Origin of the sequence: Blautia parvula, from assembly GCF_020215665.1 — a bacterium.
GTDB lineage: Bacteria > Bacillota > Clostridia > Lachnospirales > Lachnospiraceae > Blautia > Blautia celeris.
On the sequence record NZ_CP084061.1, the window covers coordinates 2,693,337 to 2,751,007 of the forward strand.

Sequence of the window (57,671 nt, forward strand, 5' to 3'; positions counted from 1 at the left end):
ATAGCCTCCATCCTGTCCGGTTTAAGGGGTGATATTTCCTTTTTCAGAATCTTGTTGACTCTGAGGGCCGGCGACAGCATGGCAATTTTACTGAAAGTATCGCTGTAATGAAGCCCATTTATAAGGGCGCCAAATCCGCCCATAGAGATTCCGCCGATAAAGGTGTCCTCTTTCTTACGGGAGAGAGGCAGCAGAGATCTGGTGATCTCCACAAGCTCTTCACCGATAAATTTCCCGTAATTATCACCCCACTCCGGCTTGTCCACATAGAAGGAACGGTCCCCGGTCACAACCACCAGCGCCAGGCCATGCAGCATTGCATGAAACTTCATATTCAGAAATGTCAAAGTCTCTCTCGCTCCCCCGCTGTACCCTGTGAGAAAATACAGGGTCTTAAAGGGAGGATTACAGTCCATACCTCCTGTCAGAGTTGGAAGTATCACATCCAGTTCAATACTTTGATCAATCGCATCTGATTTGAAATTAAAATGTAAATATGCCATATATTATCATCCTTTCACACTGCCCTGCACAACACCTTCCAGAATGTGTTTCTGACACAGCACATAGAAGATGAGCATGGGAATCATTGACAAGAAGAGTCCTGCAAGCATAGGCGCGTAGTCCACAGAATACTCATTTACAAATACACGGATCGTCAGCGCCAGAGTCCGCTTCACCTCGTCTGTGAGGAAAAGGCTGGACATCAGATAATCATTCCAGATTCCCATGGATACGAATACCAGAAGAGTGATCACGATGGGTTTCAGCATAGGAAGTACGATCCGGAAGAATACCTGTATGTAAGAACATCCGTCTATCATGGCAGCCTGTTCTATCTCAATGGGAATACCGTTCAGAAATCCTCTTATCAAAAATATGGAGAACGGCAGATTCAGCCCCAAGGCCACAACGGACAGAAACAAAAGGCTGTTATTCAGTCCAAAGGTACCCCCATATATCTTCACGATCGGTATCATGTATACCTGGAAAGGAGCCACCATGGATGCCACCATCATCAGGAACAACGCGCTCACCCATTTCTTATGGGAAAATCTGCTGACCACATAGGCTGCCGTAGCTCCGAACAAAGTGATCAGAAGAGAGGACACGATCGTCAGGATAAATGTATTTTTCAGGGCTGAGAAAAACTTCATCTCCTGCAGGGCCTGGGTAAAATTCTCCACATGAAATGCAGATGGCAGGGAAAAAGGGTTCATGATAAATTCCTGCGATGTTTTCATGGAGTTGAAGATAGTCAGCACAAACGGAAATATATAGATCACTGTCAGTATACAGGCTGCCGCGAACAGCAAAACACGGCTTGCTTTCATTTTTCTCATGCCTTTACCTCCTTCTTCATTGAAAAATATGTCTGCAGCACAGAGATCACCGTTACGATCAGAAACAATACCACAGCCTCTGCCTGTGCAACTCCGAATTTCATACTTGTAAATGCTGTATTGTACACCTTAAGGGCAATCAACTCTGTGGAATTGAATGGTCCGCCTCCTGTAAGCGCCAGGTTCACATCGAATACCATGAAACAACGGACAATAGACAGGAAAACACATACCGTAAAGGATGACCTGATCATGGGAAGTGTCACATGCTTGAATGCCGACCATTTTCCGGCCCCATCAATATAGGCGGCCTCCAACAGTTCTTTCGGCACATTGGCAAGTCCCGCCACATAGATGATCATCAGATAACTGCTCAGCTGCCAGGAAGCCACAATGATCATAGCGACCATGGCGTAAGCCGAGCTGGTAAGCCAGGACTTCTCAAGCCACGCAATCCCACCGCTTTTTCCAAATGCCGTAAGACCAAAGTTAAAGATAAACTTCCACAGATATCCCAGGATCAGCCCTCCGATAATATTCGGAGTAAACATGGCTGTCCTGAAAAAAGTTTTACCTTTCAGAGCGCTTGTGAGAAGCAGCCCCAGGCCTATAGCAATCACATTGCTGACGATCACAACGGCCACCGCATAGATAGATGTCTTCAGCAGGGAATCCAAAAATTTGGAATCCCCGAATATTGTGAGATAATTTCTCAGCCCTACAAATGTAAAATCATTTCCCAGACCATCCCACTGTGTAAAAGAAATGAAAATCCCGTAAAAAAACGGCACGATCAGGATTCCCAGCCAGACCAGTATTGCCGGCACAAAGAAAAGCAGTATCAATCTTCGTTCTCCGTGTTTATTTCCTACCATACCCAACCTCTCCTTTCCTCTCCCTCTATCCGGATGATCGTTACTCCAAACTCGTCCAGTAGCTCTCGATTTCTTTGGCAAGTCCTTGTCTGTCAAGCTCACCTGCCACATACTGCTGGAAATAGGGGCCAACAACATACCAGTAATCGCTTGGAACATTTACAGTAAAGGTTCGGATATCTTTGATCTCACCTTTTTCCATATATTCCTGTGTGGACTTTGCCAGGGCATTGGGATTTTCTACCTTCACATCTTTGAATGGAAGAGTGGAACCAATAGTCACTCCCATGAAATCCTGTCCTTTTTCACTGTTGCACAGCCATTCCACCAGTTTGAGCCCGGCTGCCTGCTGTTCCTCGGTATTCTGGGAAGCGTCTATACAGTAACCTTTCGGAGAAGACATAGGAAGTCCCACATTTTGTTCAGAATCGTTGCTGATAGGCAAAGGAATCATTCCCAGCTCTTCATCTCTTCCCTCCACACCGCTCATCATCATCCAGTTCCAGTCTCCCTGGAAGTAGGTAGCAACTTTTCCAGTGGCAAAAGCTTCGCAGTTCATTTCCTGATTGATCTGAAGCGGGTCTGCTTTGTTCATATTGTGCTCTGACAAAATATCCAGAGTGTCCATCAAATCATTGTAGACCTGATCATCTGCAAGAGAGGCTTCCCCTTTCTTAAGCCTGTCAATAAATGCCATCTGGGCTGTTTCATCTCCCTGATATCCTGAATAGAGGAGCGCACCTAGATGAGCTGCCAGCGCCCAGTCTGCATTCAGCGTGATCGTAGAGGCCGCCTTACCTGACGCATCGATATCGTCAAGCATCTTCTCCAGTTCATCCCTTGTATCAACAGAATGGATATCAAAATCTTCCCCGAAGACCTCCTTCAGCACACGGTTGTTATACATCAGGCCAAATCCCTGAACACTGGCCGGTATGGCATAAAGAGAACCATCCACAGTGTAATACTCTTTGCCTGTGACAATATCATCCACCCACGGTACCTCATTTTCACTGAAATTATAGAAATAAGAATGGTACTGGGTCACCACAGATACATCCATAAGAGCCACTGTCGGCGCCTTCTTCGCTGCATATAATCCCAGCCATGCCTGAAGCTGGTCATCACCGCAGGGCAGGAACTCCACCTTAATGTCCGGGTTCTCTTTCGTAAATTCATCCAGGAGCGCCACCGTCTCATTGTCCACACCCGCCTGAGTGGAATAAAATGTAATCTCTACCTGTTCCCCTGATGCCTCTGACTGTTTGGCTGACTTCTCCTGGGATTTATCATTTCCTGCATCTCCGCAGCCTCCCAGTGCAGTTGTTCCCAGCATCATAGCCATAAATAACGCAATACTTCTTTTTTTCATACTGATTTTCTCCTTTTTGATTTGTATGGGCGATACTCTGAATCCGGATTTTTCAAAGGCCTTCGTTCCATCAGTTCCATATTTTATGTGGAACTGTTTTCATACTCTTTTTATACACTATACAGGAAAAAATGTCAATTGATTTGAAATAAAGCGCAAAAAAACAGGCAGTTTGCATAAATCCATGCACATCTGCCTGTCTAAAACTTCTATATGTTTATGGAACACCTTATGTTGTTCCACCTTTCTGAAAATAAACCGGAATGACATAATTCTGTTCAACAAATTCTCCGTTTATTTTTTTAACCAGAACCCCTGCTGCTATTTTGGCGATTGCCGGAATATCCTGAACGATCGTAGTTATAACAGGCTGGCAGATCCTGGTCAGATCCAGTCCGTCGTAGCCGACTATTTTCCGTTTTTCGGGAACGGATATCCCGGATTCCTCTGCATGTTTCAGTGCAAAATATGCAGAAATATCCTCCACAAACACGCCGTCTGCATCCGGATACAGACGAAGATATTCCTCTATACTGCGACGGTAATAATCATAGGACAGGATGTTTGTCCATGCAAGCCGCACAGTGATCACCTCTGTTCCTTCCGCACTCAGGATTTCCTCCAATATCCTGTGCCTCTCGCTGGAGGGCGTATAAAATGTGCTGTCAGAAGATATCTGCAGAACTTTTTTGCATCCGCACCTTAAAAACTCTTCCGCGGCCATCCGTCCCCCCTGCCTGTGGTCTGAATATACCTGGGTCATCCCCTCTGCCGGCCTGCATTCATATGCCACAATTCTGCTGCCCACACGCCCGATCCCCGGAATATCGGATTCCGTAGTATTGAGTATGGCACCGTCTATGATATGCTGTTCCAGCATTTCTACAATTTCTTCCACACGATTGGATACCCCCAGGGAATTAAACATCATCACATGGTATCCCAATTTATGCAGTTCTATCTCCAAATATTTTAAAAGACCTGCAAAAAACGGCTGTTCCATATCCGGTACAGAAAGACCAACGATACCTGTTTTTCCTTTGGCTGCAAGTCCTGCATGATGCTCTGCCGGCTCCGGTACTGACATATTCTGCCTGTAATGCAGTTCTTCAGCCGCTTTCAGTATCATTTTCTTTTTTTCTTCAGACACATAACCTGTCCCGTTCAATGCTCTCGAAGCAGTACCCAGTCCTACTCCGGCAGCATCCGCTACTTCTCTCAGGCTTGCCATATATTCCCACCCTTTTATTTTTAGCGTACCACATTTTGTTCCACAGTGCAAGACAAAGCAAACATTTTTTATGGAACATCACACAGTAGTTCCACCCTGCAATAATTTCACCGGAATATAATAGTGGGCATCTACTTTTTCTTTTGCGATCTTCTTCGCAAGAACCTCCACACAGGTGCGTGCCAGAAGAGGTACATCCTGGGCTATGGTAGTTACCTGCGGATCGATCATCCGCGTCATTTCATTGCCGTCATACCCCACAATCTTCAAATCCCTTGGCACATAGATTCCTCTTTTTTTTGCCTGCATCAGACAGCAGTATGCTTCCACATCCTCTGTAAAAATACCGTCAATCCGGCTGTACATATCCAGATACTGGCTTATCATCTCTTCAATAAACGGATAGGACAAAAATGCCCCGTTGATCTCCACAGCTGTAACCTGTATTCCCGATTGTTCCAGTATCCGTCTGCACTCCTTAATCCTGTTCTCCGCATGTACTTTTGTGGCAAACCTGGCCCCCAGGATCATAACATTTTTGCACCCGTTTTCTTTCAGCAGCTTTGCCGCAATCTGACCACCCTTTATATGATCAGAGGCAACCATGGGTATTTCTTTTGCCAGCACCCGCTCAAAACTGACTACCGGCATGCCCTTCATTCTCTCGATTTCCTCTCGCGTTACATCTGTATTGATGATCATGCCGTCAAGACTGCCCGCCTCAATCAAATCCAGCGTATCCGAAACTCTCTTCTGAACTCCCAGCGTATTGCACACTAAAGTTTTATAACCAATATGATTCAATTCCAGTTCTGCATACTTTAAAAAGGCCCCATAGAACGGAAAGGACACATCCGGCAGTACAATCCCAACCAGTCCGCTCTTTTTCTGAACAAAACTACGTGACAGCTCACTGGGTCTATAATTTAACTCTTTTGCGATTCTCCTGATTTTCTCTTTTTTACCGGCTTCCACATAACCGCTGTCATTCAGCGCCCTGGATACCGTTCCGATCCCCACGCCTGCAGCTCTCGCCACATCTCTTATATTTGCCATGCTGACCTCTTATTTGACTTTTTTAATACCCATTCCATCTATTTAACAACACGGGCTATGTTTACAATATCATACATTTTTTAGTAATGTCAAACTATTATAAGTTCTTCCAGAACCAGCTGAATCCCAATAGGCTGTTTGAATTTTCTTGCTCATTCAATTAAGCATAAAAATTATTTATTAAATAACTTGGCTGTCTGGGCAACTGCCGCGAGTATTTAGTGATAATTACCTTATAACATGTAACGGAGAGAAGACGCGTGGAAACCACAACCTATTATGTAACTATATACCATTACGAGACAAGTTTAGGCGTTTTTACCTGCTTTACGTTCTGTAATTTCCCTGATAAACTGCGGATTCTTCTTTTCAACATCCAGCATAAGAATATCAATCAAAAGGATAATGGCAACAACCAGCGGACCGTATTTAAAGAATGCATCTATACCGGAAATGGTGCCTGCAGTCTGAACTGCCAGGGAACCGTCATAAGCGATAGCTGAGAGGACGAAACCGAATGCCGCGGTCAGCGCACCCTGGCCGACTTTCGCCCCAACTGAAGCTGCGGAGAAGAGAACGGACTGAACGCGCACTCCTGTTTTCCATTCACCGTAATCGATGGTATCACCAATCAAAGCACCTGCCATTCCCATCGCAAAGCCCATACCGATACCGCGAAGCAATGCGGTGATGAAAAGCATGGTCGTCGTAAACGGCATGAAGATAAATGCAATTTGTGCAGCAAGCATACATCCTGCGCCAAAAATGACCATCTGCTGTTTCGTAAATTTATTGAGCAGAAACGGGGCAACTGCTGAAATGATCACACCCGGAAGATTGGAACAGGCAACAAACGTGCCCATCAAAGCGATATTGCCAACAACGTCCTTCAAATAGTACAAGGATACCGAAAGGTTGAAAGTCAGGATAAAGTTTGCCATCAAATTGACAATAAACGCCATCCACCAGTATTTATTAACAACTGCACATTTCACACCAATCAAAATGTTTTCTGCCGGAGCGTCATTTTCCACTCGCTCTTTCACAAAAAAGACGTTCAGCGCAATCGGAATCAAACCGATAACACCGAATACCATGATGGCTTTGATCCATGCAGACTGCATCTGCTGACCGCCAAAGTATTCCACCATGGGAATCATAACCGATGCCATGATGGTCTGGGTAGCGGCTGCAAACATCATCTTAAAAATGAGCATCTGGGAACGGTCCTTGGAATCATTCGTGACATACGATGCAAGCGACCCATGGGCCATACCGACATAAGTGTATAATATCGTGTTAAAAAGGTTGTAAGTTATAAAAATGTAAGCAACACGAAGCCCTACACTTCCATCCGGCACGGTAAATACCAGAATAACGGAAAGTACCATCGGAATTGCCCATTTCATCAAAACCGGAATACAGTGACCGTATTTATTTTTGTGTTTGTCAATCAACTGACCTGCGATCAAATCAGAAATACCGTCGAAAATTTTTGAAATCATGATCACGGTACCGATCAATGCAGCATTTATCATCAATACGTCCGTATAGAACATTAAAACATAGGAGCTGAACAAAGTATACATTGCATTCAGACCCACATCACCGGATCCATAGATCAGTTTTTCAAATAAGCTGATTTTTTTCATTTCTGTAGCCATTTCAATATCCTTCTTTCCTTTTTATAGGTCCCTCAGTATAACAGTTCAGACAGGTCTGTGCATTTACTGCGCTGACCGTATGAAAACGTACCGGAGACAGACATCCAGCCCATCGTGAAGCGATTCTTAATGTCTGGATGTATTCTGACTATCGCACTGCCTTTTGGATGAAGTCCTCCATGATGTCCAGAACCTGTTCCATCCAGAATTCGTTGCCGCTGTGGTCCGCTCCTTCTATCAAATACAGCTTTACATCCTTTCCGCATTCTTTCATGCGCCGATAAAGAATCACGCTGCCTTCACAGTTTACAACACGGTCTTTTGTACCATGAAATATGATCGTCGGCGGGATCACACTGTCTTTCTCTATGTTGCATTCCACAGAAAGCCTGCGGCGCAGCTCCTCGCTTTCGCGCAGGTCCACATGCCCCATCACCATACCTTCCGGACTGTCCGGCTGACAGTGGAGAAGCTGGGTTGGATTTGAATCTTCCTTCATGACACTGCAGCTTCCGTAGAAATTCAGAATGCCCTTAACCTCCGCAGAAATACCCGGGAAGAGATTATTTTCCACATCATCGTGGATCATGCCGGCAAACATGGCAGTGTGCCCACCGGAAGAGTCGCCTGCAACAACGATTTTTTCAGGATCGATCCCGTATTCTTCCGCATGTACGCGCATAAAGCGTACGGCATTTCTGGTATCCATAATTTGTGCCGGGAAAGGTGCAATGCCTGAATGACGATATTCCACCACAGCCACTACATAACCACGTTCCGCAAGCTTTGCCACTCGCGGAAGCTGTATATATACGTCCTGCTTAAACCATGCGGAACCCTGTACAAACACTACGCATGGACAGATCATGTTCGGCCGGTTTCGGGTCAGCGGGCGTAAAATCTGCAGATGCAGTTTTTCACCGTCAATCTCCGCGTACTCCACATCATGTTGATAAAAAACTCCGATTTCGTCGCCGGTGGTCGGAATCCTTTCCGCTCCTTCCACCTCTTCTGCAAATTCCGGAAACTCTTCATAGGTCCATTCTTTTACTTCCATAAGATCACCTCGTTCAGTTATTGTTTTACAAATTGTATCATACGTTTTGCCCGGCTTTCTCTTGATTCCTCCGCAGGTTTTATTCATTTTTCACCCACATTTTTTTTAAAAATGACATTCACAGATCTTTTTTCATGAAATAAATCGTGATTTATTGTGCTGTAAATCGTGATTTTTGACAGCAAAAAGGGAAATGCCGAACATTTCAGCATTTCCCACTAAATAATCACTTTGCTATTTTCCTTAACGCTTTTCCAGCAATATCAGCCGCACTTCATGTTCATCCAGTACGGTGGACAGGTTGAAGCTCCCGCTTTTTCCGATCAGGACATTTTCATAAAGAGCGCCATAGGTACTGATCTTCGTCAGATACAGCTTTTGTGTACGGTTCTGCAAATCCGGCGCGCCCATTGTCATCCATTGGTCATAACTGCTCCCATGCTCACGGTTTACGGAAAAGCTGCGTTTCAAATAATTGCCTGGGATCATGTTTTGCAGATGAATGGCAAAGCTGCGAGTTCCTTTCTGCACAAATCCCATATAGCGGTCGATTGTTCGCTGTTCCTCCAGCGGAATCCATTCCGTCAGATGATTTTGTTCATCATAGTGGCAGTAATGGTACAGCAGAATCTGCAGTTTCCTGCCCTCCCCGGAACGAGTAACTATATATCCGTCCCCCTCAGCAAGAATTATATCGCCGTTGTTCTTTAAAAGCGTCAGAAACATCATGGCATAATAGGCCGCCTTTGGTATCCCGTAATAGTTTAAAATACCATAACCGCCATGATAGGGATTAGAGTTCATGACACGGCGTTCCGAGTTATCTGTCAAATGTGCCATTGCCATTGCAGTGACCAGATTGCGGCTCTCCAGGCAGTGCTTCACTACTGCGGCTGCCTTAAAACAGGTATCATTCCCCAAATCATTCTGCCACAATGTGGTATTCCAACCGAAAACAGAGATCGGCAGATCCGAATACCCATACTCATCCAGACAAGAACGGAGTTTCTGCAGACGGTGCTGCAGTACACTTTCATCAGCACTGATCGGCGCCGGCTCCCCCGGCTGTTGGTCCATCTTTGCCTGAATACGATTCTCGGTGACGGCACGGTCATATTTGGCATGATCCATGCAGAAACTCTGTACACTCAGCTGGGTGGGAAGGCAGCTCTTTTGTCTGCAGTAGTCTAAAAAGCGATAAAGAATGTCAAATCCATCCACAGATAAAAAATCAATATCGAACACACGTGCCTTCCACATGGCCCCCGGTAGCTGCTTCTGCAATATCTTCCAGGTGGTTTCGTAATAATAAAGATAGTCCTCCAAGGAGAAAACACCATACTGTACAAACAGGAGCTGTTCCGGTGTGAAACTCCACAGCGAAACCAACTCTATTCCATAACGGTAAACAAGATGCTCTAAAAAACCACTCACTAAAAATTTCCACTTTTCCAGATTATCCGGAAGCCCAATACAAGAATTCCCAAAAACATGCTGACGATCTTTGGTCAAAAGTTTTGGGGTATAACCCAGTTGGATCTGCAGGGTAATATTAAGATCCACCAAAAAATCCAGAATTAAATCAATATAGGTAAAACTCAGCCATGGCCTGCCGTTTTTGTCCTCATGATAAAAGTCCAGAGAATCGTCAAAAATCCCGAAAAACAATACACTCTGAAAGCCGATTGTTTTCACAGAATCGCGGACTGCATCACGGACCTCCTCGTGCAAGAGCTGTTCTGCCCAGCCAAGTGACGTGGAATCGTTGTGATGAAGCTGCAATTTACCAAGATTTTCCCGGGCATCAATTTCAATACGGGTTGGCAGAGTGCTGCGTTTGTTTAACGGCAGCACTGCTTCTTCTTTTGCCGCATATTTTAAAAGATTCATATAAGACAGTGTACCGGAAATAGCGGCGATTCCCTCCTGCGGCTGCGGGGATGCCTGTTTTTCATAACATCGGCGATAGTTTCCGGGCGTAATGTGGTATTGCTGCCGAAAGTTCAATATAAAGGTGTTGGTATTGGAGAAACCGCATTCCAATGCAATGTCCGTCACGCTCTGCCGTTTCGTGCGCAAAAGATACTCTGCTTTATTTAAGCGCAGCTGACGCAGATAATCTGAAAATGAGATGCGCAGTATTTTATGAAAATCACGGGACAACTGGCTTTTGGAGAGATGCACCAGATCCGAAACCGTCTGTAAACTCAATTCCTCTGAAAAATGCTGTCCGATATAGATCAGGACTTTCTGTATTCGTTCTATTTCCTGTGTCGGGTGCAGTTCGTATGACTCCGGTAACTCAAACTGTGATTTCAGGATAGCCAGCAGTCCGAAAAGGTGACTTAAGATCTGCAGCCGGCGCAGATCAGGCGAATCGGTAACCTCTTTGAACACCACCGCCAGGTTCATGCGAATCATGGAAAGATAATCGGCTTGATCCGGCTGCAATTTACTGCAGCATTTAACACGTCCTAAATTTGCCTGCTGTAAAATCGGCAGCGAAATATATGCCGAAACAGTATGCGCACCCGCTTCGCGATAAATCTCATGGTGTTCATACGGGTTATATACAGCAAAGTCCTCACTGCTCAAAAGATAATTGTTTTTTGCCGTCATCACAGCACACCGGCCGGTCAGCACATAAAGTATTTCCAGCTCCCCATGAAAATGCGGAACGGATGTGTCGCAGTCAAATTCAAAACGAATTTCATCCATGTGAAATCACCCCTTTTTTAATTATACCGATAAAAAAGGTATCTGTCGAATTCTTTTTCAGATTGTAGGCGATATCACAGAAAGGACCATTTGTCCTGTCCCCGGTCACACTCCCCCAGGCACCGGCGTAGCCCTAAAAGCATTCACACGCCTGTCAAGGACAACCTGCTCCTCACTTCCTGAATCCAGTATAGTATTTTGAAAGGATTCTTTTGCCACCAGAACAGTTGTCACATCAAGCACCGCCAGTTTATCCGTAGCAGTAAGAGCATCCACCTGTGCAGAAAAGCAGGAATCCGATGCCCCGGTCTGTGCATCTGCTGCCTCCGTTGTGGCAACGATATGATTATCAGATATATAATTTCCCTTGCCCGAGACAACATGTATGATCACAGGTTTTGCGCCGGCCGGCTTGATAGACTGCCTATGGATCGTTTCTGAAATATGGTTGGCGATCACCGAATTATGATTGCCGCTGATGCGCAGAAGGCCATACCTGTCATCTAAGCCATTGTCATTTTTAAGCATAGGCGCCCATGGTTCATGATCACGTAAAAAGTGGTTGGAAGAGACCGTGTTTTCCGAACAGTTCCCTTCAAATACCAGTGCCCCCGGATAAAAGGAATGAAATCTGTTGCCTGTGATAACAGAGCGGGCAACCTTATCGAAATGGACACAGCTTGTACCTCTCGGAAAAATATTATTTGAAGTGATCAAAAGTCCTCCGAAATTCTGCGCAAAAACAGAATATCCCCTGTACCCGGCTCCCATCAGGTTATCAGTTATCTTAGATGCCTGTCCCCAGCCGCGCAGTTCGATACAGTTTCCGCATTCAGCTATAAAATTATCATGGACTGACAATGCGTCTGCATGGTAAATAATAACCCCATGCTCTAAATATACAAAGCCCATGCCTGTGATCCGGAAGGAATCCTGTGCACTGGCAACATAAATGCCTGTTTTGCCATTCACATATGTATTTTCCGGATCATTTTTTCCTGAACCGTCGTCCGCAAAGTGTAATCCGTCAATACAGAAATTTTCAAATTCCACAGAGCTGATCCTGGGATTTCCGCTCCGTTCCACATAAAAGGCGGCTCCTGCCGCCTCACCATCTGCGTCCTTCGGAGAAAGGTCAACTAGTATGCGGCTGCCTCCCGGCCACACTTCATGCAGATCCTCCCATTCACTCTTTGGAAGATTATAACGAATGCTTGAAGATACAAAACCATGTCCGGCACCCATGATTTTCAAATAACTGATATCAATCACCACCTGCGTACGAAGATGATAATCCCCTGACGGAATGTAGATGACAGCCCCCGGTTTTCCGCCCTCCTCCACATTGGAATCTGTCTGTCTGCTTTTAATATCCGCCAACATGCTGTTGATCACTTCTCCTATATCTTTATAGGGATCTCCGACGTTCCATTCCGTAACATCATAGTAATTTTTACCTGCCATACATAAATCCTCCTATATATTTAACGCCGCCCGGCCTGACAATAATGCTTCCATCCGTTCTAACAATAACAATCCTTTATTCCGTATGTCTCAATCTCTTTGATCACCGCACTCCCGCCAATCGCCCGGATTTTCAACTGATTCTGCGTCTCTCCCGCAAAAATATTATTAGAATGGTTATTCCGGTAATTATCTGTGAAAATTTCAAGTGAACTCCGGTCTGACAGAATATGGACGTCCAGCTCCCTTTTTCCCTTCAGATACATAACGCTTCTCGAAATACCTCTGCTCCATCCATCTGCTTTCTCACGATCTACACTCATTTCCGCATTCTCAAGATCAAACAGACATACCGTCTTTTTTCCTTCTCCGCAGCGCAAAAGCAGCTCCAGTTTATCCGCATCTGTATTCTCAAGATCAATCTTCAGCTTCAGTTCAAAAGCCACACCGTCTCCGGCTCTCAGTTCTGTCTCCTCTTCCGTGATCACAAGACTGTCCAGATATTCCGGGTTCTGCCTCAAAGCTTTTATTTCCTCGATTGGCAGAAACTGTAACGTGCTGTCTTCCATCAAACGTACCTCCAGAGGGATGTTAAAAAAGCCGCACCAGCCTTCCCTGTAGGTTGGCCCCCAGTCCTTCCATAATGGCATCCATTCCCATTCATTTGACCATCCTGCCATGATCCTTCTTCCATCCGGTACCGGAAATGACTGCGGTGCATAATAATCAAATCCCCAGTTGATTTCACCGCTCACATGAGGATAAAACCTTCCTGTCTTATAATCAAAATCCCCCACCAGATACACGGCAGTATGGTCGCCTGCCCCCATAGGTGAAAAGGTCAGAACATATTTATCGCCTATCGGATAAAAATCCGGGCATTCCCACATGTATCCCCATTCCCCACGGCTTTCCGCCAGAACCTGGAAGAACTTCCAGTGGAGCATATCCCCGGAACGGTAGAGAAGTGCCAAGCCCCTGTTTTCACGGCTTGCGCCGCATACCATATAATACATGTCCTCGTGCTTCCATACCTTCGGGTCACGAAACATATCCGGCAAAATCCCTTCCGGCGCTGTCAGCACCGGGTTCCCTTCATATTTCTCAAAATGGATTCCATCCTCACTGTATGCGATACACTGTGTCTGCTCATAACCTCTTCCCTTATTGGCTGTTCCGGTGTACATGAGGAAAAGTTTATTGTCATGTTCTATCGCACTTCCGGAAAAACATCCGCCTTTTGGATGATCGTCATACACTTCACTGGGTGCCAGTGCCGGCGGCAGATACTCCCAATGGAGCATATCCTCGCTGATGGCATGCCCCCAATGCATACTGTCCCAGAAACCACTATAGGGATTGTGCTGAAAAAAGAAATGGTATTTTCCCCTGAAATAAATCAATCCATTGGGATCATTCAGCCACCCTGTCTGCGGCATAAAATGATAGCGCTGACGCATCACGCCATTCTTAACATCTTCCTTTTTTCTGTCTGTCTCCATCTGAGCCTTTTCAATATTCAGCTTCAATATTTCTTTACTCATAAGCCTCCTCCGTACTCCTTAACCTTTTAAAGCTCCTGCTGTCATTCCCTGCACAATATATTTTTGAGCCGCAAGGGAAATGATCATCACCGGAAAACTAAACAAAAAAGCTCCTGCACACATTGGCCCCAGATCCAAATTGTATGCCGACAAAAATCCGGCCAGTCCAACCGTAAATGTCTTTGCACCGGTACTGGTCAGCAATAATGCCACAAGGAAATCATTCCATGCAAGGAACAGGGTAAATATAAACGCTGTTGCCAAACCGGGTTTACAGATCGGCAGAATAACCTTCAAAAATGTTTGGAAGCTGCCTGCCCCGTCTACGAATGCTGCCTCGTCCAGTGTCGTGGGAATTCCCTCATAAAAACTTAACATGGTCCACATGACAAACGGCATATTGATGGCTGCGTAAACAATGATCAAGGCAATTTTGGTATCATACAGGCCAAGATTACAGATCAATTCATAAATCGGCACTACAATACTTGAAGTAGGTATCATCTTCAGGCATAAAACCAAAACCACCAGTATGATCGATAATTTGGCACCTGAGCGCTGTATTGCATACGCTGCAAGAGATCCCAATATCAACGCGATCACTGTACTTATCAAGGAAGCACTCAAACTGTTGAACAGAAATCCGAGTGCATCCATTCTTTCAAACAGTCCCCCAAAATTTTCAACCGAGAACACTTTTGGGAAAAAACTCGGCGGAACTGCGATCACTTCTGATCCCGGCTTGAAAGAACAACAAATTACATATATGTAAGGGAAAAGCCAGAATACAGTTAAAACCACTGACAGACTGATTCCCAGCTTCTTCCCGACCTCACCTTTAAATTTCACCTTTTTTCGCCTCCTATCCACTCAGCTAACAGTTCTTTTTCTTCGGATTCCACAGACTCTGCATAAATACCAGCGTAAATATTACTAATACTGCAATAAATACCACTGCCATTGCGCTGGCATACCCCACATCATTATAGCGCGTCAATGTCTTGTATATAATAATACTGAGTGTTTCCGATGAGCTGTTCGGACCTCCCTCCGTCATTGCCCAGATAATATCAAAGGTTCTGGCCGCGTCAATGATCCTTACGGACAATGCTGTCAGTAAAACCGGTTTGATCACAGGAAGCTTTATGGCAAAGACCTGCTGCAGCATACCTGCCCCGTCAATTTTCGCGGCCTCCAGCATACTGGAATCCAGGCCCTGCAGCCCGGCCAATATCATCAGCATCATAAACGGTGTAGTGAGCCAAATATCAGCGATACAGCATGCAGCTAACGACCACCTTTCATCCGCAAGCCACAGAATGTCACTGCTGCTTGACAAAATCCCAATTTTAGCCAATAGTTCATTGACAATTCCGAAACTGGAACTCATCATCAATTTCCATGTAAGACCGGCTACTAAAGGCGCGATCATGAGGGGTGCCATCATGAAGGATCGTATCACTTTACTTCCTTTATAGTTCAATTCAAAGAATAATGCGAATAATAAACCGATTGCCGTCTCAAAACTTACAGCCACTGCAATATATATCAAAGTATTCTTTAATTGTTTTAAAAATCCGCCGGCGGTAAATGCACGTATATAGTTTTCCAAACCGATAAATGTCTTCTCACCTGTGATTCCGATTTGAAAGAAACTGTCGGCTACCATTGTAATGATTGGATATATGAGAAATGCCCCCATAAATACCGCACCCGGCAGAAAAAATAGTAATAATGTTTTTCTTGAAATCAATCTCATTCTATTTACCACCTTCTATAAACAGAGGGGAAAAATCGCTGTTCACTCCGTGCCCAGCAACACGCTTCGCGGGATTCCCCTCTGCTGCTCACTTTATCTGTTTCACTGCGCGCCTCCGTTATCGGGCGATCGCTTCAATCTCATTCTTTGCTGATTCTAATGTCTCGTTTATATCTGCGCCGCCCAGACTGGCTTCCACAACACCGATTAAAACCTCTTCGATCTGAGCCCATGTTGTCACCATAGGCCTTGCCTGTGACTGCTTTGCTTTTAACGTATCAAGAACTGCCGCTGTATGCTCATTGCCCGCCTCTTTACCTGCTTCTTCATATACAGATGTTCTGCCTGCGATCTTTAAGGTAAGATCCATATAATCCGCATTGTGGCTGTACATATATTCTACATATTTTTTAGCCATCTCTTTATTTTCAGAGCCTTTCATAACGCATTCATACCAGGGACCGGTTGTTGCCCCAATACCCGCACTTCCGCTGATCATCGGTGTGCATCCGACTTTATCGGCACCGAGAGCCTTTACTGCCGCCGGATACTGATGGCTCCAGTTCAGCTGCATGGCTGTTTTTCCGTTCGTAAAGAGTTCCTGCGACTCTGTAGAGGCTGTGGCAAGTGAATCTGACGGAGTGTAATCAGCGTTGGCATTTTCCACCATAAAATGCAATGCATCTGCGTAAGCCTGATCTGTTATATTTACATTGCCGTCTTTGTCAAATACAAGTCCCTTTGCACCGGCCTGACATGCAAAGTCAAGAAAAGAACACACTGCATCCGATCCACTTCCAAAGACTGTTGTTCCGCTCATATCATCGGTCTTCATTTCTTCCGCAACTGCCTGATACTCTTCCCATGTCTTTGGCACTTTTTCTTCCGGTATAAGGTCTTTTCTGTAGATCAGCACTTTTGTATTTACCCACATCGGGTACCCCAAAAGATTCCCATCAATCGTTCCGCTTTCCTGTAATGTAGGCAGAAAATCACTGGTATCTGCATCATTGACGGCTTCCACTGCGTCTGCAAATGCTGCCAGCCATACCACATCCATACACGCCACGTCATGGGCCGCCTGCTTTGCCTTGATCTCTGTAGAAAGCTTATCGTACATTCCTGTATAGGCAACCGCGTCAATAATAACCTCGCATCCTGTCTCCTCTTTAAAAGATGCCGCTGTTTCTTTTGCAAGCGCCTCTGCGGGTGAACCGCTTTCTACCAGTACAGTAATGCTGTTCTTATGATTCTCTTCCTTTTTTCCTCCATCTGCCCCGCACCCGGTTGCCATTGTTCCTGCCATCATTGCCGCAAGTATGATACTAAGCATCTTTTTCTTCATTTTTCAATCCTCCTGTTTTCCTATTGATCATCTGTTTTCGTTACTTTTGCTTTGATGGCTCTATTGTATTCCATGAAACTTATAATGTCAAACGTTTTCATTACTAATTTTCATTTTCTTTCAATTTTCACAAGATATTTCCCTTATTTTTATCTATATTCCATAATACCTTACCCGATTTTCATCGAATTTATCTTCAAATGATAAAACATATATGAAATTTTTTTCATGAAATTATTTTCATTTTCCCTTTCATTTTTCATAATACTGTGCTATAATTTTTGCTAAACAGTGAGCATTTATAACTATTCCGTATGTCTGCGCTTTTGCTGCGCTGACCGTAAAAAACGATATAAGTGAGGTTTTTATGAGTAAAGTAAAGATTACAGATATCGCAGAGAGAAGCGGCGTTTCCCTGACTACCGTTTCCCGGTATTTCAATCATCCTGAACTTTTGTCTCAGGAGACACAAGATAAAATCAAAGCTGCGATCAAAGAATTGAATTACCAGCAGGACAATCTGGCCCGTATTTTAGTAACCGGGGAATCCAATCTGGTAGGAGTCATTTTTCCCCATCTTCATTTAAGTTTCTATACCGAGCTGCTAAATCAGCTTATTAAGTACGGCAAAGAAAAGGGGTATAATTTAATCGTCTATACTTCCAACGATTCAAGGGAGGAGGAACTGCAGCTGATCCAAAACCTGATTTCCTACCGGATCAAGGGATTGATACTGCTGAGCCATCTCCTTTCAGCCGAAGACATTGAAAAGCTGCCCGTACCGGTGATCTCCGTTGAACGTGTCGGCGGTAATTTCAAACAGATCAACAACGATAACTTTACCGGTGGAAAGCTGGCCGCAAATCTTCTGGTCCGCAACGGCTGCGAGGTTTTCATTCATATCAATAATGATTTTCGGGAAGACTGGCCTTCCTTCAAGAGAATTTTGGGATTTGAATATGAGGTAAGAGACTTATGTTATGAACGTGTGATAGAACATGATTTCACAGATACTTACACACTAAAAGCTGCCGAATCCATGAACCGGTTAGTTCAGCATATTATCACCAAATATGCCGGTAAGAAAATAGGTGTCTTTTGTTCCAACGATGATATTGCGAGTCTGTTTGAACGCCAATGCATCAAAAATGGGATTGCTATTCCAAATACAATTGAACTGGTCGGATACGACAACTCCCCGGTGTCCAACTATGCCGTACATTCCATCACTTCCATCGATCAGAATATCCCTCTCATGGCACAGATTGCAATCCAGTCACTGGAAAACTATATCCCATATGAGAGTATGGTGCCTGCTACATTGGTTGAAAAAGAAACGACAAGTTAACTGTCAGTCAGGTCAGCGCATTTACTGCGCTGACCGAGCATAAGCGTAGCGACAGCGGTCATCCCATTTCCCCTACCACGGAGAAGGGCTGTCCCACGGTTCCATCCCCATTTCCTCCCAGGTAACACCGTAGGGAGCGCCGCCTGAAGTATAACCGGCAATAAAGAAAAAGGTATCATCAGAATCAGGATAACTGTCTTCAACAGCCTGCAGTTTCTTTTCCTCACGTTTCCGGCGCAAAGCCTGCAGACGGAGCTGCTCTGCCCGCTGCAGGGCAGCCAGTTTCTCCGATGGGATGGCACCGATTTCTCCTAAATCTTTCAGCGCACAGGAAATATCTACGTTGAATCTTTTGCGGTAAGCCCGTACAATATGGCTTCCCTGATAGGTTAGAACCCATTGACGTGCTTTTATAAGTCTTGCGTCACGGCGTTCCGACTTTGAAGGTTTTTTCTTTTGTTTCGGCATGATAGACCACCTTTCCTCAAATCTTCTTATAAATAATATGGCACTGTAAATCGGACCGGTATCCGGTGCCCCGTACTTACACTTAATTCTTCTAATCCATACTCAGAATCATTTCTATATGCGGAATGTCGTCTTCCATAAATTCCTCACTGCTTTGTTTGAAACCGATATTTTCATACAAAGATCTCACATATGTCTGTGCCGCAATTCTGATCTTTGACGCGTGCATCCGAGACTTTGCCACTTCGATGCCGGCAGAGACTATTTCGGTTCCCAAGCCGCAGCGCCGCTTTTTTGACAATACCCTTCCTATTACTACGTCTTCCCCTGCTTTACCCGGTTCAATCACCCGTAAATAAGCTTGAATTCCGTCATCATCGCGTAAATATATATGGACTGCACATTGGTCAAGATTATCCATGTCCTGATATACACAATGCTGTTCTACAACAAAGACCTCAGCGCGGACTTTTAATATTTCATATAACTCATCTGATGTGAGCTCCTGGTATTTTTTAATAACTAGTTCCATAAACAGTATCCTCCGAATTTCATGCTTCTTCTATTATAGCAGAGGTTTGCCTCTTTACATAGAAGAATCAGGCTTACCTGCCTCTTTTTCATCTTTTCCAGCAAAGCTTTTAAACATAATAGGCATACCAATACAATTGGAAATTTCACTCACTTCAAAGTGATTTCAAGATTGATTCGGCCGGTATATCCATAAAAATAAAGGGCAAAACAACATCCCGTAAAGCTCTGTTATTTTGCCCTTTTCATCGGTTTTACCCGGAGGATTCACCTCCGTTTAAACTGCCATTTTTTTATAAATATAACAATTCTGATGATTATGATCAAGCTGTAATGCTTCATCAAAGTATTCGGAAGCTTTTTGTTTTTCTCCCATACCAAGCTTTGCAAGGCCCATCAGATAAAAGCAATGTGCCTTATTCCTCACATTCATATCCTCTTCAAAAATAAGGAAATCCGGTAATGATACTGCGAAAAAGTCATCCTTCATCTCATCATTTAAATGTCTTTCTCCGTAATCCATCAGCTTATTAAAGCACGCATATGCTTCTTTTGTATTTCCAAGCTCCAGATTTGCCAGACCCTTGTAAAGAATCATGTCTGCGGGCTGGTCGTAATAGTATAAAACGCCTGCAGGTTCATTTTCACCGATCCGGGCTTTTTCAAAGCACTCTGCTGCTTCTGCTTGGCTGCCAAGCATCTTTTTCACAATTCCCAGATAGTAGTACAGGTGATTATCCTTTGTGCCTTCCAGTTTTCCTTCTCCCAGATTATGGGGATAGATCATTGCTTTCTGAAGTAATTCCTCTGCCTGTTCATACTGAGCCTGAGCAATTTTTTCTTTTGCCATTTCCAGCAGTGCGATCTTATACTGGCCGGAAATTCTCCCTTCTGCGCCTTCCCACGGTCGGAATGTATGGGACATAATGGTTTCATATGCTTTTTTATGCATACCCGTAAGATTGTAGAGAGTAACAAATTCCAGCATCACATCATCCCGCTCTGCCACAATATCCATATGTTTTTCATATCTCTCCAAACGCTCTGTGAACGGCACTCCCAGTTTCTTGTATAACTGGTCTAACTCCAAAAATACTCTTGAATCTGTCTCATCCAAAGCAAAAGCCTTTTCCATCTCTGTTTTTGCTTTCTGCAGATTTCCCTGCTTATTATAATAAGCAATTGACAGATTTCTGTGTACTGTGGGATAACTATTATCCAGTGCTGTGGATTTTTCCCAAAGCCCGATTGCCTGCTCAAACTGCAGCTTATCATAATAGAGATTGCCGAGATAGTAATAAGCTTTTGCACCTTTTTGCAGTACACGGATCGCCTCTTTTAATACGGCAATGTCCTCTAATTTATTGGGGAAACAATAGATAGGGTTACATGCATCCGCTTCTTTGTACTCACTGATACATTTTTCCGTATTCCCCAGTTTTGCGTAATAGTAACCTTTGTAATAGGACAAAAGCGGATATGCCTTTGTGCACTGTTCCAAAATGGCAATTGCCTCCTCATAACACCCGGCATCTGCATAATCTCTTGCAGTCATCAGATAATTTTCCTGGAAATTGCGCATTAAACAATTCATTTCTGAAAGTATTTCTGTATTATCCTCTTCTGATAACGCCAGTTCAAATCCGGACATATAATCAAATGCATCAACCTTTAAGTTTTCCGCAATCCAGTCTTTTGCCTCCTTTGTTCTTCCCAGTTTCCGAAAAATGACTGCTTTTAGAGCTCTTGCCTTTATATTATGGCTGTTCTTTACAAGCCCCTTTTCTATTAGCTCTAAGGCTTCCTCATAATTTGCTCTTCCGGCCTCAATAGCTGCCAGATAATAAAAAGACATTTCCTGCTGTTCATTGCTCCAGGTTGCCTTGTAAAATGCATCGAAGGCTTCCTCCTTCCGGTCCTGATAAAACAGAACCAGTCCCAGATTGTAATAAGCCTCACTGTTAAAAGGATTCGGGCTTCGAAACGTCAGCCTCTTGATCGCCGCGCGGAAATGTTTTTCTGCCTCTGTAAAATTACCTCTTCTGAAAAGCAGCATACCGTAAGCATTGTTGATCCTGCTGTCGCCCGGATCTCTTTTCAGACCTTCCAGATAATACGGGTCAGGAAGATAGGTGGCATGGCGGTGCTGTTCTATATGCTGGGCTGTCAATAGAAGCTCCTCATTGGTCATGATCTCTTCCGGATTTTTAGCTGCCTCTGCCGGTTTTCCAAGTTCCGGTATTTCTTCCTTTTCCGGCTGATAAGATACCAGCAGTTTTTTTCCATGATATACAGAAACACAGATATCTTCTTTCTTTTTGACATCTGCCGGGATAGCTGCCTCAAAGATATCTGTTGGAGACAGAAAACCTTTTTTACGATAAATCTCCTGCCCGGCATTTGTCACAACTACTTCTGCGTCCTCATATCTCTGTGTCCCATATATGGTAACCCTGATTGTCTCACGGTCTATCTCTGCACCAAGTGCGGCATGGATCGTAGCATTCTTTACTGCGCCTACCTTTTTGTAAGGCATGAAATATTGTTTAAAGGTCTTTTCCTCAAATGGTTTCAGCCATGTAAAATCCGGCTGGTTTTCTGTATAAACGCCTGTCATCAATTCAATGTAAGGCCCGTCTTCGTCTGTCAGGCTTCTGTCCCATGCTTTTCCGAACTCCCCGCAGCCCCACGTCCACTGTTTCTTACCCGGTGAAAAATGGTGGTCCGCTACATGAAGCAGCCCTGCCTCTTTCTGATAATCGTAACCGCCCACAAAATCATATTTTGATGTCTCAGCCATATAGGATGTGGGTACCGGTATGTTCTTATATCTGGAGATATCCACACCTTCACTGTAGTCATGTTTGTAATATACACCTTTTGCAATGGGGAAACGTGATACATCCCTCTTGCCGTGATCATATACCGTATGAACATCCGGCGGAAAAACAGACTGTGTATGATCGTTGACCGGAACTGCCGGATTGGCCCACCATAAAAAGGTCTGCGGCATGGCAGTCCGGTTATAAAGCTGTCCCCGGATTTCAATATATGCTTTTCCCGGATACAGAGTAAAGGATGCGATTCCTTTTGTCCCATACATCTGGTCCACATCATTTACCATAAGTGTCTTACTTCCGTCTTCATGTTCACTGATCACATGGTCAACCGGCATATAAGTAGTCGGCCTGTGATGCTGGGGCCAGTTAAATTCAATCCCGCCTGAAATCCATGGGCCGGCAAGACCTACAAGAGCCGGTTTGATCACATGATTATAGTATACAAAATCATAGTCGTTTGTCTTGTCATAGGCTCTCTGAATACGGCCACCCAGTTCGGGAAGGATCATAACCTTCAGGTATTCATTCTCCAGATAGACTGCATGCCATGTCTTATCTTTCTTTTCATGGCTGATGATCTCTGTGGTAGGATAGGGATATACCTTTCCTGAACTGCCCTGATAAACCCTTTTCTCCAAAAACATTGGGTTCTTATCCGGTGCTCCCACCTCATATGTAGGAATCACAACTGATTCTTCCCATATTCTAACTGTATCCATCCTCTTATTCTCCTTTATTTCTATCTTTCTTTCTGCCTTTCTTTGCGAAAACGCCCAACGCTGCAATACCTGACGCTGTCATCAGACAAAGATAAATACCTGTCTGTGTCTCATCCCCCGTCTTTGCCGCCTTCGCAGACTTATTCTGCAGATTACTGCTGTTTCCCGGTTTGGTTTTATTACCTACGCCGGCTGTATTGCCCGGTTTCTGTATAGCACCCGGCTTTGATGTATGATCCGGCTTTGGTTTATCATCCTGGTTTGGCGTACTATCCGGTTTTGGCGTATCATCCGGGTTCGATGTATCGTCCGGTTTCAGCGTATCATCCGGATTCGGCATATCATCCGAGTTCGGCGTATCGTCCGGCTTTGGTTTATCATCCGGGTCCGGCGTATCATCCGGCTTTGGCGTTTCCTCTTTTACAAACACCGCCGCAAAACTCCGGTCCTCATTAAGCACAGTCATATAATCCGGATTGGTGGAAATCACAATCTCTTCCTCATTGCCGTCCACCCATTTTACAAAACGGTATCCTTCTGCCGGACTTGCAATCAGGTGCCAGTCTGCGGTTCCCTTCTCCTCATCTGCCCCCATCAGGACAGCCTCCACGCTTCCGCCCTCCTGTGGGATTGCCCTCACATCTGCTTTCGGTGCTGTAAAATCCGGCTTCTCATCCGGTTCTTCATAGCTGGGTTCATACTGTCTCAGATACCCTAATTCCACCTGGTCCGCAACAGCCCAGTCCGAACCGGCTGTATCTGCGTAGAATCCAATACTGCACACCTCTTCCTCCAGTGAAAAGACAAGACTGACCGGGCTATAACCGCCGCTGGGCTGAATTGTCGTACTGCCGATGATCTCTCCCGAACTATCCTTCGCATACAGACAGAAATCCTGACTGATTCCTGAGTACACATATGCCCGCAGAAGGTAATTTCCCGGTTCCAGACCGCTCATCTGCTGGCTGACATCCCCCGCAAAGGCTTCATCCAGCCAAAACGAAAGTCCGTATTGTCCCTCAAAAGCACCTCCAAATGTACTTCTGTCCTGCCTGATCACACTGGAACCACTGGCCTCATTGGATGTCGCTTCGATTTCCCAGCCGGCCGGTACTTTATCCCATTCATCTTCCGGGTTTGCCGGAAGCTCAAAGCCCGGGTTCTGTACCTCTATCTTATCCGGCAGAACCAATACATCTGCTTTTGTCTGCTCTCCATACACAATCTCCATAGTCAGGGCAGCACTTTTCATATATCCTTCTTTTTCCGCCTGCACGGTATAGGTCCCGGATGTCATTTCCGCAATACTGTAACATCCGTTTTCATCTGTTACAGCCTCATAGGTATCTGTACCGCTGATGGCAATAGTCACCCCTTCGGCCGGCATTCCGTTGGAATCCATCACTTTTCCGCGCACGGATCCCATGTCTTTTTTCAGTACAACATTCTCTGCCTGTGTACTCTGTCCAAGCAGTACCTCTGCCTCGTACTCCTGTTCCACATACCCTGCTTTCGATATGTTGAGTTTATATATTTTGGCCGCATCTTTTTCCGTTTTCAGATGAGAGAGGGTGTAAACTCCATTCTCGTCTGTAAATGTCAAAACCGTGATATCATCTGCCATGGCGCTCACTCTGACATCTGCCAGGGGATTCTCCTCCTGATCCAGTACCTTGCCGGTAATACTTCCTGAATTTAATATTATCTGAAAATCCACATGGGAAAGAGTCTCTCCTAAAGCCAGTGTTTTCTCTGTTTTTTCCGACGCATCATATCCTGCTGCCTCTGCCCAGATTTCCCATGTACCTGCAGGAATATCCTGCATGGTGTAGCCGCCTTCTGCATCTGTAACCGTTTCAAAGACATGCGTTCCATCAGACGCATAGACTGCCGCATTCTCCACACCGGTTCCGGAATCATCCAGCACCTTTCCTGACAGGACAGCACCCTTTAACTCCAGACTGCATACCGTGTTTTTTCCCTTTTCAATTTCCAGGCTTTCCAGATTCCCTGCATATTCCATTCCATCCACCAAAAGCTCTATGTTGTAAGAGCCTTCCGGTATATTTCCCAGGTAAAAGTATCCGTAGGCATCTGTCTGAATATGGTGGTCAATACCGTTCAGTCTGAGCAATCCCTCAATCCTGTTCACACCTTCTGTATTTTGTCCCGCTTTTACAAGCCTTCCGGAAATACCGCCTTCTGCATAGCCTGCCTGGCTGTCCCGGTACACCTGCCCTACCGGCAGAAGCTTATGCTCAAAGTCAAACAACGTTGTATTGGAGATCACATTGATATCCGGTTCGTCCGTAGCCTCCAGCATTGCCCAGCCTACGCCTCTCTGTTCTACCATGACCGGATCCCAATACAAGTCTCCCAGGCAGCGCCCGTCTATTACACTTTTCAGTCCGTTGAACAGATCTGCCATAAAGTTTTTCTGTCCCTCCGGTGTACTTCCATAGGTTCCTTCCTGGCTGTAACATCCGTTATCCGATAACTGCCCCGGCTGGCCGTTTGGCAGCACCGGATTAAAATTATATCCTGTTTCCATGATCATGATGTCTTTATCATACCGCTCCACCATATCATTGCAGAACGCCACAATGGTATCTACATCACAGTCTGTCCAAAACGGATAATAAGAAGGTCCGATGATATCATAGGGAACTCCAAAGGATTCACAATTATCAAAAAAGCCTGTATATTTTGAGCTGTCACCTGCACCATCCAGATGGATAATAACCTTTGTTTCCGGCGATGCCGCTTTCACGGCATTGCTTCCGCTGGTCAAAAAGCGGGCAAGATACTTCCAGTTTTCCGAAGATGCCTTTCCGTAAGGGAATAACATGCCACTCTGTATCTCATTTCCGAGAGACACAAAAGCCGGCACGGTTCCCTGGCTTTCCATTTCTTTCATGACTTCATAGGTATAGTCATACACAAGACTGCAGAGTTTATCAACCGCATCTTCTTCTGACATACCTTCAATCTGTTCCTGCCATTCTTTCGGTATATTCTGGGTCTCACCATTGCTCCAGTAATCGCTGTAATGGAAAGAGAGTTCCAATTCCATTCCCTTATCCGAAGCTCTTTTGGCCAGAGATAAGATATCCGGCAGATCCTGATACCCTTCTTTACAGTAGTAGGTTCCGTTTCCCTTACCTTTTCCCGGTGCATTGTAAAGCCTCAGCCTTGCAAAATTGAAACCACTGTCTGCCAAGATCTGAAGTGCGTCTTTTGGGCTTCCGTTCTCATCATAAAAGACAGCCCCTGAATCTTCCAGCCAGGTCAGTTCCGAGATATCTCCGCCTTTTAAAAATTCATAAGGCGTTTCCTGGTTTGTTTCTCTGACCAGATTCAGATTATCCAGCTTCATCCAGTTTCCGGCATATGCGTCTGTGCGAAGTCCAATCCTAAGTGCACCGTCTTCTTTCACCTCAATGCCCCGGACCGTGACACCCCGCCATCCTTTCGTAACCCCGCCTTCACTTACAGGTATCATAGTAGAGGCATAAGACTGTCCGCTTCCGCCTGCGTAAAGACTGCAGGACTTCTGGCCGCCGCCATTTTGTGCATAGGCGGTCAGATAATAATAGCCCGGCTCAAGCCCCTTAACATCCTGATAAATGTCCACATGATAATCGCTTTCTGCCCAACAGGCCAGGTTGTAATTTCCATCCTGCGCATCGTTTTCACTCCACGCCGGCTTTACTGCCCCGGCGGTGGTATCCGCACTTTTTGTCCAGCCGTCCAGTCCTTCGCCGGTCTCCCATATTTCAAAGGAAGGATTTATGATTTCCCCTGTTTCCCCCGCGTGGACAGCCACTCCCCTCATACAGCCTATGAGTATCAGGCTCATTATAAGAAATACTTTTATTTTTCTCATAGAATGGTCTCCTGTCTATGACTTTATCGTTATCATCCGCCGCACCTTTATCTCAGAACGAATTCATACACCGGGCATAATTCCACACGCTCCAATTCCCCAATGTATGCCTCTGCATTCTCCATGCGGGCTGCCATTGCAGATTCCACGTTGACATTCGCCCCCACCCTAAGCGGGGTAATGGTAAGTGTAAGCGGATGTTCTTTCAGCTCTTCTTCAAAGGTCCTCACTCCAAATTCCCACACATCTCCATTGCAGAAATTGTCATTCACCATGGTTCCGTTGATAAATAAATGGCCGATATCTCCCTGATAGCGAATCTGCACCAGTAAATCTTTAAGACCGTCCATGAAATTCTCCGGAAGTTTTACCGTAAACCTGGTGGCTGCTGTCTGAACGACTTTGGCTGAAAGTTCCCTTTCCTGCGTATCCGCTTTCCAGATATCAAAAACAGGATCTGTCTCATCTGCCCTCACCACGTTTTCATTGCCGCAAAAACCATCCTTCGGATAAGAATACATTCTGTTTGCAGCCATTCTCGACTCAAGGCGGATTCCATCTTCTGTTTCCATAATGGCCCCATGGGCAAACAGCAGGGTCTGGTCTTTCAGAAGATACATCTGATTTGCCATATCCCGGTTTAGGCAGAGGATATTTAAGACTCTGTCGCCTTTGGCAATCCGGAACAGTTCCGCTGCCTGATCTTCCTCACACCTCAGCACACCATCTGCCCCCGGATTCCCGCCGCATATCTGAACACCCTCCTCAAAATAAAAGGCAGCCTTCATCCCTTCCGGTTTCAGGAATACATAGGTAATATCCCCGCCCCTTTCCAGTCTGGTTATTGGCTGGGCTGTGGCTTTTTCCAGCAAAATGCCATCCATATCCATGTAAAACGGCAGAATACAATTTTCTTCCCCGGCCAGGTCCAGATGGTCAAACACGATTTCCCCGTCTTTTGTCTGGATCGTGACTGTCTCATTTTGTTTTGGCTTTGCAGTCTCGTGATCCTGGAAATTATTGATAAACAGGAACCCTTTTTCCCCATCTGTACGGACTGCAAACCTGAGTGTATCCAAATCCTTCGCTTCTATGAAAGACGCTCCCTTTGGCAGAACGGTTTCCATCTGACACAGCGTTTCTCCAAATGTTCTGCAGAAAAAATGCATGGTCTTTAATCTCTCATAGGATTCCCTGATCTGTCCGAACTCTCCAAGTGCCGCCTGATAATCATAAGACATCTTCGGTACCTGGGATTCATTCATAAAGGTACCGTGTTTTCCCAGCGGGTTTGTGCCGCCCTGAAATACATAATATCCAAGGAAATTACAGCCGGATGCAATCTTAATATTGGCCATGGCATCCACACTCTTATATGGCAGTATAAAACGGTAGTTGTAAGTACACATCATGCCGCCGCCCATTTCACAGCATGCATATGGTCTGGTCTCCGGTTCGTAAGCCGGTTTAAAATCGCTGGTGACCACTGCACCATTGTGATGGAAATCCTGATAGACATACTCTTCTGTGCTGGGATGTTCTCCCCTGTCCCCGTAAAACAGCCATGGACGGTATGCGTACCCGCCCCACAGAGGCATCATGACAGATGGCGTAATGGCACCACCCCATCCTGTACAGGTGTAAAAGGGAGTGATGATCCCGCATTTCTTCGCTTCTTCCTGAAGCGTGAGCATATAAGTCTCTCCCTCATCTCCCCCGAATACCCACTCTTCGGAAATACCTGTGGTGATTTCCCAGGGTGCGGATGAATGCATATATTCATTATCAATCTGTGCCGCAATAATGGGTCCTCCATCTTTATAAAGAAGTCCCTGAATCTGCTCAGATATTTTTCCGTATAACCGTCTTACATAGAACAGGAAACCTTCACTTAATTTCCGAACTTCAAAGGGTTTACCGTACATCCAGTCCGGGATTCCCCCGTTTCTCACCTCACCGTGGTCAAACGGTCCGATACGCAGGATCACATAGATTCCGTGTTTCCCGCAGAGTTCAATAAATTTTCTCAGATTTCTGCACCCTTCAAAGTCGAAGATACCCTCCTCCTCCTCATGGTGAATCCAGAAAACATAAGTGGCGATCACATTGATCCCGCACATTTTCATTTTAATGATCTCGTCTTCCCAGCGGCTCTCATGACATCTGCTGAAATGAAACTCACCGCTTATGCCAAAAAACGGTTTCCCGTCCACTTTCATATAATAATTTGTAAATGAGATCTGCTCTCCGGATGGGTTTTCTCCCTGGAAATTTTCCCCCAGAGAGTAAAATTCTTTTTTGTCAAACTCTGCAATCGATACGTGATGATTCATTTCTTTCTCTCCTTCTATTCCTTCACAGCCGCTCCGCTCAAAGAGGTGATCAGGGTTTTCTGTGTCACGATAAAATAAATAATAAATGGTATTGCAATGATCAGAGAACCGGCTGAAAATGTTGCAAACATGTTTTTCTTTTCTGTGACAAATCCAAATAATCCCTGTGCAATGGTCTGCACATTGGACGACCGGAGCACCAATTTCGGAAAAATAAAATCCATCCAGGGCGCAATAAAGCTTGTGATCGTCAGCAATACGATGATGGGCCTTGACACCGGCAGGATCACTTTTGCAAAAATCTGGAAATGCCCGGCTCCGTCAATTCTCGCCGCCTCATCCAGGCTTTTGGAAACCGTATCCATATAACTCTTTACCATCCAGGTATTATAGGGAATATTCCCCGCCAGATAAACCAGCACCAGCCCCCATAATGTATTCAGACCCCCGATTCTTAACAGGATCACATAGATTGCAACCATCCCCACAAAGGATGGGAATATCTGTAAGATCAAGAGCGACATCATAAGTGATTTCTTAAACACAAAACGGAATCTGGAAAATACATAGGCGCTTAATGCACAGATAAATACTGTGCTGACTGTTGTTGCCACCGCTACAATAAGCGTGTTGCGAAACCAAAGCGGAAAATCCGTTTTTTGAAATAAGTAAATAAAATTTTTTATCGTCACCCCATTCCCAAATGGAATAATACTCAGGGATGCGATATTCTGCTGCGGTGAAAAGGCTGCTGCCGCCACATAAACCAGAGGATACACCACAAACAGGCTGGTACCGATCAGAAACACCCATACAAGTACGGAAGTAAATATTTTTCCACTCTTTCCCATTACAGTTCTCCCTCCTTATATGACTTTGTCTGTCTGAAGCTCAGTATAGCGAAAGGTGCCATAACCACAAAGATAACAACCGCCAGCACTGCCGCGTAGTTATATTTCTGCAGGTCCATGGTCAGATTATAGATCCATGTCACAAGGATATCCGTGGAGCCAGCCGATGTCACGGCACTGTCTGCTGCCTCGGGAAGTCCGCTTGTAAGGAAATAGATGGCACCGAAGTTATTGATATTGTGCGTAAATCCCATAATGATAAGCGGCATGGTCTGAAACAGCACTAAGGGAAATGTGATCTTCCTGAACATATAGAGGGGTGAGGCCCCGTCAATTTTGGCTGCTTCATATATATCACTGGAAATCGCAGTCATATTGCCCATTGTCAGCAGCATGAAGTAAGAAAAACCTGCCCACAGGTTCACCAGCACACATATAAACCTGCAAAGTCCCGCATCACTCAGCCATGGGATTGGATTATTGATCAGTCCTATTTCCATCAGGGTCCTGTTCACAATACCAAAAGACCCGTTCAACAGATTCTTCCACACCAGCATACTTACAATAGCCGGAACTGCATAAGGCAGGATAAAAATGGAACGGAACACCGGTTTTATCCTGATCCGGCACTCATTGAGCACTGCCGCCAAAACGAAACCGCCAAAGAAACAGGTTGCCGTGGCAAGCACTGCCCAGATAAGCGTCCACACAGCCACACGGCCGAACGCTCCTGTCCATGCAGCATTACCGCCGAACATATCCGTAAAGTTCGTAAATCCTACCCAGTCTACCAGATTATTCGGCGGAATATGTTCCGGTGAAGCATAGTTTGTAAAAGCCACACATGCTGAAAACACCAGGGGAACAACCACGAATACAAGCATCAGTATTAAAGCCGGGGCAAGTCCTGCAATGGGAAATGCTTTTCCCGATATGAATGCCTTTTTCCTATTCAGACTGCCATTTCTGCAGAACTCCTTATATTCCGCCATTGCACCTTTTACTGACACTACATAGACAGCAATCACAATAAGCAGGACCGCGATCACCAGGATTCCGTCTATCATCATAAACATGGAATTGTCACGCTGCTTGACCGGCAGTTCCGGATGAGGGCTTCCCAAAGTGATCAGCCCGTAAATTTTATTTGCCCAAAAAGGAATGAGACAAAGTGTTACAAGTTCTATCAGGGCATAGATACTGCCCTTCAAATATTCTTTGAAATACAAGATATGGCCAAGCCCCATAAAAAGTATGGCTGTTACTCTTACCTTTTTTTCAGAACTGCCATCCGTTTTTAATTCCATCACAGTTTTCCTCCTCCTGGATTCTGCGTGTTATTTTTTCACTGCAATCCTGTCGTTGACTGCATCCAGTTCTTTCTGTACCTCTGCACCGTCCCAGATATTTGCACACGCACTGTCCATTGTTTCGTACCAATCCTGAGCCTCCGGAATGGATGGTGCCGGATAAGCGTACTGAAGCTGTTCGATCAGGCCATTTACATATTCACTGTCCACCTCAATATCTCCTGCAGGTACTTCCCCTGTGATCTCATAGCGCAGTTTCTGCATTTCGGGAGTAACAAGGAATTTTGCAAACGCTTCCGCCTCTGCAGGATGTTCTGTATACGCTGACACTACCATGGTTCTTGCGTTGGAAAATGACGGGCAGGGATGATTCTCTCCCGGTAAAGCCGGTAAAGTAGTCACACCAAAATTCAGTCCTGCATCTTCACAGTTGGAGATATTCCACGCACCGGTTACATACATAGCGGCTTTTCCCTCGGTAAATGCTGCAAGGCATACGGAATCATCTGAAATATCGGCTGCCGGTACATCTAAATACTTACGGAAGGACTGGAAATATTTCATGCCTTCCACTGCGTCTTTATTATTCATATATGTATCTGTTGCATCGGTCCCATCCGGTCCAAACAGTTTATTTCCGTTTAATCCGTTAAACATGACGGAATAGTAGCCGGATGCCACGTTGAAGATCATCCCATATTTTCCGCTTCCGTTATAGGAGGCACAGAATTTTTCCACATCCTCCCAGGTCTTTGGTGCTTCCTCTATCAGGTCTTTGTTGTAGAACAACGCATAGGTATCTGCTGAGAACGGATACCCATAACATTTTCCGTCATACGTCACAGCATCTATACCCGACTGGGGAATATTCGCTTTCAGTGTCTCTGCGTCTGTAATCTCTGTGATATGCCCGCCTGCAACCAGATTTCCGATCACGTTATTGGGAATCGCAAAACAGTCAGCGCCGACTCCTGCCGGTCCGTCAAGCGCGATCTGTCCGTTAGCGTCACCAAGTTCCACATTCTCATATTCTATGGTTATGTTGGGATGTTCTTCTGTAAATGCGGCTCCTGCCTGCTCTATGAACTCCTGCGCCACACCTGAGGACTCCCACACTTTTAAAGTTACATCCTCTGTGGCAAGACCATCCTCTCCCGCCGGATTCTCTGCTGCCTCCGCTTTTTTGTCACTTCCGCATCCCCCTGTCACTGCCGCTGTCAGTACACAACACAGTAGTACGCTTACAATCCTTTTTTTCATGTTCATCTTCTCCTTTTCTTTCATTTTATAATGTCATTGTTTTGTTTTTATTGCTTTTATCTCTTTACGGCTTCATTCTATCATCGCATGCTCATTTCCCATACATGACAAACTTTAGAATTTGTTTGCATTTTATAGAACTGATAAAACGGAATCCTATGCGTAACTGTGAGGGTACCGAACAGTGACCTCTATGCAAGATAAAAGCCGGTATCCTCATCAGATACCGGCCTGCTGCCGCTGCTCTTATACATGGTCCGCGCAGTAAATACACAGACCTGACAAAACAGTCACGTCCTACTCTATCTTATAATCCGGCAGTTCCTCCTTCAAATAGTCCTTCAGATACTGCAGCGCATCCTGGGATGTTATTTCAGGGTCTTTGCGCAGGGATGCATTGATCAGATTTAATCCCTCATGGATCACACTGTCATTTACAGATATTTTCCTGCCCCGGATATTTGGTACGATCTCGTTCAAAAAGTAATCCCCTATATCCTGGCTGCCGAACCATGGGCTCTTATAACTTCCCAGATCTGGATTCTCTTCATATGGCCTGATGGCAGTGGTCAGAAGCCCTAAGGTGTTCAGGGCCTCTGCCCCTTCTGTCGACAGCGTGGCAAACTTGATAAATTCCCATGCCAGCCGTTTATCCTTACAGGTCTTGGTAATCCCCATGGTCGTACCGCCCCAGAGAATATTCCCCTCCGGTGCGCTCATAAGGCCCCAGTGCCCCTTGTCTTTTCCTTCCGGGTCATACTGCTCGATTTCAAATGCCACTGACCACGTGGCGCATCCTGTAAAGATATGGGTGCCCTTCCCCAACGCTTCATACCATTTCGGCGTCCATGCCTCCAGCGTATCAGAAGTGTGGCTGTCCCTGAACTTGCAGACTATGTCCAGGGAATGCTTGAGCGTATCCGTGACACGAATGGTATCCCCCTCAATCCAGGGAATGCCCTGCTGTTCTCTGATAAACTGCTGCGCATCTGCCAGTCCCGGCCACAAATACACAGTCCCATTGCTGTTATCATAGACTTCTTTTCCCTTTTCTATAAAAGACTGCCAGTCCGGGAACATTGCTTCCAGTTCCTTCGGATCATCTGTACCCAGATATTCCTCTGCCAAATCCCTTCGATATGCAAGACCTGCCGCTGCAAGAGTCTGTTCAATACCGCATACATCCCTTTTGCTGTTCATCATCTGCGGGCGGACGCATTCGTGGACCTGTGAAATGTCAAACCCATATGGCTCCTGATTCAATGGTTCCCACATGTCCAGTTCAAAAATTTCCGCCCGATAGGCCATGACCGCCCAGCCAATATCCGGCAATTCCCCGCCTGTGATCAGTGCTGTTTTATATTTTTGTATTAAATCTCCATTTTCCACGGGCGTATACTCAAACTTCACATTTGGATATTTTTTCCGGAAAGCCTCTGTGACCGTTTTATAATATGCGTCATCCCATCCCCACATGGATAATGTGCCTTCATAATCTGCGGGAAGTGGTTCATCATAATTTTCCTGCCAATCAATATTCTCATGGTTTTGCCCGTCCGCCTTTGGTATCTTCTCTGTCACTTCCGGTTCACGCTGGTTCTTCCCGCATCCCACAAGGGAAAGAAGGCTTATTGCGACCAAAAAACAACACACTTTTTTCACTTTACTCACCATCCTGCAAGACCGGAAGGCGCATCATGACTTCCGTGCCTCCTTCCTTTCGTCTCCTGATTTTCATCTCATATGGCTCTCCATAGAGATATTCAATCCTGTCCCGGATATTACTGATGCCGATATGTTTTCTGCCATTCTTTTCATAGACGATCTGCTCTCTGTTCCGGAATTTAAGAAGCCGGTCATCTGCGATCCCCTGCCCGCTGTCTCTTACCATCACTATAATATTCCCTTCCGCTTCTTCTATTGTGACAGTTATCTTCCCCTTGCTTTCCGTTGGCAGAATCCCATGTAACAAAGCATTTTCCACTAAGGGCTGAATGCTTGTCTTCAGTATGCGGTACCCTTTCAATGATTCCGGACAGCTTATCTCTGTTTCAAACATATCCGGGTAGCGGTATTCCTGAATCTGCAGATAACATTTTGTCAGTTCCAGTTCTTTTTCGATTGTTGTCTCCACCCTGCCTTCCCCCAGATTCAGCGTTTCCTGGAGTGTGTAGATCAGTGCGTTGACGATTTTAACGATTCGCTTATTTTTTTCTGCCGCGGCAAGATATACGACGGTATTCAGCACATTATAGAGATAATGGGGATTCACCTGTGACAGCATGATATCGAATTCCATTTCTTTTTTCTGCTTCTCATAGGTGATCCGCTCCTCGATTCCCCGTTGTATTTCCCCTATCATTGCCTGATAGCACTCATATAAGGTTTGTATTTCATCCCCGGTGTGAACGATTTCCACTGAATCCATGGAATCATACTGCGTGTTCCCCATCTGCTGAGACAAATATGTAATAGGTTTGATCCGTTTTTCCAGCGTCCTTGAGGTAAATACAAGAACAAGGCCCAGGGACAGCACAAAGGAGATTGCAAAGAAGTTCAATACAAAATAGCTCTGCCTCCAGAGATAACCATCTGTGATCAGCGTATACAATTCCCAGCCCGTATACCCTACGGCATGGCAGATCAGATAGCCGTTTTCTGTCCTGAGGCTTAAATTTTCTTTTATTGTACCCTGTTTTTTTATGTATTCCTGAATCTTTTTATCCTTATCATTCTGAAATAAAACTTCCCCGCTGCTTCCTGCCAGGCATACATTTTCATACTCCTGCCCGTAAACTTCCATCTGGTCAATAAAATAGTTCAGGTAGACCTCTATGTAAAGCGTTCCCTGCTGCTTTCCGAAATCCTCCTGACTCCATATTTTCACACGATAACATACCACCGGGGACGTGACCCTGGATTCCAGCCCAATATACGGTTTAGAATACTGTAAGGAATCATCCTTTTTAAATTCCACAAATTCCCGGATTCCAAATTTCCGTTCCAGATAGTCCTCCTCACTTGCCCCAAAACCGCTGCCGTATCTGCCCCCGTTTTCCAACTCTAAAAATGAACTGGCTACATAGGTTTTAAGGCTGTTGTAAAATGCCAGCCTTTTGCTGATTCTGTCTTTCTTTCTGGACAGCTCAAACTCACTTAACTGTTCCTCTTCCTCCAGGGCCATCTGCAGTGTTTCGTCGATAATAACGCTTTTGGCAAAATTATCAATATCCTCTGTCATAAACTGCATCTGGTTCACGATCTGCTGCTGCTTGACCTCCTCATCTGAAATCTTCTGCTCCCTCACAATACGGACAAAATATAGATAGCCTGCCAAGGCACTGAATGCCATGGAGACAGCAATAAAAATCGTGATACTTTTCAGTATCTTCCACTTCAATCCGCCTTTTCTCAATTCTTTTCGTTCCATTTCTTATACTCCTGAGGCTTCATGCCCACATTCTTTTGGAATATCTGGCTAAAATACTGGCTTGTCTTGTATCCTGACAGTTCTGCCACTTCTGACACATTGTACTGTCCGCTCTCCAATAATGCCTTGGCAGCATCCATCCTGCACGTTGTCAGATATTTTAGAAACGTCATGCCCACTTCCTTTTTAAAGACCTGCCCCAAATAAACACCGTTCATATGGAAGACATCCCCCATCACATCCAGGCTTAACTCTTTCTTATAATTTTTACGAATGTAGCGCATCATCTCCAAAACAATATTGGAATATTTCGTCCCCTCACCCTCGTGGATCTTCCCGTTCAGACAGAGAAAGCGTTCTGTATAATACTGCCGTATGTCCTTTATTTTATACACATTTTCTTTTTCATCCGGACCCGTGACGCTTTCTTTTTCTTTTATTTTCCTATAAGTCATTTCCAGTAAATGTACCAATTCTTTTAAGGATTTCAGCTTAAACTGAGGATAAGTCACCAGGTCAAAGAGGTAATCCAGCATCTCCTTAATATCCCGGCTTTCTTTATAGACAGCACTTTCCAGGTCCATCATTTCATCTCCCCAGACAACGCTGTCCTGGTTTTCTATTTCAGCCATCTGTTCCAGTGCAAGACATGCCCCGGCCTCCCAAAATACCGCAAACCGAATCTGCCGTGACATTTTCTGGAACGTAAAACTGATTTCACTTTTCCTGATCTCGTAACTGTAAAGTACATTGATTTCCTTTCCTACGGTTTCTTTCAATACCTCGGCAAGCTGTCTGCTCTTCTCCTCGATCAGATGGTTGATCTTATACTTGCTCACTTCCTTTTCGATCTGATACAGTATGATCTGATGGCTTTCGTTCATCTTAGCATCCGCAACATAAGATACGGTTTCTTCCAAAGGGGCTTCCATTACATTCCTGATTGTTTCATAGTTCTCTATGCAAAGGCTCTGTCCGGTAAAAACCCCGTTCTGAAAAATATCTTCTCTATGCAGCATGATCATAAACAGGCGGTTCCCTAAATCCATCTCCTCAAGCCCCGGCATGGCATCCTGTTGATAGATCAACTGCTTCATAAAATATTCCTGGTATATTTTTTCCTTTTTTGACTGTTTTGCCAGCTCGGCTTTGATATGCGTAAGCTCGGCCAGCAATGACTCTTCACTCAGCTCATGCTTCAGCAGATAATTGGATACTCCGTACTGTATCCCTTTTTGGGCATACTCAAAATCTTTATATGCGGATAAAAGGACGACAATCGCTGCAGGATTCTTTTCCTTGATCTTTCCGGCCAGCTCCAGTCCGTCCATTCCGATCATCCGAATGTCGGAAATAACAATCTCCGGCTTATATTTCTCATATAACGCCCATGCCTTCTTCCCGCCTGTTGCACGCCCAACCACCTGGAATCCTTCTGACTCCCAGTCAATCAGGCTTTCCAGATAATCCAATGCCAATACTTCATCATCCACAAGAATCACTTTGATCATGGGACACCCTCCTCACTTTTCTAACTATAAAATATCACATTTATTATTATTTTACTGTATAAATTCTAAATATTTTGTTTAAATTCTATAGCGGGCTCAGAAATTAAAAATAGGATGACATAATGCCATCCTAATCTGTAACTACTCTTATGCACAGTCAGTACAGTAACTGCACAGACCTGACTGAACCGTTATTATCATCTTATATTTTCCCGTTTTTTCCTCTGCTTCTGTCATTTCCAGAATACAACAATCATCAGGACTGCATTTCGGATAGCAGTATCTGTAATAAATAGCTCAGGATTTCTATTCAAAACATTCGCTATAATACATCTGCAAAATGCAGTTTCAGACGCTTGAATATTCCGGAACCTAAAATAAATATTATTATCGTCACAACCCAGAAATAGATTCCCCACTTCCAATGAGCAGTAAGCCATGTCTGCCCTAATATAGAATCTCTGTATCCAGATACAATATAATACATAGGGTTAAGCTTAAATATTTTCATCAGCATGGGATGTCCGCTCAATCTATTTATATCCCACATAATAGGGGTCATCCAAATCCCTACCTGAAGAAAGATATTAATGATCTGTGTCAAATCCCGAAAAAAAGCCACAATAGCACTGGTGGCATACACAAGAGCCAATACGAAAACAAACGTACAGCCAGTATAATAAAAGATCTGCAGTGTATGAAGAGTAGGCGTATACCCGTTAAATGAGCAGATAATAAGTGCAAATACTACAAAAAACGCATGTACAAACAATGCGGATAATACCTTCACAATGGGAAGAATACTGATTTTGAAAACCACTTTCTTAACCAGATAATTATACTCCATCAATGCATTCGTTCCGCCATTCAGCGCATCCTGGAAAAAGAACCAGGGAATAATTCCTGAAATCAGATAAAGAACAAAGGGATATTCCGCCATATCACCAGCTTTCAGTCCAATGGTAAAAACAAACCAGTACACCATGATCGTGACAACCGGCTGAATAAATGCCCATACAATTCCCAAATAAGAACCTGCATACTTTGTCTTAAAATCATTTCTGGATAATGACAAAATAAGCCTTTTATTATGATATAATTCCATTGGCAGTCCTAACATTTTTTCTTTCATATTCTGTTCCTGTTTATTCACTTTCCATATATTCTTTTGTTACATTCCGCTTATGATCTTCTTCAGAATATGAAGCAGCTTCAGGGAAAATAATTGCGATATAAAAATATTCCTTGTCCTGTCTGACTTCACAGATTCCATTCATCTTTTCCATCATATTCTTAACACTCGGTATCCCTACGTGGGTGCCTTCCACTGTTTCCTCCAACTGTTTTACCGCATTTCTGAAAGAGAATCCGATTTTGTTCCCATTGCATACAGAGCATATCTCAACTGCTTTTTGGGGATCGGCATATTTTATAATATTTGATGATATATTATCTATGATACGCCATATATAATCCGTACAAATCCTAAGTTTCTTATCTACCCACTCCATACTGAACTCTATAGTAAATCCCTTCTGTCGAAGATAGCTGCAGGTTTCCGAGAACAAGTCATAAAACAGGACTTCATAATATTCCGGTTCCTCCAACACCATTTCCGTTGTTCCGGTTACCAGCGTATATTCATATAGATGTTCTGTAAGCTGTTTCATTCTATGTGCTTTCTTGTCTATCTTCTCAATATATTCTTTTAAATGCACTTCATCTTTATATTTTCCTGTCTTTATAATTTCAGTATATAACATAATAGAGGTGACCGGTGTCCTGATGTCATGAGACATCTCCGTAATCACCTTTTGATTTTCCCGCACGATATCCGCTTCCCGTTTAATCAGGCTGCGAAAAGATAAACGCATATTGTCCAGGCCCTCCGCCAGCGCAGTAAGCTCGTCTTTTCCTTTTACCGTAATCTTATAGTCCAGGCTCCCGCCTTCCAGTAGTTCAATCTCTTCACTTAACTTTAAAATATAATTCATTTTCCTGCGGATTCCCAAAAGAACCAATATTAAAAACAAGATAAAGGAAAACATGATCTCTATGATCAATGCATAATTGTAAAACTGATATGCATATAACCCCCAAATGTATACCTGTGCTTCCCCATCAACAAATTTTACCGAATAATAGTTCTCCCATTCATAATCACCGGCGGCAATTTCCTCTTCCCATAATTCCTGCTGGGGATACTCTGAATCAAATACCTGAATACCGTCCTTATAAATCCTTATGGTAAGGATTCTCTGCTTTTTCACCCATGAATCCAGTGACTCCGCATCTCTTGATGTAAGCTGATTCCGTTCAATATACTGCTGTAGTTTTCTGATATAGTTTTCATCCTGCTGTCTTTCATATCCGGTATGATCATAATAGCAATTAATCACATATTCCATCGAATAATTCATCACCCAAAAAACAAGTCCTGCCGCGATTGCTGAAAAAACCAAAAGCCGCAGAAGCTGGAAATAGATAGAATCTTTTTTATTCACTGCCTGCGTCAAACTTATACCCCTTTCCCCATTCAGTACGTATATATCTTGGATTTTTAGGATCCGGCTCTATCTTTACCCTTAGATTCCGAATATGCACCATGATGGTACTGTTACAAGAGTAAAAATATGGTTCCTGCCACACACTTTCATAAAGATTCTGCGCCGAGAATATCTTCCCCGGATACTGCATCATCAGCAGCAGGATGTGATACTCAATATCTGTTATCTCCTTTTCTTCTCCCTTTACATAAACCTCATTAAATGATTGATGTATCCGTATACCGCCCATTTCCAGATAGGTTTCGGCATCACCTCCCGCGTTCTTTCCCATGTACACCTTATATCTGCGCAGTAGAGCTTTTATCCTTCCCAGGAGCTCTGCGTAGGAAAATGGTTTAGGCAGATAATCATCCCCACCCGCCATCAGCCCGATCAGCTTATCAGATTCCTGAACCTTTGCTGTCAAAAAAAGAATCGGAACATTGGAAACCTTTCGTATTTCTCTGCATGTATATATTCCTGACATTCCCGGCATCATGACATCCAAAATGACCAAATCTGTCTTGTCATTTAAGATCTCCAGCCCTTGTCTTCCGCTCGCCGCCTCCTTCACTTCATAGTTCTCACTTTCCAAAAGAATACGTACTCCTTCACGAATATCGGCCTCATCTTCTACAATTAAAACCTGCTCCCTGTCCATACTTTGCTCCTTTCCAACTGCGGATACCCATTTTTAATGAGAATTTATTCTTTTATTTTATACTTCCATTCCCAATCCCATCAGCAATACAATAAATTCAATCAATCCTGCAGTAACAAGCCCTATTTTACCAAAAAGATATGGTTTTTTAATCTTTATCGGAAGCACAAATGCAGCTGCCATCAGCATCGAAATTGTTATGACCATTCCTCCTGCAGCCGGTCCCCTGCCATTCTCCATGGCATAAAAAGCCGGCAGGATCAATGCAGAGGAGGTTACAGGAAGTCCCAGATACCACTGACGTTTTTCGGTTTCTCCCTGCTGCCTTTCTTCCTCCAGGACATTAAAATAAGCCAGCCGTATCAATGCACATAACAAATAAAGGCACCCTGCCAACAGGCCGGAATACCTCTTCCCGCTGATGTTATACGTAAATAATGCAGGAAGCACCCCAAAACAGATCAGGTCGCTCAAGGAATCAATCTGAATTCCGAACCTTTTCTCTCTGACACTCCTTTGCTTTGTAGCGGCCACTGTACCGTCAAACATGTCGCATACCCCCGCGGTCATAAGACAGAGGACTGCCTGCCTGTATGCCCCTTCCATCGTATACGTAATACCTACAAATCCTATCAGCATTCCCAGATAGGTCAACACGACTGTATAATTATAATAGCCGCATAACCGTTTCTTTTCCTCCATTTTTCCACCTCTTTCATTCCTTATGATACAACCGTTGAGAATATCAGACTATATGCCAGGATACACCACGGCTTGCCAAATATGATAATCGCAGTAAATTTGCGGGCAGTCATTCTTGTTATACCGGTAAAATAACAAAAAAAATCATCTGGAAATAATGGCAGTACCATACCGAGAAACAGCACAATTGTATAGAATCTGCTCTCCGCTGCCCAAGTGGCCCATTTTTCATATCGTTTTCCGGGAAACATCCGGGAAACCAAATCTTTGCCATATTTTCTGGCCAGCCAGAAAGCGATGACAGAACCTGCGGATATTCCGATATAGTTACACCAGAACCCTCCCATCCATCCAAAAAGAACAGCTCCTACAATACACCCCAAGAATCCGGGCAATACTGGCAGCACCACCTGTACCGCCTGGATCCCGGTCAATATAACGGGACCCAGAAGCCCAAAACCTGCAATATACCGCTGCAGCGTTTCTACAGAATGAAACCTGCCGTCCAGATAAGCTTTAAAAAGGGCGGCACAGAAAGCCAGACACATCAGGAGCAGAAAAGCGGTTATCCATTTCTTCTTACCGCTTGAATCATCTATATTCATTTTTGTGCATCACCTCCATTTTGGATATTTCTTTCTTAATGTATTAAGGATGAAATGGGCTGTACACTCCTGTACAGCCCATCATGTTTCCTTTTAATTATTACTTTTGTCCTTTACAGAATCATTTTTATTTGCTATGTTCGATTTTTTCGTATCGCTATTCTTTTTATCCTTATCTTGTTTTGACTGTGTTTTTTTCTTTGTTTCAGTATCTTTCTCCCTGTCCTTCTGTACACCGGTACTGTTTTTTTTCTGTGGTGTTTTCTTGCTATCCTGTTCCTTTTCGTCAGCAGACGAATTGGACCTGTTCTTTGTCTCCGGCTGGGCGGACTCGTTCTTTACTCCCGGCTGAGGGGGTGCTGCATTTTTATCCTTTCCCCCGCAGGCTACCATACCAAGTGCCATGATACATACTACACTGAGTACAAGTCCTCTCTTTAAGATTCCATTCCTTGCTTTTTTGCTGTCATTCATTTGTTTTGCTCCTTTCGCATTGGATTTTTTGATATGTAACTGTGTTTCGTTACTATCTTAAGTATCATCAAAAAATCTTAACCATTCCTAAAAAACTTCTTAATAAATCTAAAGTTACATTTATCGGGTTTCGCAGTAACTGCGAAGATACAGCAGCATTTCATACAGGATCATCTTTTCACGGTCCCCGGATGTAAGGATGAGCGGTCGTTTGCTCACCTCATTGTAGCCAGCTATAAAATCCGTCTCTTTTTCCACATCATCGTATATAAACAAAGCAGATACAAAAGCAGCCAATGGATCACTAAAAAAGCTTCGTTCAAAATCAATGATCGCGGAAATGGAAGACGTCCGCTTTTGACTCAGAAACACGTTTCCTGCCCACATATCGAAATTCACTAACACGGGGGTTTTTACCAGAAGCGTCCTGCAAAAGCATGGTTTATATCCCCGAACCAATCATATTCCACACTATGTATTCTCGCTGTGTAACGTCCAAGTGCCCTCATAAGTTCCGGATTTTTCCCGGGCCAGAGTTCATACCAGGACTTTCCTTTTATCCGTTCCATAATAAAATAATCACAGGGAATAACTTTCCTGGAAAAGTCGTAGACATATATCTTTGGAATCGGGATTTTCACATGTTTCAATAATTGATAGGCATAGATCTCAGCACGCAAAATATCCTTCTCATGATTCGGAACCCCAACAGATTCTATGGGGCTTGTTTTTAAGACCACTCCTTTTTCAAGGCCGCCGGTTCCTTCGATCTGATAAAGGGTATTAAATGTACCGCCTTTTAATGTCCTGACTGAAGTGATCTCCGCACCGGGAAAATGCTTATTGACCAGTCTGCGAATCTGCTCTCTTGTGAATACGTTCTTCGTCACAGTCTTCACTAATCTTCAACCTCCAACTTATTTTATCCCTTTTAAACCCATGCATGATCGGCTTAATCCCGATACAGATGCTGCACCCTCTCTTCTTTATTTGATCCTCAGTTTTATCGGCACTGTAAAATATCTTTTTTCATATTTCCTGCCGATTATATCTAATATTACAAGTGCAGCAATTACTACAGCACCCAACTTTAACAAACTGTACTTTTTCTTATTGTCAACAAACTTCATAACAACACCTCCGCTGCTTTGCATAGTCATTTGCTGCATCCATAGGCTTTCAAGCTTTAAACGTTACCTCCATCCTCATTCGCTTCTCTTTAACCCGGAGTGATAGGAATAATATTCCTGACCTGCCTTCGACTGTCCGGCTGCTTCTGCTGTGGCATTTACCCAGTCAAGATCTTCGGACTCCACTGTGTCTGAAACCAACTCTTTAAAAAATGAATAGGCGGCAAATCCAAGAGCGGTGATCCCTGCTCCGATCAATAACATTTTGGTACTCTTTTTCATGATAAACATCCTTTCTGCTATTACATATAATGGTATTTCTTTCTTTCCCTGATCAAAAAGAAAAGTGAGATTACAAACGCAAAAATTTCCGCTGTGACATCCGCCCACCATATGCCGTCCAGACCAAGTAAAACAGGCAGAAACAATACCGCGGCAAGCTTGAAGATAAATGTCCGCAGGAAAGAAATCGCTGCCGACACACCACCGTTGTTGAGGGCAGTAAAGAAGGAAGACGCAAAAATATTAAATCCCACGATCAGAAATGATATGGTGGAAATCCGAAGGGCATGAACCGTCATCTTAAAGAGTGTCATATCGTATCCCACAAAGATATCGGAAAGCGGAAGGGCAAAAATCTGCGCCGCCACGACCATACCTCCGCCAATCGCCCCCATCAGGATGATGCTTTTTCGGAACAGATTCTTTAGTTCTGCATGGTTATCAGCGCCATAGTGATAGCTGATGACCGGCGCGCATCCCATAGAATATCCAATAAAGACAGCGGCAAAAATAAATTGAACATACATGAGAACACCGTAAGCGGCGACGCCATTTTCTCCGGCATATTTCAGCAGCTGAAAATTATAGAAGATACCCACGACGGATGAAGTAACACTCGATACCATTTCGGATGCGCCGTTCGCACAGGCTTTGACGATAGGAACTGCCTCCAACTTGGTTCTTGTCAGGCGGAGAAGGCTGGTATTGGGCCGCAGGAAATAAATGAGTGGGATCAGGCCCCCCACACATTGACTCAGCCCTGTGGCAATAGCCGCACCTGCTACTCCCCATTTGAAACCAACGATAAACAGGGCATCCAATGCCATATTGGTCACACCTGCCGCTACGGTCGCCGCCAGACCGAGATTTGGTTTCTCCGCCGTGATCAGAAATCCCTGAAGCGCGTTCTGGAGCATAAAGGAAATGCTGAAGCCCATCATGATCCTGCCGTAGAGTACACAATTGGGAAGCATGCCTCCGTCTGCCCCTAACCAGACTGCTACCGGACGCATGACTGCGATTCCGATTATGGAGAGAACAGCGCCTGAGATGACTGTTATCCAGACCATCATGGTAAAATAACGGTTTGCTTTTTCCCGTTTTTGTTCTCCCAGTGTTTTGGCAACCAGAGCGCTTCCGCCTGTCCCCAGCATAAAACCGACACCACCAAAGATCATATCAACCGGCATGATCAGATTTATAGCGGCAAAAGCAGTCTTTCCGACAAAATTGGATACAAACAGACCGTCCACCACACCGTAAATAGAGGTAAATACCATCATAATGATAGATGGAAATACAAATTTTAATAATTTTTTATAATCAAAATGATCAGATAATTGAATCGCCATGATCTTTCCTTTCAAACCAGATTTTTACAAAAGCCGCCAGGTGCGGCACAATTTGGGGGATATCAAGACCAGTGGTATTGACACAGAGATGATAAGCTCTCTTATCCCCCCACGGGTACCCGGAAACAAGGTCATAGCTTGCCGCCCGGGCTTTATCTATCTGCCTGATCCTGCGTTCAAGTTCGCGCTCAGACAGTGTTTCGCCCGGAGATGCCCGATTCCGGCAGCGTTCCTTTTTTGCAGCCATATCCGCATATACAAAAATGTTGTATGGCCCCATATCATGAAGTACAGCGTCTGCGCCTCTGCCTACGATCACGCAGTCTTCCCTTTTTGCAAGGGTACGGATAATTTTGTGCTGTTCTACCAGCATATCCACTACCTGATTCATGGCATAAAACGGTGTGCTGAAACTACACCGAAAGGTATACGGAAAGTTCACAGTAAAATCTCTTTCCAGATGGTTTTCGATATACTGTTCATCCAGCTTAAGGTTTTCCGCAATTTTGCTGATGATCTCTTTGTCATAATAAGCGACACCGAGAACATCTGCCAGACGTTTTCCCAGTTCCCTGCCGCCGCTTCCAAACTCACGGCTCACTGTTATTGTTTTCATATTATTTCCTCCTGTGATCAGTTTATTTAATAAAAGCAATCATCCCTTTTTCATTTAACCGGTATAAAAATGCAAAAAACAGCGGTACACCAAGCATACCTAAAAATCCGAAATATTTTAAACCGAGCAGCATACCTGCAAAGGTAACCATAGGATGCAGACCCATCTGTTTTCCCACAAGTTTTGGCTCTATGGTATTTCTTACGATAGCTATAACGAGATAGAGTAGAAGGATACCTGTTCCGATTCCATAATCCCCCATGACCAATGAAAGAACTCCCCACGGCAGCAGTACAGTCCCTGTTCCTAAAACCGGTAAAATATCCACAACGGCAACCAGTGCGGCAAGCAGAATGGCATGTGGGATTCTCAGAAACGTAAATCCCAACGCAAGCTCCAGAAAAGTGATGCCAAAGATTGCTATATAAGAGACCAGGCATTTTAAAATCGTTCCGCCAAAAAAAGAACGTGCCTCTTTGAAAACCTGACGTTTGCTGTCCGGAATCTGACGTATGATAAATGTTTTTATCCTTTCAAAATCAATCGTAAGGAAAACAGTGGCAATGATCGTTATGATCGTCTTTAAAAATAAGGATGGGATTACAGATGCAGCTCCCGTAATCATTTTAAAAAGAAAACCCGATGCAGCCGTGATCCCTTTTCCCATTGACTGCATAAGGACAGAAAAAATCTCTCCTGCATCCGGACCAGGCACTGCCAGCAGTCCATCCAGTTTATCTGCTGCGGCCTCTAAAAACGGAAAAACGACTTCCGTAAACAGCGATGGCAGAGCGTCTGCAGTTTCTTTCATTCCCTCCACAATTTTACCTCCTGCGGCTCCAAACAAAATCCCTATGATTATGAAAAACAGTACCACAACAGGAATGCAGATAAAGGGTCTTTTCAGATGCGTTTTTTCTGACAGCATACAGATCGGGCGGTTTAAAATACAAGCTATGATTCCCGCGATCAAAAACGGGGATAAAACGGGTAATGCATATTTTATGATACCGTATGTAATTATGGCTATGATTGCCCAATAAACGAATTTCGTTATGAACCCCCGCTGTTGTTCCGTCTGCTGACGGTCGTTCCTCTGTTCTTTCAATAAGCACGCTCCTTTCCGTCCATAAAACTCCATTCGCAAAATCTTTTTTCCATTTTATTGTCATCATATGTCTCATCAATAACCCGTTCCACACGGTTTTTTGGCGTTATCCCTTCATGGCGGTCTCTCCAGCGGACCAGGCACATGGCTGTCAGGGAAAGATTAACAGCCATAAATACACTCATGAAGATACAGGCCGCTTTCCAAAATTTCGCCTGCATCCTGTCAAACATCTTATCGATCACCGGCACTAACCATCGTGAGAAAACAATTCCCAGTGCCCCCCACAAAACAGTCATTTTAAGACTTACCCGGCCTTCGATATTCAGAAAATGCCTGCTGTAATCCCAGGCTTTCATATGGAGCCAATATTCCAGAACCCAGCTGCAGGCATACTCAAACACAGCGGCAATCAGGGAAAATACCAGAAACTGCGTTACCCGGCTTTTATTTTTTAACCGGACAGATCCCAGATAAAGCCCGACTGCTCCAAAACCATAGATAATACAAAACGGTCCCCACATGGAAACCACATGGGTCTCCCAATGTCCCGCCCGGATCAGACACCAGATACCTTCCAGAATCACGCCTAAGACACTGCCGATCATAAACAGCCAAAACATATTCTCATAAGTAATAGGTTTTGTCATGGTATTCTGCTTCATCAAAACGCCTCCTTTCCTGTTTTTTGTACCCTCTGTCCGCCTGACGGGCAGCCATCATGCTCGGATATATTTTCCGCATATGCGCATCATCACCTATCCAAAGCTCCTAAACGGATTGTGCGGCAAACTGACTTTGATACAGTTCAGCGTAAAAGCCATTGCGGGCGAGCAGCTCCTCATGGGTGCCCTGCTCGATGATCGTTCCTTCCCGCATCACTAAAATAAGGTCCGCATCCCGGATAGTGGACAAGCGGTGTGCAATGACAAAGCTGGTCCGCCCTTTCATCAGATGATTCATGGCTTTCTGGATCTCAACCTCTGTCCGTGTATCCACGCTGGATGTTGCTTCATCCAAAATTAAAATGGCCGGGTTGGCAAGAATCACCCTTGCAATTGTCATCAGCTGTTTCTGGCCCACAGAGATGCCCGTCAGTTCATCATCTAAAATGGTCTGATATCCCTGGGGCAGAGTACGGATAAAATGATCGATTCTGGCCGCCTTCGCAGCCCCTATGATTTCTTCCATCGAAGCATCCTCATATCCATAGGCTATATTCTCGGCGATCGTGCCATTAAACAGCCAGGTATCCTGCAATACCATTCCAAGAATAGAACGCAGCTCTTTTCGGTTCATGTCCCTGATGTTGACACCATCAATGGTGATCCTGCCGCCCTGCAATTCATAGAACCGCATCAGCAGATTGACAAGCGTTGTTTTTCCAGCTCCCGTCGGTCCCACAACAGCGATCTGACTGCCTGCCTGTATCCGGAAATCAATATTTTCCATCAGGATTTTGTCATCGCTGTATCCAAACCGTACCTGCTCAAAAGAAACATTTCCCCGAGGGGTCGGAAGCAAGACCTCGTTGGTTGCATCCGGTAATTCCTCCAGCTCGTCTTCGATCTGATAAACCCGCTCTACGGAAGCGATTGCTGCCTGCAGGCTGTTGAGTGTATAGGACATCTCCGTGACCGGTTCGGATATCTGGTTTATATATTGGAAAATAGCCTGTACTTCACCAATAGAGATTGTGCCGCTGATCACGGACATGGCTCCGCGGACAGCTATGACCACATAACCAATCTGTCCCAACAGGCGGATCAGAGGGTTGATGGCATAGGTAATAAATTGCGCGTTCAAAGAAGTCTTCCTCAATTTTTCATTCAGCTCATCATTGTTCTTTATCATCTCTTCCTGCAGATTAAATGCCTTGATCAGGCTGTTGCCTGTAAAAGATTCCTCGATATTGGCATTCAATTCCCCAAGTGCAGACTGATTTTTTGCGTAATAGCGGTTTGTCTTCATGGAGATCAAAACGGCAGCCGTCATGCTCACAATTATGGTGAGTAATGCAACCAGTGTTAAAGAAGGACTGATTGAAAGCATCATTACGAATGCGCCGGTGATCGTGATCACCGCAGAGATAAACTGTGTCAGCCCTTCCTGCAGTGTATCCGCCACTTTTTCAAGGTCACTGGTCACACGGCTCAGAATATCGCCTTTTTTGTGCGTGTCATAATACCGAAGCGGAAGCCGGTTCAGTTTCCCGCTTATGGATTCCCGCAGAGAGAGTGTCAGTTTTTGCGATACGCCGGCTAAAATATACTGTGGAATGTAGTTAAAAAGCGCCCCAAGCAGATACAATACCAGGATGACGAACATAATGTTGCCCATGGATATAAGGTTTACTGTAAATATCCCGCCAATGGCCCTTGCATTCTGCACTCCGTCAAAAATCCGGTTAATCGCCCGGCCGATCAGTGTCGGTGTTAAAATCGTACACACAGCGGAAACAGCCAGACAGATAAATGTGAAAATAATCTTTCCCTTCTGCTTCATCAAATCCTTGAAGAAACGTTTTAATGTACCCTTGATATTTTGCGCACGGTCTGCTGTCATTCCTTCTCCCAGGGAATCGGTATTGTTCTGTACGTCCATAGCTCCTTTTTCTTCTATCATGCCAATTCCTCCTCACTCATCTGTGACCTGGCTATCTGCTGATAAACCGGGCAGTTCTCAAGTAATTCTTTATGTGTACCCTTGCCGACGATCTTTCCTTCATCCAACACAATGATCTGATCGGCATCCAGGATCGTACTGATCCGCTGGGCCACAATGATGACCGCACTTTCTGACACATCCTGTTTCAGTGCCTTACGCAGACGGGCATCCGTTTTAAAATCCAACGCTGAAAAACTGTCATCAAAAATAAAAATCTCCGGTTTCCTTATGAGTGCTCTTGCAATAGAAAGCCGCTGCTTCTGCCCTCCGGAAAAGTTACTCCCAGCCTGAGAGACCGGAGATTCCAACCCTTTTTCCAGATTTGTGATAAAGTCGTCGATCTGAGCGGTCTTCACAGCATGGTGCATTTCCTTTTCTGTTGCGTCTTTTTTTCCATGACGCAGATTATCCGCGATCGTCCCGCTGAAAAGAAAGGCTTTCTGCGGCACGTAACCGATTTTGTCACGCAGCTCCTCCTGCGGATATTCACGCACATCTTTTCCGTCGATCAAAATATTCCCGTTCTCAATATCATAAAACCGCATCAGAAGGCAGGCGATCGTAGATTTTCCCGAACCGGTACTGCCTATAACTGCTGTTGTCTTTCCTTTTTCTACAGTGAAGTTTATATCCTGCAGTACCACTTCCTCTGCTCCCGCGTAACGGAATGTCACATTTCTGAATTCCACAGCCGCGTCTGCTTCTCCCTCGCTAATCTGCACAATACTTGCTGCCGGCTCCGGTCTGTTTTCCAATACCTCCGTGATACGGTTCGCACAGATCTGGGCGCGGGGAATGAAGATAAATACGGCAACTCCCATCAGCAGATACATAAGTGTCAGCATAGCATATTCAATGATCGCCATAATATCTCCGATCTCCATACCGCCTCTCGCCACCTGACTGCCGCCGACCCAGATGATCACCAGTGTACAGACATTCATAAGCACCATGACGAATGGTATCATGACTGCAAATATCTTATTTGCTTTAATAGCTGTTGCGGCATACTCCTGGAAAGTTTTATCCGTGCGCATTTTTTCATATGCGGTGCGGTTAAAAGCACGGATCACCCTGACCCCGATAATGCTTTCTCTGACAGTCCGGTTGATCTTATCCAGCAGGACCTGCAGACTGTCAAATATAGGGATGACTTTTTTACCCATCATGACAACAAAAACAATGATCGCTATCATAAAGCCAAGAATCGTGAATGCCAGCAGCCTGTTTTTTGAAAATGCAAGGATCAATCCGGCAATCGTCATAAATGGGGCAGGAAGCAGCATTTCAACAATAATGGAAAAAGCCACCTGTATCTGTGTCACATCATTGGTGCTCCGTGTGATCAAGGATGCCGCGCCGAACCTGTTAAAGTCATTGATAGAAAACTCCTGTGCTCTCCGGAATAAGGCCCCACGGATATCACACCCCATGCTGGTGGATATATATGTGGATGTATATGTCCCGAGAACGGAAAATACCGCAGTGACCACAGCGGTCAGGAGCATAAACCCGCCTGTTTTCCACACATGATCCAGATTCCCTGTCACAATACCGTTATTTACAATATCTGCGGTGAGTGTCGGGATATATAGGGTTCCCATGACCTGTATAAACAGCAATCCTATCATAAGCAGGAGTTTATTTTTATACGGCCTCAAAAAATATAATAGTTTCTTCATTGTAACCTCCTGTTCGTCAATAGAAAGCACGCCCCAGCGAATTTTCTATTGTCATAAATAAAAAGGAGCCGATAACCACGAATAAAAATCGTAGTTATCGGCTCTGCGTCTTCGCGTCTGGCTCTTTGATAATAGACATTTTAAATTGCTTCACGGTAATCAGGGCTTCCTGCTTACACTTCGGACAAAATAGAGGAAAATTCTGCAGCACTGTATTTTCCTGTATCTTTAATCTTGTTTTACTTTTACAAAAGGGGCATAGAAGCCACTGCTCTCTCATTCCGATCCCCCTTTTCCGCATTCCAACAGATGCCCCAGCTCCTCCTTGAGGAATAGGTGATGCTTTTCAGAAAGGGCAACTGCCGTATCCCGTTCTGTCTCTGACAACCTTGAAAATGCTTTCTGCTCAGCAATAAACAACGGCAGGATCATTTCCCTGCAAAATTCACTTCCCTTTTCTGTTAAATGTATAGATTTGCTGTTACGCGCTTTCTGTATCGGGGCAAGCTGTACATAGCCGGCTTTTACAAGGACATTGATCGCTGAGTTGATTGTCTGTTTCGGAATGCACCACAACTCTGCAAGACTGTTTTGTGTATAAATCTCATCTGATTCGCAAAGGCTGTACAAAACCCAAAATGCTGTATCAGAAATCCCCAAGCGGACAGCAAAGCGATGGTACAATTCTCCCTGCTTTCTGTCAAGCTGATTTAAAGCTGCCAATTGTTCTTTCACATTGTTGTTCATTTTTTCCTCCTTTACAGCTCAAAATCCCGTTTCGGATTTTAATAATCATAAGTCCGAAACGGGATTTTGTCAATAGGTTTCATAAAAGCTTTAGAATATTTATAATATTTATTATTTGTATCTGCATAGATGCGGCTCTGGAGGTTCATCCCCTCCCCGCCGCATAATACTTCTGCAGCTTACTCTGTGGCTTCTCCGGCAGAGTCATGACCAGCTTCCCGCTTCTCAAAAGCGGATTCACATATTTTTTCATGGCATAATACAAAGTTTTCACGCCCATAAACTCTGCGATCTCTGTCTTTGACCTTGGCTGTGCGCAGAATTTCAGTAAATCCTGTACGCTTTTCTCCCCCGGCATCTCTTCCGTATCCGGGCCGTTCACAGCATACAATGCACTTTCCATGACTACCGAAGGTTTTGATGACACACTGCGGTAGCTGACAGTACCGTTATAGAGGGTCACAACAAATTCATTGCGCCGGTTCTCAAAGACCGGGTCAGGCAGACCGGCATCTGCCATTTCCTTGCGGATCGTGGGGATACCGGAATAACGGTTCTCCGCTCCGGTCAGGCTCTCCGCCATGACTGCCAGGGCCGGATTGCGCAGGTCAGGCCGGGCCACGCCAAGCTGCTCTACTGTCATCCTGCCGTACAGGTTTCCCGGGCTATGGATTTCCAGGCGGTCTTTAAAAAAGTCGATCTGCACCGGAGTCCCCTCTGTATGCTCACTGTAATCTCTGTGGATCAGGGCATTTAAAACAGCTTCCCTGACTGCGTTCAGAGGATATTCGGCCTTATCCCTCCGCCTGCCGGTATCCGGGTCAATGATGGTCTTTACTTTCATGTTGCGCTTACAGAAACCCACAGCCTCCTCCACCATCTCGGAGATTGTTCCGCAGATTCTCCTGTTGTCCATGAAGCGCTCCAGGTCTTCACCCACGTCCCCAATCTCATAGCCCGGTACCACGACCGCGGTTATGCTGTACTGAGGAAATATACCCTGAGGATAGATGCAAAAATTCATAATCCCGGCCAGAGTGGGAATGCCTCCTCTGGTCACATTGAGCATCTCCAGCATCTGTGGCTCCTGAAGGAGAGAAAACTGCGGACGCTCTGCCTTCTTATCGTTCAAAAAACGTTCCAGCCTTGTCTGTTCCAGCATGGAAACCGGGATTCTCTCCACAGTACGCTCATCATCATGCACGTGCTTACGGTATGCCTCATAGCTGTAGATCTCATAGTCCGTCATGGGAAGGTCCGCATCTCCAACCCGTATATATGCGCCTTTTACTTTACCGGCGCCCTTATAGTAACAGGGACGTTCTGCAAGGTCAATGGCAGGAATCTCTGCGGAACATATGTTTACACCTTCGTATTCCGCAAATGTAAATACAGCCCGGACCGGCGGCTCCATCTGATTGCACTGCTCTGTCACCTTCTTCTGCAGATCATGCAGATCATATACGCCCACCGCCCGGAATGCCGCTCTCTCATCAAGACCGAAAATCAGGATACCTCCGCTGTCCTGATTGGAAAAGCCGGATAATGTATCATAAAGCCTTTTCGGACAGCCGTCTTTTGCAGCTTTCACTTCCAGAAACTGCGCCTCTGCCCTCTGTGCCCGGACTTTTGCAGCCAGTTCCCTTAACTCTTCCGGTAACATCAAATCCCCCTCTTTCGCAATACAGAACATTTGTTCTTATTTTATGGATTTATAATACCATATTACGGATGATTTATCAAGTTTATTTTGAAAGTTTTGTTTGTATTTGCAATATTTGTTCGTATATTTACCCCATTATTTTGTAATTTTACTCTTCTGTTCCAATGATCCATCTGTAAACACCTGATGATTTTTCCGGAATCACGTCTGTGCCGACACACTTTGCATAAAAAGGTACTGCCATTTCTGTGTACAAATTACAGACCGCCGGAATCTCTCCCGGCGGCCTGTATCTCTTACCTGTTTCATTATTTCATAAAATACACATGATACTTTTCATGGTCTATCTCAGCCAAAGGAACAAACCTGCGCTGTCCCTCGGTAAACTCCAGACACTTTCCATTCTCCGTCCTTCTCATTTTCTGCAGATCCGGCAGCGGTCGGAACGCCTCTTCCTCTGAAACCTCTGCCAGTATATACGGTCCGTATGCCAGACTTCTAAACTTCCGGTTGTCCGGGGATACGATTTCTCTCATGGTATAGATTTCACGGACTATGACGGTCGTTTCCTGATTCCAGTTTCTTCTGATATGGATATAGCCGTCCGCTGCCGCCTCCCTGTAGATTTCTTCCCCTATCCGGATCTCAAAACCATCTGTCCACCCGGGCACACGAAATGCTGCCTCTTTATCCCCATATATCCTGACTGTAAAGCGGATAACTCCGCAGGTTTCTTCTGTCTGTTCTATATGGATTTTATCTGTTTTCAAAACAGACGGGATATAGAGATTGATATACACAGACTCCTGACTATCCATATAAATATCTTCCATATACCGGAATCTGCTCTCCAGCCCTGTTCCGTGGCAGCAGGTATTTTCCTCTGTGCTAAACTCCTTCTGTCCGCCCGGACGAAGGGGCATGAAATAGGTGGTTCCTCCGTCGTATGCATGGCTCATGGATGAAAGAACATGATTGCAGAGAGTATTCTCATAGTAATCCATCCTGCTGCCCGCAGGCTTCATACGAAACAGCCCGGAGGTCAGTCTCAGCATATTGTAGCTGGCACAGCTCTCCGCTGACTTGTCTGTGAGATAGTCTGTGAGATGACCGGCCATATGGAACATCTCTGTCTCACCGGTCCCGCCGATGGTGTAGACATGGCCTTTTGTAACCATATCCCAGAAGTTCCGGGCAATGTCCAGATACCGCGTCTCACCCTTAGCCTTATACATTTCCAGCGCGCCGATGATCTGGGGAATATGCTGGTTGGCATGCATATCCTTCAGCGTATCCACATTTTCCGCCATGGGATAGAACAATTTCTCATTACGGAAATATTCCGCTGCCCTGTAATAACGTTCCTTCCCGGCTTTCTCATACAGTTTTACCAGGATTCCGATCATTCCTCCGAATTCACCTGCAATGTACATGGACCACATCCTGTCACGCTGTTCCTTTGTCAGAACAGAAAGCCTTTCGTACACCCAGTCCCCCATACGCTGCAGAAGCTCCAGCGCCTGATGATTTTCTCCAAGGGTACAGCAGTCGTACAAACCCGACATGATCTTATCCAAAGTATAGTACGGCGCCCAGATGGTGGGATATGTGGTATATTCCTCCAGAAGGTCGAACTGCTCCTCCCCGTACGCGCTGAGGAAACCTTTATGCCATCCCTTTTCTTCCAGCGCCTTCTGACAGTGGAACAGGCCGGATACCATGTAATCCATTTTCTTTTTCAGCACTTCATCCCCGGAAGCGCTGTAGGAAAGGGCGAGCGCGGATAAATAATGTCCTGTGGTATGCCCTTTCAGATTACACTCCGGTGCGTCCCAGCCGGTCATGGGCTGGGCGCCCTTTGTATCCAGTCCGGCTGCCGCGCGGAAATTATACAGCATCTGGTCATCGTCTGTTTTCTTCAGGAATTCTGCCATCTTCTCCTGGGCTTCATAAAACATACTTCCCGGCTTTAAGGTTACACTTCCTGCCGGAAAAGAAACCAGAACCTCTTTATCCCGGACTTTATTTTCCATACTTTTCTTCTTCTCATAGTGGATTTCCGCCAGCGCTTTTTTCTCCGTATCTTCCGCTGCGCCGCATACGCACAGGATTCCTTCTTCCTTTTTCGGTTCGTACGCATCCCACATAACAGGAAGTGTGACGGCATCCCCGTTTTCCTCCAGTACAATGACAACAGGAGGCAGCTCTGCCCTTTTTCCCGGCTCTGCATGGACAATCACTTTTTTTATCTCTTTGACCCGGACTTTTCTGGGTTCCTCCAGAACAGTGGCTTCAAAAACCCGGCTTGCTCTGCTTCCCAGGTATTTTGCTTCTACCTGCAGGGTCACTTTTCTGTTACCGACGCCAAAGGTGGGCCTTGTCACTTTTCCGTCATGGCTGATAAAGAGAATCTCCTTTGACTCCCATTGAAAAGAAGAGCCGTTTCTCCCCTTTAAAGGCAGTTTCAGATCCGCGTCCACGGTATTCAGATTCCCTATGTAAATCTCTTCCAAATCTTTTTTTACAATTTCTGTCTCTGTCATATTTCCTCCTGAACTTTATACCTCTGCCGGTGTGAACACTTTTGCCTTCACCCAGTCTCTGCCTTCTACAATTTTAGCCACCAGCATGGCAAGGGCCGGGTCCCCTGATACACTTACCATGGTACAGAACGGGTCTGTCAGGGTCCCCATGATGACAATAACGGGAATGACCGTTGTGGGGAAGCCAAATGCTGTACATATGAACATTTCACCGATGAAACCGCCGCTCGGTATGGTTCCCACAATGATGCCGCTGATAACTGCCACCAGAACTGCTTTCACCATCTCCTGCGGTCCCATTTCCATATGGAAGACACCCAGAAGAAACGCTATTTTTACTATCTGTACTGCAATGACACCGTTTTTGTGCATGCTTGCCCCAAGGGGGATGACAAGGCTGCTGACCTCATCCGGGATTCCCATTTTCTTAGATGCCAACAGATTCAGAGGAATACAGGCTGTACTGCTGCAGGAACCGGCTGCGGTTGCGGCAGGAAGCCAGATTTCTTTCCAGTATCTGCAGAGACCTTCTTTCCCGCCTCCCAGAAACGGCATAATGATTCCAAATGCCACAAAAAACAGAATACAGAATCCCACATAGATCACTGACATTCTCGCCACGGAACCAATGATCTGACTGCCTGTCTTTCCGATCAGTGTAGCAAAATAACAGGCAATGCCCACCGGAGCATAGAACATTACAATAGAAACCATCTTACCAAGGGCTTCGCTTAACGCCTCAAACAATGTGACCACCGGTTTCCCCTTCTCCCCAATACAGGCAACGGAAATACCGAAAAGAATGGCAAATACAATCAGTGCCATCATGTTGTTGATAGACAGCAGATCCACAAAATCAGAGGTAGTGAAGAGATTTACCAGATTCAGCGAAGTGTTTCCCGCATCCACAGCCTCATCAAAGACCACACTCACACCCTTGGCAGGGTCAAAGATCTGAACCGCGATAATGCCAAGGGC

At 44.9% G+C, this 57,671-nt stretch carries 47 protein-coding genes (2 of these 47 cut by a window edge); 1 reads left to right on the plus strand and 46 read right to left on the minus strand.

Going from position 1 to position 57,671, the window contains the following annotated elements; translation table 11 throughout:
* The 14 genes from LC508_RS12645 to LC508_RS12710 all read right to left on the minus strand — a co-directional run.
* On the minus strand, positions 1-503 hold the 5' portion of the coding sequence (locus LC508_RS12645) for an alpha/beta hydrolase (protein ID WP_054352187.1). It extends 286 nt beyond the left edge of the window; the window shows 503 of its 789 coding nt (coding positions 1-503); the start codon lies at positions 501-503; its stop codon lies off the left edge, out of view.
* Between the two features lie 6 nt (positions 504-509).
* Positions 510-1,343 (minus strand): carbohydrate ABC transporter permease, encoded by an 834-nt coding sequence (locus tag LC508_RS12650; RefSeq protein ID WP_103731131.1) that lies wholly within the window; start codon positions 1,341-1,343, stop codon positions 510-512.
* Positions 1,340-2,218: a carbohydrate ABC transporter permease gene (locus tag LC508_RS12655; protein WP_158587215.1), complete on the minus strand. Its 879-nt coding sequence runs from the start codon at positions 2,216-2,218 to the stop codon at positions 1,340-1,342. Before LC508_RS12655 ends, LC508_RS12650 begins: the two co-directional genes overlap by 4 nt.
* A 40-nt stretch (positions 2,219-2,258) precedes the next feature.
* Positions 2,259-3,590, minus strand: coding sequence for an ABC transporter substrate-binding protein (locus LC508_RS12660; RefSeq protein WP_103731129.1), 1,332 nt, complete (start codon positions 3,588-3,590; stop codon positions 2,259-2,261).
* Between the two features lie 229 nt (positions 3,591-3,819).
* A complete protein-coding gene (locus tag LC508_RS12665) occupies positions 3,820-4,821 on the minus strand; it encodes a LacI family DNA-binding transcriptional regulator (protein ID WP_103731128.1) in 1,002 nt (333 codons plus the stop codon).
* 78 nt (positions 4,822-4,899) lie between these two features.
* Positions 4,900-5,877 carry a LacI family DNA-binding transcriptional regulator gene (locus tag LC508_RS12670; RefSeq protein ID WP_103731127.1) on the minus strand — a complete coding sequence of 326 codons (978 nt, stop codon included), beginning with the start codon at positions 5,875-5,877 and terminating at the stop codon, positions 4,900-4,902.
* A gap of 308 nt (positions 5,878-6,185) precedes the next feature.
* Complete coding sequence (locus LC508_RS12675) at positions 6,186-7,541, minus strand: MFS transporter (RefSeq protein ID WP_033139388.1); 1,356 nt, start codon at positions 7,539-7,541, stop codon at positions 6,186-6,188.
* A gap of 148 nt (positions 7,542-7,689) precedes the next feature.
* A complete protein-coding gene (locus tag LC508_RS12680) occupies positions 7,690-8,598 on the minus strand; it encodes an alpha/beta hydrolase (protein ID WP_054352228.1) in 909 nt (302 codons plus the stop codon).
* Positions 8,599-8,841: 243 nt separating this feature from the next.
* Complete coding sequence (locus LC508_RS12685; protein ID WP_103731126.1) at positions 8,842-11,316, minus strand: GH39 family glycosyl hydrolase; 2,475 nt, start codon at positions 11,314-11,316, stop codon at positions 8,842-8,844.
* 105 nt (positions 11,317-11,421) lie between these two features.
* Positions 11,422-12,780, minus strand: a complete 1,359-nt coding sequence (locus LC508_RS12690) for a NosD domain-containing protein (RefSeq protein ID WP_103731125.1) — start codon at positions 12,778-12,780, stop codon at positions 11,422-11,424.
* Positions 12,781-12,839: 59 nt separating this feature from the next.
* Entirely contained in the window at positions 12,840-14,324 is a 1,485-nt protein-coding gene (locus LC508_RS12695) for a glycoside hydrolase family 32 protein (protein ID WP_103731124.1), read from the minus strand.
* An 18-nt stretch (positions 14,325-14,342) separates the two neighbouring features.
* On the minus strand, positions 14,343-15,173 hold the full coding sequence (locus LC508_RS12700) for a carbohydrate ABC transporter permease (protein ID WP_103731123.1): 831 nt from the start codon (positions 15,171-15,173) through the stop codon (positions 14,343-14,345).
* A gap of 25 nt (positions 15,174-15,198) precedes the next feature.
* Positions 15,199-16,083, minus strand: a complete 885-nt coding sequence (locus LC508_RS12705; RefSeq protein WP_033139383.1) for a carbohydrate ABC transporter permease — start codon at positions 16,081-16,083, stop codon at positions 15,199-15,201.
* A gap of 118 nt (positions 16,084-16,201) precedes the next feature.
* Positions 16,202-17,428: an ABC transporter substrate-binding protein gene (locus LC508_RS12710; protein WP_103731122.1), complete on the minus strand. Its 1,227-nt coding sequence runs from the start codon at positions 17,426-17,428 to the stop codon at positions 16,202-16,204.
* Positions 17,429-17,795: 367 nt separating this feature from the next.
* Between LC508_RS12710 and LC508_RS12715 the strand changes: the two genes are divergently transcribed.
* Positions 17,796-18,776: a LacI family DNA-binding transcriptional regulator gene (locus tag LC508_RS12715; RefSeq protein WP_033139381.1), complete on the plus strand. Its 981-nt coding sequence runs from the start codon at positions 17,796-17,798 to the stop codon at positions 18,774-18,776.
* Positions 18,777-18,848: 72 nt separating this feature from the next.
* On the opposite strand, the gene LC508_RS12720 is transcribed toward LC508_RS12715, so the two are convergent.
* The 32 genes from LC508_RS12720 to LC508_RS12875 all read right to left on the minus strand — a co-directional run.
* Positions 18,849-19,244, minus strand: a complete 396-nt coding sequence (locus tag LC508_RS12720) for a hypothetical protein (RefSeq protein ID WP_054352174.1) — start codon at positions 19,242-19,244, stop codon at positions 18,849-18,851.
* A gap of 91 nt (positions 19,245-19,335) precedes the next feature.
* Positions 19,336-19,776, minus strand: a complete 441-nt coding sequence (locus tag LC508_RS12725) for a GNAT family N-acetyltransferase (RefSeq protein ID WP_054352173.1) — start codon at positions 19,774-19,776, stop codon at positions 19,336-19,338.
* 276 nt (positions 19,777-20,052) lie between these two features.
* Positions 20,053-23,334: a DUF5107 domain-containing protein gene (locus LC508_RS12730; protein WP_103731121.1), complete on the minus strand. Its 3,282-nt coding sequence runs from the start codon at positions 23,332-23,334 to the stop codon at positions 20,053-20,055.
* Between the two features lie 4 nt (positions 23,335-23,338).
* On the minus strand, positions 23,339-27,220 hold the full coding sequence (locus LC508_RS12735; protein WP_103731120.1) for a glycosyl hydrolase 53 family protein: 3,882 nt from the start codon (positions 27,218-27,220) through the stop codon (positions 23,339-23,341).
* 47 nt (positions 27,221-27,267) lie between these two features.
* On the minus strand, positions 27,268-29,553 hold the full coding sequence (locus LC508_RS12740; RefSeq protein WP_103731119.1) for a beta-galactosidase: 2,286 nt from the start codon (positions 29,551-29,553) through the stop codon (positions 27,268-27,270).
* Between the two features lie 14 nt (positions 29,554-29,567).
* Positions 29,568-30,404 carry a sugar ABC transporter permease gene (locus LC508_RS12745; protein ID WP_054352168.1) on the minus strand — a complete coding sequence of 279 codons (837 nt, stop codon included), beginning with the start codon at positions 30,402-30,404 and terminating at the stop codon, positions 29,568-29,570.
* Positions 30,404-31,711 carry a carbohydrate ABC transporter permease gene (locus LC508_RS12750; RefSeq protein ID WP_103732865.1) on the minus strand — a complete coding sequence of 436 codons (1,308 nt, stop codon included), beginning with the start codon at positions 31,709-31,711 and terminating at the stop codon, positions 30,404-30,406. The genes LC508_RS12745 and LC508_RS12750 overlap by 1 nt, the downstream gene beginning before the upstream one ends.
* A 30-nt stretch (positions 31,712-31,741) precedes the next feature.
* Positions 31,742-32,974 carry a sugar ABC transporter substrate-binding protein gene (locus LC508_RS12755; protein WP_033139442.1) on the minus strand — a complete coding sequence of 411 codons (1,233 nt, stop codon included), beginning with the start codon at positions 32,972-32,974 and terminating at the stop codon, positions 31,742-31,744.
* Positions 32,975-33,271: 297 nt separating this feature from the next.
* Entirely contained in the window at positions 33,272-34,636 is a 1,365-nt protein-coding gene (locus LC508_RS12760) for an ABC transporter substrate-binding protein (protein WP_158587216.1), read from the minus strand.
* Between the two features lies 1 nt (position 34,637).
* Entirely contained in the window at positions 34,638-36,404 is a 1,767-nt protein-coding gene (locus tag LC508_RS12765) for a sensor histidine kinase (RefSeq protein ID WP_033139374.1), read from the minus strand.
* Complete coding sequence (locus LC508_RS12770) at positions 36,386-37,915, minus strand: response regulator (protein ID WP_118593763.1); 1,530 nt, start codon at positions 37,913-37,915, stop codon at positions 36,386-36,388. Before LC508_RS12770 ends, LC508_RS12765 begins: the two co-directional genes overlap by 19 nt.
* A gap of 322 nt (positions 37,916-38,237) precedes the next feature.
* Positions 38,238-39,047, minus strand: a complete 810-nt coding sequence (locus LC508_RS12775; protein ID WP_033139441.1) for an ABC transporter permease — start codon at positions 39,045-39,047, stop codon at positions 38,238-38,240.
* A 13-nt stretch (positions 39,048-39,060) separates the two neighbouring features.
* Positions 39,061-40,431 (minus strand): histidine kinase dimerization/phospho-acceptor domain-containing protein, encoded by a 1,371-nt coding sequence (locus tag LC508_RS12780; protein ID WP_103731796.1) that lies wholly within the window; start codon positions 40,429-40,431, stop codon positions 39,061-39,063.
* The gene (locus tag LC508_RS12785) at positions 40,412-41,122 is read right to left on the minus strand and encodes a response regulator transcription factor (protein ID WP_054352159.1); all 711 of its coding nucleotides are present in this window, start codon (positions 41,120-41,122) and stop codon (positions 40,412-40,414) included. The genes LC508_RS12780 and LC508_RS12785 overlap by 20 nt, the downstream gene beginning before the upstream one ends.
* A gap of 57 nt (positions 41,123-41,179) precedes the next feature.
* Positions 41,180-41,824 carry a CDP-alcohol phosphatidyltransferase family protein gene (locus LC508_RS12790; RefSeq protein WP_103731795.1) on the minus strand — a complete coding sequence of 215 codons (645 nt, stop codon included), beginning with the start codon at positions 41,822-41,824 and terminating at the stop codon, positions 41,180-41,182.
* Positions 41,825-41,844: 20 nt separating this feature from the next.
* Positions 41,845-42,429 (minus strand): TVP38/TMEM64 family protein, encoded by a 585-nt coding sequence (locus LC508_RS12795; RefSeq protein ID WP_033139370.1) that lies wholly within the window; start codon positions 42,427-42,429, stop codon positions 41,845-41,847.
* 93 nt (positions 42,430-42,522) lie between these two features.
* Positions 42,523-42,903, minus strand: coding sequence for a hypothetical protein (locus LC508_RS12800; RefSeq protein ID WP_033139369.1), 381 nt, complete (start codon positions 42,901-42,903; stop codon positions 42,523-42,525).
* A 120-nt stretch (positions 42,904-43,023) separates the two neighbouring features.
* Positions 43,024-43,290 carry a hypothetical protein gene (locus LC508_RS12805; protein WP_103731794.1) on the minus strand — a complete coding sequence of 89 codons (267 nt, stop codon included), beginning with the start codon at positions 43,288-43,290 and terminating at the stop codon, positions 43,024-43,026.
* Positions 43,291-43,316: 26 nt separating this feature from the next.
* Positions 43,317-43,802 carry a phosphotransferase family protein gene (locus tag LC508_RS12810; protein WP_103731793.1) on the minus strand — a complete coding sequence of 162 codons (486 nt, stop codon included), beginning with the start codon at positions 43,800-43,802 and terminating at the stop codon, positions 43,317-43,319.
* 87 nt (positions 43,803-43,889) lie between these two features.
* Positions 43,890-44,033: a hypothetical protein gene (locus tag LC508_RS12815; RefSeq protein ID WP_156120799.1), complete on the minus strand. Its 144-nt coding sequence runs from the start codon at positions 44,031-44,033 to the stop codon at positions 43,890-43,892.
* A 75-nt stretch (positions 44,034-44,108) separates the two neighbouring features.
* Positions 44,109-44,315, minus strand: coding sequence for a hypothetical protein (locus LC508_RS12820; protein WP_146051685.1), 207 nt, complete (start codon positions 44,313-44,315; stop codon positions 44,109-44,111).
* A gap of 20 nt (positions 44,316-44,335) precedes the next feature.
* On the minus strand, positions 44,336-45,667 hold the full coding sequence (locus LC508_RS12825; protein ID WP_033139367.1) for an MATE family efflux transporter: 1,332 nt from the start codon (positions 45,665-45,667) through the stop codon (positions 44,336-44,338).
* A complete protein-coding gene (locus tag LC508_RS12830; protein WP_033139366.1) occupies positions 45,648-46,283 on the minus strand; it encodes a cytidylate kinase-like family protein in 636 nt (211 codons plus the stop codon). The genes LC508_RS12825 and LC508_RS12830 overlap by 20 nt, the downstream gene beginning before the upstream one ends.
* 22 nt (positions 46,284-46,305) lie before the next feature.
* Positions 46,306-47,391 carry a sporulation integral membrane protein YtvI gene (gene ytvI, locus LC508_RS12835; protein ID WP_158587217.1) on the minus strand — a complete coding sequence of 362 codons (1,086 nt, stop codon included), beginning with the start codon at positions 47,389-47,391 and terminating at the stop codon, positions 46,306-46,308.
* Positions 47,388-48,056, minus strand: coding sequence for a putative ABC transporter permease (locus LC508_RS12840; RefSeq protein WP_054352153.1), 669 nt, complete (start codon positions 48,054-48,056; stop codon positions 47,388-47,390). The genes ytvI and LC508_RS12840 overlap by 4 nt, the downstream gene beginning before the upstream one ends.
* Before the next feature lie 106 nt (positions 48,057-48,162).
* The gene (locus tag LC508_RS12845; protein WP_103731791.1) at positions 48,163-50,016 is read right to left on the minus strand and encodes an ABC transporter ATP-binding protein; all 1,854 of its coding nucleotides are present in this window, start codon (positions 50,014-50,016) and stop codon (positions 48,163-48,165) included.
* On the minus strand, positions 50,013-51,740 hold the full coding sequence (locus tag LC508_RS12850; protein WP_103731790.1) for an ABC transporter ATP-binding protein: 1,728 nt from the start codon (positions 51,738-51,740) through the stop codon (positions 50,013-50,015). Before LC508_RS12850 ends, LC508_RS12845 begins: the two co-directional genes overlap by 4 nt.
* Before the next feature lie 94 nt (positions 51,741-51,834).
* Positions 51,835-52,020: a cysteine-rich KTR domain-containing protein gene (locus tag LC508_RS12855; protein ID WP_033139363.1), complete on the minus strand. Its 186-nt coding sequence runs from the start codon at positions 52,018-52,020 to the stop codon at positions 51,835-51,837.
* Positions 52,017-52,487: a MarR family winged helix-turn-helix transcriptional regulator gene (locus tag LC508_RS12860; RefSeq protein ID WP_033139362.1), complete on the minus strand. Its 471-nt coding sequence runs from the start codon at positions 52,485-52,487 to the stop codon at positions 52,017-52,019. Before LC508_RS12860 ends, LC508_RS12855 begins: the two co-directional genes overlap by 4 nt.
* A gap of 145 nt (positions 52,488-52,632) precedes the next feature.
* On the minus strand, positions 52,633-54,150 hold the full coding sequence (locus tag LC508_RS12865) for an ATP-binding protein (RefSeq protein ID WP_103732395.1): 1,518 nt from the start codon (positions 54,148-54,150) through the stop codon (positions 52,633-52,635).
* A gap of 308 nt (positions 54,151-54,458) precedes the next feature.
* Complete coding sequence (locus tag LC508_RS12870; RefSeq protein ID WP_103732394.1) at positions 54,459-56,693, minus strand: beta-L-arabinofuranosidase domain-containing protein; 2,235 nt, start codon at positions 56,691-56,693, stop codon at positions 54,459-54,461.
* A gap of 15 nt (positions 56,694-56,708) precedes the next feature.
* Positions 56,709-57,671: the 3' portion of a dicarboxylate/amino acid:cation symporter gene (locus LC508_RS12875; RefSeq protein ID WP_033139359.1), read on the minus strand. Its footprint extends 291 nt past the window's final position; only the last 963 of its 1,254 coding nucleotides appear in the window; its start codon lies beyond the right edge, outside the window; the stop codon is at positions 56,709-56,711.

What these genes read in the sequence shown, in the direction of transcription:
- LC508_RS12800 (WP_033139369.1), bottom strand. Translation starts at nt 42,903, where the DNA reads ATGAATGACAGCAAAAAAGCAAGGAATGGAATCTTAAAGAGAGGACTT.
- LC508_RS12785 (WP_054352159.1), bottom strand. Translation starts at nt 41,122, where the DNA reads ATGGACAGGGAGCAGGTTTTAATTGTAGAAGATGAGGCCGATATTCGT.
- LC508_RS12685 (WP_103731126.1), bottom strand. Translation starts at nt 11,316, where the DNA reads ATGGATGAAATTCGTTTTGAATTTGACTGCGACACATCCGTTCCGCAT.
- LC508_RS12710 (WP_103731122.1), bottom strand. Translation starts at nt 17,428, where the DNA reads ATGAAGAAAAAGATGCTTAGTATCATACTTGCGGCAATGATGGCAGGA.
- LC508_RS12705 (WP_033139383.1), bottom strand. Translation starts at nt 16,083, where the DNA reads ATGAGATTGATTTCAAGAAAAACATTATTACTATTTTTTCTGCCGGGT.
- LC508_RS12715 (WP_033139381.1), top strand. Translation starts at nt 17,796, where the DNA reads ATGAGTAAAGTAAAGATTACAGATATCGCAGAGAGAAGCGGCGTTTCC.
- LC508_RS12730 (WP_103731121.1), bottom strand. Translation starts at nt 23,334, where the DNA reads ATGGATACAGTTAGAATATGGGAAGAATCAGTTGTGATTCCTACATAT.
- LC508_RS12650 (WP_103731131.1), bottom strand. Translation starts at nt 1,343, where the DNA reads ATGAGAAAAATGAAAGCAAGCCGTGTTTTGCTGTTCGCGGCAGCCTGT.
- LC508_RS12725 (WP_054352173.1), bottom strand. Translation starts at nt 19,776, where the DNA reads ATGGAACTAGTTATTAAAAAATACCAGGAGCTCACATCAGATGAGTTA.
- LC508_RS12675 (WP_033139388.1), bottom strand. Translation starts at nt 7,541, where the DNA reads ATGGCTACAGAAATGAAAAAAATCAGCTTATTTGAAAAACTGATCTAT.
- LC508_RS12755 (WP_033139442.1), bottom strand. Translation starts at nt 32,974, where the DNA reads ATGAAAAAAAGGATTGTAAGCGTACTACTGTGTTGTGTACTGACAGCG.
- LC508_RS12850 (WP_103731790.1), bottom strand. Translation starts at nt 51,740, where the DNA reads ATGAAGAAACTATTATATTTTTTGAGGCCGTATAAAAATAAACTCCTG.
- LC508_RS12825 (WP_033139367.1), bottom strand. Translation starts at nt 45,667, where the DNA reads ATGGCGATTCAATTATCTGATCATTTTGATTATAAAAAATTATTAAAA.
- LC508_RS12735 (WP_103731120.1), bottom strand. Translation starts at nt 27,220, where the DNA reads ATGAGAAAAATAAAAGTATTTCTTATAATGAGCCTGATACTCATAGGC.
- LC508_RS12770 (WP_118593763.1), bottom strand. Translation starts at nt 37,915, where the DNA reads ATGATCAAAGTGATTCTTGTGGATGATGAAGTATTGGCATTGGATTAT.
- LC508_RS12665 (WP_103731128.1), bottom strand. Translation starts at nt 4,821, where the DNA reads ATGGCAAGCCTGAGAGAAGTAGCGGATGCTGCCGGAGTAGGACTGGGT.
- LC508_RS12695 (WP_103731124.1), bottom strand. Translation starts at nt 14,324, where the DNA reads ATGAGTAAAGAAATATTGAAGCTGAATATTGAAAAGGCTCAGATGGAG.
- LC508_RS12855 (WP_033139363.1), bottom strand. Translation starts at nt 52,020, where the DNA reads ATGAGAGAGCAGTGGCTTCTATGCCCCTTTTGTAAAAGTAAAACAAGA.
- LC508_RS12655 (WP_158587215.1), bottom strand. Translation starts at nt 2,218, where the DNA reads ATGGTAGGAAATAAACACGGAGAACGAAGATTGATACTGCTTTTCTTT.
- LC508_RS12720 (WP_054352174.1), bottom strand. Translation starts at nt 19,244, where the DNA reads ATGCCGAAACAAAAGAAAAAACCTTCAAAGTCGGAACGCCGTGACGCA.
- LC508_RS12795 (WP_033139370.1), bottom strand. Translation starts at nt 42,429, where the DNA reads ATGAATATAGATGATTCAAGCGGTAAGAAGAAATGGATAACCGCTTTT.
- LC508_RS12820 (WP_146051685.1), bottom strand. Translation starts at nt 44,315, where the DNA reads ATGAAAAAGAGTACCAAAATGTTATTGATCGGAGCAGGGATCACCGCT.
- LC508_RS12660 (WP_103731129.1), bottom strand. Translation starts at nt 3,590, where the DNA reads ATGAAAAAAAGAAGTATTGCGTTATTTATGGCTATGATGCTGGGAACA.
- LC508_RS12775 (WP_033139441.1), bottom strand. Translation starts at nt 39,047, where the DNA reads ATGAAAGAAAAAATGTTAGGACTGCCAATGGAATTATATCATAATAAA.
- LC508_RS12670 (WP_103731127.1), bottom strand. Translation starts at nt 5,877, where the DNA reads ATGGCAAATATAAGAGATGTGGCGAGAGCTGCAGGCGTGGGGATCGGA.
- LC508_RS12740 (WP_103731119.1), bottom strand. Translation starts at nt 29,553, where the DNA reads ATGAATCATCACGTATCGATTGCAGAGTTTGACAAAAAAGAATTTTAC.
- LC508_RS12860 (WP_033139362.1), bottom strand. Translation starts at nt 52,487, where the DNA reads ATGAACAACAATGTGAAAGAACAATTGGCAGCTTTAAATCAGCTTGAC.
- LC508_RS12765 (WP_033139374.1), bottom strand. Translation starts at nt 36,404, where the DNA reads ATGGAACGAAAAGAATTGAGAAAAGGCGGATTGAAGTGGAAGATACTG.
- LC508_RS12865 (WP_103732395.1), bottom strand. Translation starts at nt 54,150, where the DNA reads ATGTTACCGGAAGAGTTAAGGGAACTGGCTGCAAAAGTCCGGGCACAG.
- LC508_RS12680 (WP_054352228.1), bottom strand. Translation starts at nt 8,598, where the DNA reads ATGGAAGTAAAAGAATGGACCTATGAAGAGTTTCCGGAATTTGCAGAA.
- LC508_RS12790 (WP_103731795.1), bottom strand. Translation starts at nt 41,824, where the DNA reads ATGGAGGAAAAGAAACGGTTATGCGGCTATTATAATTATACAGTCGTG.
- LC508_RS12690 (WP_103731125.1), bottom strand. Translation starts at nt 12,780, where the DNA reads ATGGCAGGTAAAAATTACTATGATGTTACGGAATGGAACGTCGGAGAT.
- LC508_RS12745 (WP_054352168.1), bottom strand. Translation starts at nt 30,404, where the DNA reads ATGGGAAAGAGTGGAAAAATATTTACTTCCGTACTTGTATGGGTGTTT.
- LC508_RS12840 (WP_054352153.1), bottom strand. Translation starts at nt 48,056, where the DNA reads ATGAAGCAGAATACCATGACAAAACCTATTACTTATGAGAATATGTTT.
- LC508_RS12870 (WP_103732394.1), bottom strand. Translation starts at nt 56,693, where the DNA reads ATGACAGAGACAGAAATTGTAAAAAAAGATTTGGAAGAGATTTACATA.
- LC508_RS12845 (WP_103731791.1), bottom strand. Translation starts at nt 50,016, where the DNA reads ATGATAGAAGAAAAAGGAGCTATGGACGTACAGAACAATACCGATTCC.
- LC508_RS12815 (WP_156120799.1), bottom strand. Translation starts at nt 44,033, where the DNA reads ATGAAGTTTGTTGACAATAAGAAAAAGTACAGTTTGTTAAAGTTGGGT.
- LC508_RS12805 (WP_103731794.1), bottom strand. Translation starts at nt 43,290, where the DNA reads ATGTGGGCAGGAAACGTGTTTCTGAGTCAAAAGCGGACGTCTTCCATT.
- LC508_RS12830 (WP_033139366.1), bottom strand. Translation starts at nt 46,283, where the DNA reads ATGAAAACAATAACAGTGAGCCGTGAGTTTGGAAGCGGCGGCAGGGAA.
- LC508_RS12750 (WP_103732865.1), bottom strand. Translation starts at nt 31,711, where the DNA reads ATGGAATTAAAAACGGATGGCAGTTCTGAAAAAAAGGTAAGAGTAACA.